Below are 56,419 nucleotides of genomic sequence, written 5' to 3'. Positions count from 1 at the left end.
GGGTACGGACGGGCGCGACGGGGCCCCGGCTCCTCTCGATTATGCCGGCTTCAGTTTCCAGCTTTACGAACATGGCCGCGAGACGCTCAACTTCATCCGCGAAGGACGCCGGGAGCTTTTTGAGAGCTCAAGGAGCGCCATCGGTGCCGCTTTCGAAAAGAACAGGTTCAGTTATGATCCGCTGAAGGACGAGTACCGGCTCTCCATAGATTTCGATTTCCCTGCCAGAAGAAAGTCCGTGCAGGCTGAACTGACGTTCAGTGCATGCAGGAGGGTGGATTACCGGCGAAGGGACGGCAACAATGACGGGGCGGTGCCCTGTCATCAGTGGCTGCTCCGGGTTCCGAGGGCCGAGGTTCGGGGGCGGGTGCAGCTCTATGATGCGCGCCCTTCCATCCTTCCGAGAACCATCGATGTCCGGGCCACAGGGTACCACGACCATAATCTCGGTACCATGCCGATGCAGGAGTATATTTCCCGCTGGTACTGGGGGCGGGCGTTTTCCGACAGGGTGGATGTGATCTACTATGTGATCTTCTTCCGTGACCCGGCCTACAGGCCGCTGACGCTTCTTATGCTGAACGATAACCGGAGCGGTGCCTCCGTTGTACGTGACAGCGCCGACTTCAGCGAGAGCGGGTTTACCCGGGGGTTCTTCGCTCCGCCGCACGGACGGGTGCTTGGTATCCAGGATGGCGATGTCGGGATGAGGGTCGATCAGGAACGGGTGCTTGATGCCGGACCGTTTTATCTCCGTTTTTCATCCAGCATCACCCTTGATTTTGAGGGAGAACATCACACCGGCCTTCGCGGGATATCGGAGTTCCTCAGTCCCGTACGGCTCGAATCGCGCTTCATGCGATTCTTTACGCGGAGCCGCATTTGGCGTGACGGGGAGGAGTCGATTATGTACCAGAGGTATAATTATATTAAAGATCAATTGGATTGGTTTACAAGGTAGAATTTGGTAAATTCAGAATTTGTTCGGCGTCTACCCGCTATATTGCAGGCAAGCTGAACCAGGCCGCGCTTCATTCCGACGAAGCCAGAGGCGGTTGTAGGCCAGAGCCGACCCGATAGTGACAGAGGCCGCTCCGGCAACTGTTTTCTTACTTCATAACAATAGCTTTTAAAAGGAGATACATTGTAATGGCACAACAAGGTAATTTCAAGAGCCCGTCCAGGATGGGCGCCCTTGGAGATGGTGCACCGGCCTCTTCCTCTGGAGCGGTTTCCGGCGGCAAAGCACGCGAAGAAGGTCTCAAGGGTGTCGATTTCGAACGCCGGGGCTTCCTCGGCAAGGTCGTCGGCGGTATCGGCGCGGCCGTTGCTGTTTCGACCCTCTACCCCGTCGTCAAATTCATCATTCCCCCCGTCCGAGAAATCAAGGAGGTCAAGGAAATGGTCGTAGGCAAGGCTTCTGAAGTTCCTGTGAACACCGGCAAGATCTATGCTTTCAATAAGGACAAGGTCATCGTCATCAACGACAACGGCAAACTGACCGCCTGCAGCGCAGTCTGCACGCACCTCGGCTGCCTTGTCCGCTGGGAAGACAAAGACAATGAGATCTTCTGCCCCTGCCACGGTGCGAAGTACACCCAGCTTGGCGAAATCATCTCGGGTCCGCAGCCGCTTCCCCTCGCCCCTTACGGCGTCCGGGTCGAAGGCGAAGACCTCATTATCTCGATCGTGTAACCTAAACTATTGCTGAAAAACAAGGGAGTCTGGAAATATGGCTGAAAACAATCAGAATGCCGGTGCGGGGAACGTTCCGCCGAAGCCGAAACCCGCTGCACCGGGTGCCGCCAAGCCGGCAGCTCCGGGAGCACCGAAGCCTGCCGCACCTGCGGCCGCAAAACCCGCCGCTGCACAGGGCGGAGTCTACAAACCTCCGGTAGAGCGCGCTGACCCGAATCCGTTCAAGGATGCGAAGGTCAGCCCCGTTGCTGCCTGGTTCCAGGAGCGTTTCTACGTTCTTGAGCCCGTCATCGCCTACCTGAAGAAAAAAGAGGTTCCGAAGCACCGCCTGTCGTTCTGGTACTACTTCGGTGGCCTCACCCTGTTCTTCTTCATGATCCAGGTCCTTACCGGTCTTCTTCTTCTCCAGTACTACAAACCGACCGGCAGCGAAGCGTTCTCCTCGTTCGTGTTCATCCAGAAGGAAGTGCCGTTCGGCTGGCTCATCCGCCAGATTCATGCATGGTCCGCCAACCTTATGGTCGGCATGGCCTTCATCCATATGTTCAGCACCTTCTTCATGAAGTCCTACCGCAAACCGCGTGAGCTGATGTGGGTCAGCGGTTTCGTGCTCCTCGTTCTGAGCCTTGGTTTCGGTTTCACCGGCTACCTGCTCCCCTGGAACGAACTTGCATTCTTCGCGACCCAGGTCGGCACTGAAGTTCCCAAGGTCATGCCCGGCGGCGCCATTCTCGTCGACATCCTCCGCGGTGGCGAAGAGGTCAGCCCCGAGACCCTGACCAGGATGTTCTCGCTTCATGTGGTCCTGCTTCCCGGCCTGCTTCTTCTTGTCCTCACAGCCCACCTTATGCTGGTGCAGGTGCTCGGCACCTCTGCTCCGATCGGTTACAAGGAGTCCGGCATGATCAAAGGCTATGAGAAGTTCTTCCCGACCTTCCTTGCCAAAGATGCCATCGGATGGCTGCTCGGCTTCGGCCTTCTGGTCTATCTGTCCGCTGTCTTCCCGTGGGAGATCGGTGTACAGGCCGATCCGCTTGGTTCGGCTCCTGTCGGCATCAAGCCGGAATGGTACTTCTGGGCACAGTTCCAGCTTCTGAAAGACTTCACGTTTGAAGGCGGCGAACTCTTTGCCATCATCCTCTTCACCATCGGTGCCGTTGTCTGGGGTGCCGTGCCGTTCCTTGACAGGAAGGCCTCGAAAGAAGAGAAGAGCCCGATGTTCACGATCCTCGGTCTCCTGGTCCTTGCGTTCCTCATAATCAACACCTACAGGGTCTACGCTGAATACAGCGCCCTCTGAGCTGTCGTGGGGGTTGTCTCTCAGATAACCCCCATTGAGCGTTGATTATCGAACACCGTACAAAACCGCCTCAAGCATCATGCATGAGGCGGTTTTTTTTATGTCCATCCCTCACACACCCACCCACACGCGCTCGCGCGCGCGCGCTCTCTCTCTCTCTGCTCAACCTGACAGGAACTTTACGTCATGCTGCCTGCGGAGCCTCTCAGAGAGACAGCATCCGGCATTCAGTGCCGATACCCTGGAGTGCAGCCATAAAAGAGAGACGGGCCCCTGTTGACAAGGGCCCATCAGTTCGGTAATCTTTTGTTTGCTGCCCGATGGCTGGCTGGGTACTGCGGTTTCGGGGCGATCTCTTTACTCCATCTTGAAGAACGCACCCAGTTCATAGCCGGCGAGGAACGCCCGCATGTCGAGTGATTCGAGGGCGGCATTCCAACGATCGACGTTGTCGAAGGTCGTGATGTCGGCGGTAGATGCACCAGTTTGCAGCATTGGATCTTCTACCGTAAGCATGAAGCGGAGGGTGAGCCATGCGGTGAGCATGCTGAAGCGGTGTTCGCGGAACCAGTACTTCTTGTGATGCTCCTCGAGCTGCAGCATATCGGCGAGATGGCGCGATCCGCTCTCCTGCATCGCCTGCATGGCCTGGATGACGCCGGAAGCCGGATCAGTGGTAGTTGTTTCGCCGACCGGTGCCGCAAGACATGCCATGAGTTCGGCGATACCTTCCCCGGATACCGAGCAGAGGGATCCTTCAGCGTAAATGCTGCGGAGGGTGTCCTGAAGCAGCCAGTCGTCGATGAGGTTCTGCTGGAGTTCGCCGCCGGCCCTAAGCATCTCCTGAACAGCGTCGAGCAGGATCCAGTGGGCGACAAGGGTTCCGTAGACAGGGATGTCGTCTTCGTTCATGGCAAGGGTCGTGCGGAGTTTCCGGGTGGCGGGCTCATTGCCTAGCCCGGCTTCGATTTCAGCGGCCTGCATGAAGAGCAGGGCGGCCTTCACATCCAGCCCTTGGGGGACGCTGAGCGGCTTTTCCATAAGAGAGCTGAACTGCCGGGAGAGGTCGGTAAGGAGCGTGGAGGCAACAGACTGGAATGCTGCAGCATCCGCTTCCAGCAGTGTGGGCTTCGGAGCTGATTCAAGAGCCGCCTGCACCATGCGGTGGAGGGGCGAGAGGCTGATTGCCAAGACGTCCCTCTCAACCGAGTGCGTGCCGCGGCCGTCAAGTTCCCGTGCCAGCTGGTCGTAAGGTTTCAGGCGCGATGGGCGGACCTGGCGGAAGTCGAGGAAGACGTTGTACTTATAGCCGTCGAGCGCCATGAAGAGGCCGTTTTCACGGATTTCGCGAGCGGAACGGATGAACTCGAGGCCGCAGGCGTGGTCGCGGAAGATGACGTAGAGGTCGTCTTCATGGCCGAGGGCCAGGCCGTCGCCAAGTGAGCTCTGGCGGATTCCTCCATCACGGAGGTAGCCTACCGAGGTCTTGAGCCAGCCGGTAGCCCGCTCGAAACTGTTGTTGTAGATGACAAGTGCCCGCTCGTCGCCAAGCATGTTCGAGTAGGCGAAGATGTTTTCGTTGACCGACCCTTCGGGTGCGTAGACGTCGTACAGGTAGAAGTTCTGCACCTCGGCGAAGAGCGGACGCTTCTTCATGATCGGGAAGATTTCCTGATAGTGGCGCCAGACGAGATGCTCGTCAGGGTGCTCGTCATAATATGCTTTTGCATACTCCATTCCGTACTTCTCCGTGAACCCTTCCACCTGGCCGTGGCCGAACATCGGCAGGCCGGGAACGGTGAGCATGACGATGCAGACGCCGATGTACTTGTCGCCCCTTCCGAACTGCGCGATGGCAGTGTCTTCGTCGGGGTTGTTCATGAAGTTGACATAACGCTTCAGGATCTCGGGGTCGAACTCCAGTGTGTTTTTGATGAGGTAGCGGTAGCTGGCGTTATCCTCTTTCTTCAGCATGTGCATGAACGCGCTGTTATAGACGCGGTGCATGCCGAGGGTGCGGACGAAATAGCCCTCAAGCATCCAGAACGCTTCGGCAAGGAGCAGCGTGTCGGGAACTTCTGCATGGATGCGGTCGACCACTTCGCGCCAGAACTCTTCGGGGATGGCGGCATCGAACTCGGCCATGCTCATGGCGTAGGCGGAGCGGGAAGGGACGGCTGCGCTGTGGCCGTGCAGCGGGAACCAGAGGCGCTGGATGTGGCGCTTGGCGAGCACCATGGCGGCGTCGAAGCGGATGATCGGGAACATCCTTGCTACATGGAGGATCTGCTGGATGACCGCTTCGCGGACCTCCGCGGAAAGGAAGTTCAGCTGGGCGGTGTCGTTCCACGGCATGTTGGTGCCATCGTTGCCGTGGTAGATGTAGCGGGTATCGCCGTTCATGTGATCGATCCGCTTGAAGGTGACTGCTGCGTCGGTCCTGTTCCAGTAGCCGTCTTCAAGCTGGATGGTGTAACGGGTATCGGGGCTGAGGTTCGGTCCCGTGTAGGAGTAGTTATAGTAGGGGGGCGTGGATGCGGAGAGGAACCAGTCAGGGCGCTCGCGCACCAGTTCCGAGTCCATGCCGGTATGGTTCGGCACCATGTCGCTGGCAAGGCGGATGCCGCGCTGCATGGCACGGTGGCGGAGGTTGAGGTAGCCTTCATAGCCGCCGATGTCGTCGGATATGTCGTACTTCTCGAGTGCGTAGGCCGAGGCTTTCGCCTCAGGGTTGCCCTGCATCTGCTTGATTTCACGCGATGCGTGGCTTCGCTGCCAGAGGCCGATCAGCCAGAGCGCCGTGAAGCCCTGCCCCGAGATGCGGTCGAGCTCTTCGTCGGGGATGTCCTGCAGGCGGTGTACGGCGCGGCCGTAGGTCTTGCCGAGCTGGTCTAGCCATACATAGGTGCTTTTGGCGAGCATGACCACCTCCGGCATCCATGAGGAGTCGCTGGAGTAGTTGGCAGGCCCGTCGCCAAGCGTGGTGTAGTCGGGTACGCATGCGTCCTTGTCGAAAAATGCGCTGCTATGCCGCCCTTCCTGTTCCTCGGAGATACGCTGGAAAAAGAGGTACTTGTCTTCATCTTCGATGAGTTCGATGGCTCCGGCAAGCATGCTCCAGAATGGAGATCCTTCCAGAAGTTCCGACCAGTTGAGCCGGATGTAGCGGAGCTGCTCGAGGATCGAGTCCGGCGAGTGGCGCATTGGGCGGGTAAGCAGTTCGGCGAGGTCTTCGTTGTCGGGTCCGACAGGGCCCATCGCCTGCATGGAGGACTGGAGCGAGAGAATCAGCTTCCGGTAGGCTTCCTGGCGCATCAGTTCACTGTCGCTGAGGAGCAGGGAGAACGGCTCGAGTGCGGGGTTCTGGTTGTTCAGCCAGACGAGGAAGGACTCCTCAAGCAGGTTAAGCCGCAGGGAGTTCTGCTGCAGGGCCTCGGCGGGAGTTTCGCTGCCGGTGAAGATCTTTATGGTCGGGAATGTGGATAGGAACCGGGCGAGGTACTGGTCGGACTGCTCCAGAGAAATCTCGTCGGAAAAGCGCCTGTAGGCTTTTTCGAGCATGTCGGGTTCACGGCGGGCGATGGCACGGGCCATGACGAAGTGGAAGAGCTCGTGCAGCAGCTTCATGCCGTGGAACTGGGCGGGAAGGACGGGTTTAACGGCTTCACCCTTCTCTTTTTTCAGGTACTCGTTGATGATACTCGCCTGCTTTTCAGCAGTTCTGAGGCTGTCGGGTCCAACTGAGGGCAGGGCAAGAAAGTCGGGGTCGGTCAGGTGGAAGAGCTGCCGGGCTTTTCTGTTGACGTAGAAATGTTCTTTGTTCAGGGCCTCGGGCAGGGTGTTCTTGATGGTCATAATCTCTAGTGCAATGACGGCGCATTGCGGCGGTTGTGGTTTTCGTGCATCCAGAGGGGTGCACAATGGGCTTAAAAGGGATAAGGGAAGGTACGGAATTTCCCTGACAAGTCGCTGATGCCCTTTTGAATTACCGCCGCCGGAAGAGGGGGTCAGTGTGAGCTGGAGGGGGGAGTGGGCGTTTTCTTGAGTTTGCCTTCGATGTATCGTTGGAGGTAGTTGATGCCGAGGTCTTTTGCCGAACGGATCAGTTCGAGGCGGATATCGCGCATGGCACTGTCGGGGCGTGTTACGGAGACAAGCCTTGCCGGGACAGCTGGTTCGGCGGCTGCTTCATCGGTTGGTCCGGATGAGAGGCTTCTGAGTATCCTGCCGGTGAGGAAGCCTGTTGCGAGTGCTCCAAGAACAGCCTGCCACGGGTGGCGTTTGACTATTTCAACAGGGGATATCTCCTGTTCCAGCTCGTGCTGGAACTTCCTGGCCCGATCCCTGATGTCCTGTTCGCGTTCGGCTATCGTTTCATGGAGTGCTGCGATGCGTTCCTGGACGTTTTCCAGGTGCTTGTTCTGTTCAGTCATAGAGTGAGATGATGAATTTCTGGATCCACTCTTTCAGGACACTTGGCCTGAAACGGGTGAAATAAATGAAGCAGCCTATGAATACGAGGCTGACCGAGAGGAATCCCAGCGAGGTGCGGCCGGAGAGTTCCCCGATGAAGAGCGCCACGGTGGTCACGAGGTAGGCGGTACCACCGAGGAGTATCAGCGAGATGACGAGTACGGCCGCCAGCAGCGCAATCTTCTCGGAAAGCTCAATTTTCATAAGCTCCATGCGTGCGTCGATGATGGTCTTGACATCGTCGAAGGTCGACGAGATTGTTTCGTCGAGGAGTCTTGAAACACCGGTTTTCCGGTCTTCCTGCTGTAGCTGTTTATCGCTCTTCTGCATACTACCTGCGTTTGCCGAGTATGAGCCCGAGGAGCACGCCGGCTCCGAGTGCGTAGAGTAGCGAGGGTCCGGGGTTCTGCCGGATGTAGTCTTTGGTCTGTTCAGCGCCTTCAAGGATCCTGTCGTAGGATTCGCTCTCCCTGAACCGGGAGAATGCATCGGACAGCGAGTCGCTGATTTCGCGGATGGACTCCGGGATTCGGCCGTCGCCAGCCGGGTTCCTTTGTGCGTCGGTGTCGCCTTTGGCGTGGATGATGACCGGGACTTCCTGTTGCATAGGTGAAGAAAAAAAGTTGTAGGGACCGATTCAGTGCAATATATGAAATCTCCCGAAGGGGGTTGGAAAAAATGTCAGCAGAGCATCCGGCCTCCGTCCACGGTGATGACCTGCCCGGTGATGTAGTCGCTTTCGAGGAGGAAAAGGACGGCTTTTACGATGTCAAGCGGGTCGCCGAGGCGGCGGAGCGGTATGCGTGCCACCATCTCTTCTTCAGAATCCATGTCCTTGCCGGGGTTGAGGGTGACGGTGCCCGGCGCAATGGCGTTGACGAGGATGTTTGGTGCAAAGGTTTTGGCGAACACTTTCGTCAGGTGTACCACGCCCGCCTTTGCCACGGTGTAGGGAGCGAAGCTTTTCCATACCAGGTCGGCGGAGATGTCGGCCATGGTGATGATGCGGCTGGTGAATGGCTGTTTCTGCATGATTCTGGACGCCTCCTGCATGGTGAAGAATGTACCCTTGAGGTTGGTGTCGACGAGACTGTCCCACTCCTCTTCGGAGACGCCGGGGAGAGGTGTGGCGTAGAAATTGGAGGCGCTGGCGATGAGAAGGTCGAGCCGGTCGAATCGCTTACGGAAAGCGGCAAAGGCAGCCTGGATCTCTTTGGCGCTTGAGGTGCTGCAGTGCACCATCTCCGACTCGGGGCTGACCCAGCGGATTTTCTCGAGGAGTTCCTCTGCTTTGGGCTCGCTGGCGTGCCAGGTGAAGAAAAGGGTGTAGCCCTGGCCTGCTACGGAGAGTGCGATTTCACTGCCGAGCCGGCCGGTGGCTCCGGTCATGAAGCAGACTTTTTTTCCGGGTTGGGTCATGGCATGCATCAGGTTTGCTGTCTGTCTATAAGGTTACCATAAAGGTAGCCATAAAGGTAGCCAACTCCGGAGGGAAATAAAACGTTGAGGTGCTTCAGAGGAGGCGGCGGAACGCCGATGCCTTGATTGCCGCAAAGACTGTTGTTCCAATGGTGATATCCAGCTCTTCGGCAGCTGACCGGACTATTTCGGCAACAAGGGTTCGGTTTGCTGAACGCAGGACAACGCCGACTCTGTTTTCGGAGCTGAAGAGCTCCTCGACACGGCATTCGAGCATGTTTCGGGCGCTGATGGCTTCCGGGTGTTTCCTGAAGAGGATGATGTCCCGTGAGGAGAGCTCGAAGAGCGACGAGTTGGTGTTGCTTCCGTCTGAAATGACCAGCTGCCCATCGCCCCACGGGTAGCGGTACAGGCCGGAACTGCATGCTGGGCCTGAGAGCTGCAGGAGGTTTACATAGCCCCGTCGGCTGGTTGCCATGGCTTTGCGGGCGAGTTCGTCTGGGGTTGCCGGGCCGGTTACGGATCCGTTTTCCACCAGCAGTATGCGCTCTGCCATGAGCTGCATTTCAAGGACCGAATGCGAAATGAAGATGCAGGGTATCCGGAACTGCTCGCTGACGCTCCGGAGGTAAGGGATGACCTGAAAACGGAGTGTGTCGTCGAGTGCCGAGAGGGGTTCGTCCATGACGAGCAGGCGGGGGCTGGCGAGCACTGCTCTGCCAAGCGCAACCCTCTGACGCTCTCCCCCTGAAAGGTTCCCTACACCCCGCTCCAGCAGTCCTTCAAGTTTCAGGGTGCAGGTGAGTTCTTCCGGATCGACCCTGCGGAGCTCTTTAGGGCAGCGGCGCCATCCGTAGTAGAGGTTGCTTTTTACGCTGAGGTGGGGGAAGAGCATTGCCTGCTGGAAGACCAGGCCGATGCGGCGGCGGTGGGGAGATATGTTGATGTGGTCCCTGCTGCTGAAAAGGCAGTCATCATCAAGGAAGATTTCGCCCCTGTCCGGCTCGAGCAGACCGGAAAGAAGGTGAATGAGGGTGGATTTCCCGCTGCTGGAACGGCCGAAGATGCCGATCCGTTCCCCGGTAATGTCGGCTGAAGCATCGAGCGTGAAACTTCCCTGCGATTTTTTGACATCAAATCGGAGCCTCATCCCTCTGCCTCCCTCTGTATCCTTCGGGTAAGCGATTCGTGCAGGAAGAGTACGATGACGGAGATGGTGACCGAGACGATGCAGAGCGTCATTGCCATCCCTGTACCTCCCGGCGAGCTGGCATATTCATAGATGGCGAGTGGAATGGTCTGGGTAACGAAGGGGATGTTGCCTGCCACCATGATGGTGGCGCCGAACTCGCCGAGGCTTCGGGCGAACATGAGTGAAGAGCCCGCAAGGATTCCCCGCAGCGAGAGGGGAAGAACGATGGTGAAGAGAATATCGGGCTTCGACGAGCCAAGGCTTTTTGCCGCGTCGATGATCTGGGGGTTGATGGATTCCATGCCGAGCCGGATGGATCGCACCATCAAGGGAAATCCGATGGTCGCGGCGGCAATGACGGCAGCCTGCCAGGTGAAGACAAGCTGGATTCCGGCAGCATCAAGCAGTCTGCCCGGCCATCCGTTGCGGCCGAGCATCAACAGGAGGAAGTAGCCAATGACGACCGGCGGCAGGGTGAGCGGCAGGTTGATGAAGACTTCAAGCAGCACTTTCCCCCTGAAGTTTCTGAATGAGAGCAACCACGCCACCATAAAGCCGGGAGGAAGGGAAACGATGGTCGCTGTCAGGGCAATCTGCAGTGAGAGCCGTATGGCTTCGATATCCTGGGTGGTGAGCTGCATCATGAGTCCCCTTTCAGTTGACCTTGTATCCGTATTTCTTCAGGACCGTTCGGGCTTCGGGGCTGCGGAGGTACAGGAGGAACGCTCGGGCTTCATTGTTTTTTGCCCCGCTGTGGGTCAAAGCCATAGGGAACTCGATCGGGGGGTAAAGCTTTTGCGGTACTTCGAAGCGGGTGGTTGCCTTCTTGGCAAGGATAGCGTCGGTTGCGTAGACAAATCCGCCGTCCACTTCACCGAGCTCTGCATACATCAGGCACTCCCGTACATCCCTGGCCATGACCAGCTTTCCCTCCAGTCTGCTCCGGAGCCCTGCGCCGGTTATGGCCGACATCGCATAGTCGCCGGCCGGCACACTGCCCGGGCTCCCGATGGCGATTTTATTGAGCTTCACGAGGTCCTGCATCATCAGGACCTTCGTTGCGCCCGTCCCGGTAAAGACCAGAGTGTTTCTGGTAAAGAGCTGTATGCTTGCCGGGTCAACGGCATTCTCTGTTTTGAGGAAATCCATCCATTTCCTGTTGGCTGAAATGAAGATATCCACCGGAGCTCCGTTCATGATCTGGCCTGCCAGCGTTCCTGAGGAGGCGAAGTTGCTGATGATGATTGTTCCGGGATGCTGTTTTGAATAACGTGACGTCAGTTCCTTGAGGGCATCGCGCATGCCGGCCCCTGCACTGAGTCGCAGCTCGCCTGCCATCGCATGCAGGGGGCCTGTGAAGAGCATAAGGCAGATGAATGCAATCTGCAGAAGAGTGCCTGCAAGTGGGCGGGTTGATTGGGACTGCATGGGGTTCGTTATTTGCTGTTTCTTGGCTTATATGCACTGCATGGCGGCAGCAATGTCTGCGGGTTTTCCGAAATAGACCGATGAGAGCACGATGATGTCGATGCCGGTTGCAGCATAGATGCCTGCGTTTTCAGGGGTGATGCCGCCTGCGGCCGAGATCTTGATGTCGGGAGCAATATTTCTGATGGCATGGACCAGATCCACAAGGCGTTCCGGTGAGAGTTTGTCGACCTGCACGACATCGGCTCCGGCAGCGGCAATCCTGAGCGCCTCTTCGGGTCCGTCGGCCTCCACCAGAATCTTGTGTTCCGGAGCCTGTTTCTTTATTTCAGGGAGACGCTCCAATAAGCGGTCGAGGCCGCCCATGAACTCCGTGTGCTGGCGGAATACCAGGATGGATTCCGACAGCCCGAGCCGGTGCGGGGTTGCGCCTCCTGCAAGGATGGCCTTGATGGCGGCTTTTTTCGTCCCGGGGAACGACTTTCTGGTGGTTGCGATGCTGATGGCCGGGTTGGCGCTCCGGGCGCTTGTAACGATGCCGGCGGTTCTCGTGGATATGCCCGAGGCATACTCGAGTATGTTCAGGGCCACTTTCCATGCAGCATGCAGGCTTGAGGCCGATCCTTCCGCCGAAAGGAACATGGTGCCGGATGGGACACCGGTGCCGCTCGGGGTAAGGAGGGTTACCCGTGCGCCGCAGCGCTCAAGTATCCGCCCGGCCTCTTCAGTGCAGGAGAGGGTTGTTTCATGCCTTGTCGTAAAGGTGATTCTTCCGGGCTGTTCACCTATTTCGAGCACTGCAGTAGTGAGGTCTCCATAGGGGACGTCCTCTTCGATGAATCGTTCGATATCAGTATCAGGGAGTTGGTAGAGTATCATGCGACTATTTGTTTTCCGTCAAAAAGCGTTATGTAATCGTTTGCATACCGATAAACCCAGAAAAGCCGGAGCTCCATGTCCGGAATTGGGGAGTACGTCCTGCTATTAAGATAAATAATTAAGGAAAAAACCCAATAGCCATTAATTGTTTAGGTTCTGCTTGGGTTTCAGTGTTGAAGACAGCGTTCCTGCCGATTTCATGATCAGTATAATATATGGTATGGCCGGTCCACTTCCTTGACGAAATTTGTAGAGGTACTTCTTGTTTTCTTGATTTACTTATCGTATATTTACGATGAACTAATTGATTGATATGGAGAGAATGAAAAGATCGTTGACCCCGGTCGACTACAGCCGTGGGGAAGAAACGCTGGCGGTACTGGCCAAAGCGCTCAGCCACCCGGTGCGTATCCGCATCCTCCAGTTGCTGCAGCAGGAGGCCTGTTGTTTCACCGGAGAGCTGACTACGTTGATTCCGATGGCGCAGTCCACGATTTCGCAGCATCTGAAGGCGCTTCTCGAGGCCGGCCTCATTCAGGGAGAGATCAATCCACCAAAGGTCCGTTATTGCATCAACCGTGAAAAGTGGGCAGAGGCGAAGGAGCTCTTTGCGGTTTTTTTTAAGATAGAGGGTGCGGAATCATGCGACTGCCGTTGATTTAGGCGCAGCTTCTGATGTGGTTTGTTTTTTTTGATTCCAATAATCGTTCATTTGCGATTAACTTTTTTAAACAGAAGACAGGAGAACACTATGATCCAGGTAAAAATTCTCGGAACCGGTTGCGCAAAATGCAACCAGCTTGCCGATGCGGTACAGGCTGCCATTGCTGCAGACGGCATTGTGGCTGAGGTCGAAAAGGTGCAGGACATTCAGCAGATCATGTCCTACAATGTGCTCTCCACCCCGGCACTTGTGGTCGATGGTGAGGTCCGCTCGGCGGGCAGGGTACCTTCAGCTGATGAACTGCATTCGCTGCTTCGGCCGAAAGCCAAAGGGTGCTGCTGCAAGGGTTCTTCGGGCTCATCCTGCTGCTGAGGGGGAGAGAGGCATGAAACAGTCGCTGTTGTGGTGGGGAGGGTTACTTCTGGCGGCCCTTCTCTGGGTGTTTCTCTACCTGAGGCTCGAGGGAGGTGCGGAGGTGCTGGTCGGAATGCTCGGCCTCAGCCGGTCCGTGCCTTTTGGTGAAGCATTGCATTTCTTCCTGTACGAGGTGCCGAAAGTGCTGATGCTTCTTACGGCAGTGGTTTTTCTGATGGGTGTGGTGCATACGTTTGTCTCTGCGGAGCGGACCCGGGCCATGCTTTCGGGGCGCCGTCTCGGGGTAGGTAACATGCTTGCCGCAGCGCTCGGCATCGTAACACCGTTCTGTTCGTGTTCGGCCGTGCCGCTCTTCATCGGGTTTCTGCAGGCTGGCGTGCCGCTCGGCGTGACCTTTTCCTTTCTGATATCGGCACCGATGGTCAATGAAGTCGCCCTGGCGCTTTTGTTCGGGATGTTCGGCTGGAAGGTGGCGCTGCTCTATATGGCTATGGGCCTGGGAGTTGCCGTGATTGCCGGTCTGGTGATCGGTCGGCTCCGGATGGAAGAACACCTCGAGGAGTGGGTGCGGAAACTGCAGGGGAGCGCCGATGCCGGATCGGGCATTCCTGAGCGGATGGAGTGGCCGCAGCGGATGCGTGAGGGGCTCGGCCATGTCCGGGAAATCGTTGGAAGAGTGTGGTTGTTCATCCTCCTCGGTGTCGGGCTTGGTGCCGGCATTCATGGCTATGTGCCTGAAAACTTCATGGCCTCGCTCATGGGCCAGAGTGCATGGTGGTCGGTGCCTGCAGCCGTCCTCATCGGTGTGCCGATGTATTCGAACGCTGCAGGGATCATTCCCGTAGTGCAGGCCCTGCTCGGAAAAGGCGCGGCTCTCGGCACGGTAATGGCATTCATGATGAGCGTCATCGCCCTTTCGGCTCCGGAGATGATAATCCTCCGGAAGGTTCTCAAGCCCAGGCTGATTGCCGTGTTCGCAGGGGTGGTCGCTTCGGGGATTGTGCTCGTCGGTTATATGTTCAATCTGGTTCTCTAACTATAAATACTGCATCTCGATCATGAAAACGTCAGTGCTGGTTCTCTGTACGGGAAACTCATGCCGAAGCCAGATGGCCGAGGGGTTTCTCCGTTCGTTCGACTTGGATCTTGAGGTTTATTCCGCAGGCACCGAACCCTCCGGAACGGTGCATCCTATGGCCGTGAAGGTCATGGCTGAAGAGGGCATCGATCTTTCCGGAGCTTCTCCCAAAAGCGTTGACGGGTTCCTTTCCCGTCCATTCGATTACGTTGTGACGGTCTGCGACGGGGCCAATGAGTCATGCCCGGTGTTTAGCGGAAGGGTAGGAAAACGCCTGCACATCGGGTTTGAAGACCCTGCCGGGGCGTCCGGGACGGAAGAGGAGGTGCTGAAAGTGTTCCGCAGCGTCCGCGACCTTATCAAACAGGGTTTCGGGGAGTTCTATCGTAACGATATCAAGGGAGACCCTCATGAATAAGATTTCCGGCAGGCTTTCGTTTCTCGACCGCTACCTGACGCTCTGGATTTTCCTGGCCATGGCAGCAGGTGTTGCCGCTGGCTGGGCCTTTCCCGCCGTTCCGGCATTCATCGGGAGTTTCCAGTCCGGGACGACCAACATCCCCATCGCCATAGGACTCATCGTGATGATGTATCCTCCGCTGGCGAAGGTGCACTATGAGGAACTCGGTGAGGTGTTCGCCAACCGGAAGATACTTTCCCTCTCGCTGCTTCTCAACTGGCTCGTCGGACCGCTTCTGATGTTCGCGCTTGCGGTGTTGTTCCTCTCCGGCATGCCGCACTATATGGCGGGCCTGATCCTCATCGGTCTTGCCCGCTGCATCGCCATGGTCATCGTCTGGAACGACCTTGCCGGCGGTGACAGGGAGTATGCCGCAGGGCTCGTGGCGTTCAACTCGATCTTCCAGGTGCTGTTTTTCCCGCTCTATGCATGGTTTTTCCTGACGGTGCTGCCGGGATGGCTCGGGCTCTCCTCGTTCAGCGTCCATATCACCATCGGCGAAATTGCCGCTTCGGTCGCCATCTATCTCGGCATACCTTTCGCTGCAGGGTTCCTTTCCCGCTTTTTTCTCATCCGCTGGAAGGGATCGGAGTGGTATCAGCGGGAGTTCATCCGGCGCATAAGCCCCCTTACCCTCATAGCCCTCCTCTTCACCATTGTTGCGATGTTTTCGCTGAAAGGTGCTTATATCGTCGCAATCCCGATGGACGTGGTACGCATCGCAGTTCCGCTGTTCATTTATTTCGTACTGATGTTCTTCACCTCGTTTTTCGTTGGAAAGAAAGCGGGCGCCGGATATCAGAAAACGGTGACACTCTCCTTTACTGCGGCGAGCAATAACTTTGAGCTTGCCATTGCAGTGGCTGTCGGCGTGTTCGGTATCCATTCGCCGGAGGCGTTTGCCGCGGTCATCGGGCCTCTTGTGGAGGTGCCGGTGCTCATCGGCCTCGTCAATGTGTCGCTTGGCCTCCGGAAGCGTTTCTTTTCTGATGCCGAAGGGAGGCCAGCTGTGGCGGACTGATTTATCGGTTCCCGTCAGTCCCTTTTTGTTCGTATCTTCATCAGGAGCGACAAAAATAAACACCGAGTGATGGCCGACGAAATTCTCCGACTTGAACACATACAGAGGGAGCTTGAGCTGTCGCGCGATGTCCGCCAGACGATCATTCCGAACCTCTCCCTCCGGATAACGGCGGGAGAGTTCGTTTCCATCACAGGCCCTTCGGGGTCCGGAAAATCGACCCTGCTCTACATCATGGGCGGGCTCGACAAGCCCTCTTCCGGCAGGGTCTTTCTTGACGGGGAGGATATCACCGAAACGGAAGAGAAGGAGATGACCCGGATCCGGAACCGCAAGATCGGGTTCATCTACCAGTTCCACTTCCTGCTTCCGGAGTTCAACGCCGTGGAGAATGTGAGCATGCCGATGCTGATTGGCGGCCGCCTGTCCCGTAAGGAGACGAGGGAGCGTGCCATGGCCCTGCTCGACATGGTGGAGCTGCAGGATAAATACACCAATAAACCGAGCCAGCTGTCCGGTGGACAGCAGCAGCGAGTGGCCATTGCCCGTGCGCTTGCAAACGAGCCGAAGGTGCTGCTTGGCGATGAGCCGACCGGCAACCTTGATTCCCGTTCCGCCGACAAGGTGTACCAGCTGTTCGAACGCCTGAACCGTGAACTTGGCCAGACCGTGATTGTGGTGACCCATGACGAGGAGTTCGCCAACCGGGCCGGACGGCGGATCCATCTCGTCGACGGAAAGATCGAGAGCGACCGGATGCTTCGGGATGGCCGCGCAGTCCTCTCCCAATGAGTTAAACCTGATCTCTGCATGCACTCTTCCCTTGATTCCATTCGCTCCTCCCACCCGCATTTGTACGGCGCGTTTTCTTCGCTGCCGGACGGCGAGGCACACTTCCGCTCCGTTCAGGAACTCGATCGTTACTGGGAGCGGCTGCAGGATCCCCTGCCGGAGGTGGTGAGGGATGCCGCCTCATTGCCACCCGGGGCCGTCATCAGCGGCACCTACGATATTGTCTATGCAGGCGGTACCCTTGGCATGCTGCATGCGGCGGTAATGGCACGGCACCATGGCCGGAAGGTGCTGGTTTTCGACCGCCATACACCCGGTCGTTCTACGAGGGACTGGAATATTTCCCGCCCCGAACTGTTCAGGCTGGCCGATACCGGGGTGTTCAGCCATGAGGAACTCGAATCGGTAATCGCCCGGAAGTACCGGAATGGATGGGTCGAGTTCCACAAGGAGGACGGAAGCCAGAAGCGTCTCTATATGGAGAATGTGCTCGACTGTGCCGTCGAGGCGGACCGGCTGCTCGGTATTGCTACGCAGAAGGTGAAGTCTGTTTCGGGATGCGATGTCCGTTCGGGGCTGTCGTTCGTCCGGTGCTGGCGGTTCAGTGACCATGTGGTGGTGGAGACAAAGGACGCCGCGGGGTCATCGTCCTGGTTCAGGGCCCGTGTGCTGGTCGATGTGATGGGCATCCTTTCGCCTATCGCCATGCAGCTCAACCGGGGCCGCCCGCAGACCCACGTCTGCCCGACGGTCGGCACCATAGCCAGCGGGTTCGAGGACGCTGATTTCGATACGGGGGAGATCCTTGCCAGTACCGGCTCTGCCGACATGTCTTCCGGCCGGGGCCGCCAGTTCATCTGGGAGGGGTTTCCGGCTAAAGGGGATGAGTACATCACCTACCTCTTTTTTTATGACGAGGTCTCCTCTCCCAACGACAAGTCGCTCGTCAGCCTGTTCGACACCTATTTCAAAAGGCTTGGCGAGTACAAGAATCCGGGAAAGGATTTCAGGGTACATCGGCCGGTGTACGGCATCATCCCGGCCTATTTCCATGACGGATTCAACCGTACGCGCGAGATTGCAGATGACCGTATCATCCTGTTCGGTGATGCCGCATCGCTCGCCTCACCGCTCACTTTCTGCGGGTTCGGTTCAATGGTTCGCAACCTCGGGCATCTGACGGCGGGCCTTGAGGACGCCCTCAGCTCCGCCGACCTCTCGAAGCGTTCGCTTGAGCGGGTCAGCGCCTATGAACCCAACGTAGCCTCGATGGCCAATCTCATGAAGTACATGTGCTTCGACTCAGCCACCGATGAGCCGAACTTCGTGAACGATCTCATGAATGAGGTGATGATAGCACTGGATGACCTTCCGGAACACTACCGCGAGGCGATGTTCCGCGATGAAATGAAGATCGAGGAACTTGCTGTGGTGATGCTCAAGGTTGCCTGGCGCTATCCGAAGGTCCTGAAGGCCACCTGGGATAAGCTTGGCATTGAAGGATCGCTCGGATTCCTCAAGAACATTTCCGGCTGGGCGTTCTCCCAGTTCAGGCAGCCCTGGTGGTGATGATGGGGGGAGCAGATGCACTCCGGCGGGAGGCCGAAGAACTCCGGGTTCAAATAGAGCGCCATAACCGCCTGTACTACCTCGAAGCGAAGCCGGAGATTTCGGACTATGATTTCGACCGGCTGCTTCTGCGCCTGGTCGAGCTGGAACGGGCCCATCCTGAACTCGTGACGCCCGACAGTCCGACCCAGCGGGTCGGTGGTGCCATCACCAGGGAGTTTCCTCCGGTGGAGCACCGCGAACCGATGCTCAGTCTTTCCAACACCTACTCCATCGGCGAGGTGGAGGAGTTTGAAGGGCGCGTTGGCCGCCTGCTTGAGGCGGAGGGCATACGGAGCCGCGATATGGTGGCGGAACTGAAGTTCGACGGCGTCGCAGTAAGCCTCCTCTACCGTGACGGAGTCCTGGTGCGTGGCGCCACCCGCGGCGACGGCCGGCGTGGCGACGACATCACCCTGAACCTCCGGACCATTCCGACGGTGCCTCTCAGCCTCGGTACCCTTGATACTCCGTTTTCCAATGGCGAGGGTCGCGAGGTGGAAGTGAGAGGGGAGGTGTTCATGCAGAAGAAGGATTTCACGGAGCTGAACGATACCCGCCCCGAAGAGGACCGGTTCGCCAATCCCCGGAACGCCACGGCCGGAACCCTTAAACTGCAGGATTCGGCTGAAGTGGCTACGCGCCGGCTCTGGTTCGTTGCATACTACCTCGACGGGCTCAAGGATCCCGATACTCCTCACTTCCGGCGCCTCCAGCTGCTTGAGACAGCGGGCTTTTTCACCGGCGGCCACTACCGGCTCTGCCCGGGTATGCAGGACATCGCTGCATTCATCGACCGTTGGAACGAGGAGCGCTGGAGTCTTCCTTATGAGACCGATGGGGTCGTATTAAAGCTGAACGACGTTCGTCAGTGGAAGACCCTCGGAGCCACGAGCAAGAGCCCACGCTGGGCGATTGCCTACAAGTACCCTGCCCAGCAGGCCACGACTGTGCTTCGTGATGTTGTCTTCCAGGTCGGTCGACTCGGAACCATCACGCCGGTTGCGGAACTCAAGCCGGTGCGGCTCGCTGGATCGACCGTGTCACGTTCCACCCTGCATAATTTTGATGAGATGCGGCGCCTTGGCATCATGCTTGGCGACAGGGTCATTATCGAGAAGTCCGGGGAGGTGATTCCGAAGGTGATCCGTGTCGTCACTGAGGAGCGCCCCGCAGATGCCCGGCCGGTCGGGCTGCCTTCACTCTGCCCTGCGTGCGGTACGCCGATCATCCGGGAGGAGGGGGAGGTCGGTTATTACTGCCCGAACGAAGCGGGTTGCCCGGCGCAGCTGAAAGGCCGGATCCTGCACTTCGCGTCCCGTAACGCCATGGATATCCAGAACCTCGGTGAAGCGCTTGTCGACCAGCTGGTTGCTCTTGGCCTCGTGCATGATCCTGGTGACCTGTACTTCCTGCAGGAGCCCCAGCTCCGGAACCTGGAGCGCATGGGTGCAAAATCTGCGCAGAATGTGGTGCGGGCGCTTGATGAAAGCCGCAGCCAGAGCTACGCCCGTCTGCTCTTCGCTCTCGGCATCCGCCACATCGGCCAGGCAACGGCGCGTGAGCTTGCCCGGGCATTTCCCTCAATCGCAGCGCTTGAAAAGGCAACGGAGGCGGAGCTTGCCGATGTAGCCGATATCGGGCCGGTGATCGCCCGGAGCATCAGGGAGTGGTTTGAAAAGCCTGCCGTTCCTGCACTTCTCGAAAAGTTGCGCGATGCCCGCCTTCCGCTTGCAGCCGAAGAGCCGAAACCGCTCATAAACAGCAACTTCGAGGGACTCTCGGTCGTTTTTACCGGTGCGCTCCTGCGCCACGATCGCCAGAGTGCATCCGAGCTGGTGCTGGAGCGGGGAGGGAAGATTGTCTCTACGGTAAGCAAAAAGACGGGGCTTGTTGTGGCGGGCACAGAGGCCGGCAGTAAGCTGGAAAAAGCCATCAAGCTGGGTCTCAGGGTAATCAGCGAGGAAGAGTTCGAGGCAATGCTGTGAACTCCTGAACGTCCTCTCCGAGTCCAGAATGCTTCGGCAGAAAGCTAAAGGCTGCCTGTGCGGGCAGCCTTTAGTGCGATTATGCATGATTGCTATATGCGGCTTCGGCTTAGAACTTGACGAGCATGTCGGCCTGCCAGAGCTGGTAGTGGTTTCCTGAATCTATGACTTTTTCGTGGTTATAGTATTTCAGGGCAACATTCAGGTCCTTGATGAGCTGGTACTGGGCGGTGAGCTTGATGCCCTGGCCATCAGTTCCGCCCTTGAAGCGGGTTCCATCGGTGAATGCTCCAATAAGGGCGTCTTTTTCAAGGTAGCAGTAGTTGGCATCCAGAGACCATTTTCCAACCTTGTCGGCTTTGCCCAGCGTTCCGCCGACGAGGTAGGCGGTATCATTATTGTCCACGCCGCTGGCGATGTTGCTGGCATACTGTCCGTAAACCTTCCAGGGGAGTCCGCTGCCGAATTTCCCGCCTGCGTTGGCGAAGATTTCAATGATATCGTAATCGTAGGTCAGCTTTCCGCTGGTGCCGCTGGTGCCGGTGTTGCCGAACAGTTTGTCTCCGTAGGTCCAGGTGATGCTGGACCCCTCGATGTTCAGGTATTTGTAGTAGCTGCTCCCGAGCATATAGTCGACTCCGCCCGATTTGCCGCTCCAGGCGAGCTGTGCTGTCCAGAGTGCGGGGTCGTCAGTTACGGTTTTGTCTGTAGTGGCCGTTTCACTCACCTCTCCAAGGATATAGTAGCCAGCGGTGGCGCTGAGTCCCTGCTGCAGCTTCTTGCCGTTCCTGCCGTACTGGAGGGTAAGGCCTTCGAGGGTGACATCGGTGTCCCAGAGCAGGTCATTGACCCTCACGAGGCACTCGCTGACGTCGCGCTTGCCGGCGCTCAGGGCCGCGTTGCCTTCAAGCCCGTAGGAGAGCGGACGGATTTCCAGGTAGGCCTGGTTGAGCATCAGGTCGCTCATGCTGAAGGCATCGCCGCTTCCAAGGACATAAAGGCGCGATGTCGGGTTGCTGGCGCCTGTTGCAACTTCAATGCCGCCCTTGATTTCGTCGTTGATTTTCGGGAATGTGCCGAAGTGGAGGCCGATGCGGTGGCTTCCGTCAAATCGGGAGTCGCCATCAAGGCGGCTGGATTCGTAGCGGTAGAGGGCCTCGCCTTTCCAGTTCCATTCGATCTCGCTGGCGGAGGCTGCTTCCCGGCCCCATCCTGCTGCGGCAAGGGCGGATAAAATGATCAGTGTTTTTTTTATGGCCATGGAGGTTTGGTTGCGCATTACGTTATTTACTCTAATACATAACGCTATATATAAAAAAAGCTCTTACGAGATGGAATTATACGTGATATTTCCTTGATTTCATAACTGTCGTCAAGGAAATATCAGATTATCCAGAAATAAATAAGGTTAAGTGGCCGGATTGCCTTATTTTTCTGCGATATAGAGGATGGAAGTCTCAAAGGTCATGGGACGGTATTCGGCGGCGCTGAATCCGCTTTCCTTCAGAATGGCAGTAAAGGCTTCAGCCTGCGGGAACTGCTCGACCGAGTGGGGGAGGTAGTCGTAGGCGAAGGTCGAGCGGCTGAAAAGCCCGGCTACTTTCGGCAGCACTTTCTTGAAGTAGACGAGGTAGAGGTCCTTAAGGATCGGAGTGCGCGGAATCATCGGCTCGATGATCAGCGCATGGCCTCCGGGTTTCAAGACCCGGTGGAACTCCTGCATCCCTTTCTTGAGGTCTTCGAAGTTTCGCACACCGAACCCTGCAGAGACGATGTCGAAGCTGGCGTCCTTGAATGGCAGCTCTTCGGCGCACCCTTGGGTGAACTCGATCGAAGGGTACTTTCTGCGGGCGATGGTGAGCATCTCGGGGGAGAGGTCGAGTGCGCTGACTTTCGCATTGGGGATTTTCGTCATAGCGTCAGCAAGGTCGCCGGTGCCGGTTGCGACGTCGAGGATGCGCGGTGCCGGCACGTTCAAAAGCAGCTTCCGGGCACGGCTGGTCGCCGCAGCCCGCCAGTAGTTGTCAATGCCGAGTGAGAGCAGGTGGTTGAGGAAGTCGTAGGTCGGTGCGACTTCGTCGAACATCTGCTGGATAGACGACCTCGATTTGGTGAGGTTGAGCGATTCGGCAGTTTTTTTTGCAGGGGTTGCCATAGGTTCAGCTTTTTTTGCCATAGACCTCTTCAGGATCGAACATCAGGGTGTCGCAGATTTCCATGCTGCCGTCCTCCAGAACCCTGCGGTAGAAGCAGGAGTGGTAGCCTACATGGCAGGCTCCGCCGATCTGGGAGACTTTCAGGATGAGGGTGTCGCCGTCGCAGTCGATGAGGATGTCGTACACGTCCTGCATGTTACCCGATGATTCGCCCTTCAGCCAGAGCTTGTTGCGGCTACGGCTCCAGTAGCAGGCTTTTTTGCGCTCGAGCGTCATCTCCAGACTCTCGCGGTTCATCCAGGCCATCATGAGGACTTTGCCTGTTTCATGGTCCTGTACGATGGCCGGGACCAGTCCCTTCGCATCGAATTTGACTGTGTCGAGAAAGCTTTTGTCGATACCTTCGTTATCTCCCATGATGACTGCCTGTTAAGTGTTCCTGAACGAAAACGGCCGACGGGTGCGGCCGGGGGGGAATTAGGTTTTTAAAGATTGATAAAATTATGGAAAAACCAAGGTCGCAATGGAGAAAAAGGCGAAAAGGTGTAACTTTAAAAACACTCAATCAACCTTGAACAGGTCCATGCAGTCCCTACAGAAGATCTTCCCGAAATACTCGATCGCCCTTGGCGCCTTGTTTATCATGACGGTTACCTACCTCCTGCTGAAGGGTGGCACCGTGGAGGTCGATGCCCTCAGGGTTGAGTACCGGGAGCTGGTGCAGGCGGTGTATGCGACAGGCTACGTGGAGGCTGACGCGGTGGCGAACCTCTCAGCTGAATATTCCGGGACGGTCAGCTTTATCGGTGCACGGGAGGGTGAGATGGTCGAAACTGGCCAGACGATCCTTTCCTTTGAGAGCCCTCGACCCGAGTTTGCCGTCAGGGAGGCCCGGGCCGCTTTGAGGGAGCAGGATGCCGCCATGAAGGATGCCGAGCTTGATTTTTCACGTAAAGAGAACCTGTTCCGGGAGGGCGCTGTGTCGCGACAGGATTTCGATCGGGCGGAAAAAGCCCGGGTGCAGGCCGCGGAGCTTCAGCGCCAGAAGGCGTTCCGGCTGAAAATGGTTGAAGATGACCTGAAAAAATTGACGGTTCGCGCCCCGTTCAAGGGGGTGCTGACCCTGCAGGATGTGAAGAAGGGTGATTATGTCTCATCTGGTGCCCTTGTGGCGACGGTGGTCGACACAAGCGGATATGCGGTCGTCGTTGAAATCGATGAACTCGATGTTCCCCGGGTCCGGCCCGGCCAGAATGCGGCTGTGGTGTTCGACGCATACCCCGAGCGCCGTTTTTCGGCTTCAGTGTCGAGGGTCGTGCCGATGACTGACAGGGTGACGAAGACCTCGAAGATCTATCTTGTGGCTGATATGCCAAAGGGTGCGGTGCAGGCCGGTATGACGGCAACAGCCAACATAATTTTCAATGTCAAGCACAGATCGCTCCTTGTACGGAAAGGCTCGGTGTTCCGGGAGGGTACCGACAGCTACATTTGGAAAATCGATGAAGGCCGGCTGAAGAAGCAGCCGATCCGGACCGGAGCCTCGGACCTCACCTATGTCGAAGTGCTTGAGGGGCTCAAAGAAGGTGATCTGGTGGCATCGGTTCCTGAAGATCGTTTCCGTGAGGGGATGGTGGCGAATGCGTCGGCAAGCCCGAAATCCTAGCATGTATCCCATCTCTGCTCCCCGGTGCACAACCTGACGCTCATCATCGTCTGCTTCCTTCTCGGCATAGCCGCAAGGAAGCTCGGCCGTCTGCCCGCCGTTACTCCCTTGGTCCTCAACAGCTTCATCATCCAGGTGTCTCTTCCTGCGCTGACCCTTCTCTATGTTCACGATCTGCGGCTTACGGGGGACGTTTCCGTTCTGGCATCAATGCCGTGGTTGCATTTTCTCATTGCGGCGGTGTTTTTCTTCGCTGTCGGCAAGGCCCTCCGTCTGCCGCGTAAAACGGTGGGGGCTCTTATCCTGACAGGCGGGCTCGGCAATACCTCTTTTCTAGGATTGCCGATGATTGAGGCGTTCTATGGGCGTGAAGGCATTGCATATGGCATCATCGTCGACCAGCTGGGCTCGTTCATGGTGCTCTCGACCCTCGGCATCACCGTGGCCGGCATCTATTCGGATGGACGCCCTTCGCTTCCGGCCATCCTTAAACGTATTATCCTCTTTCCGCCATTCATCGCGCTTCTTCTGGCGCTCTTCCTCATGCCCGTTGCCTATCCGCCGTGGCTGGTTGCTGTGCTCGCCCGCCTTGGCGACACGCTTGCTCCGCTGGCGCTTTTTTCAGTGGGGTTTTCGTTCCATCCCGGTCATCTCGGCGGGAACGGACGGAATCTCGCGCTTGGTCTCGGCTTCAAGCTGGTGCTTGCACCGCTTGTGCTCGCGATGTTCTATCTGGGAATTGTCGGGGTACGTGGGCCGGGGGTGGAGGTGATGCTGTTTGAAGCAGCGATGCCGCCGATGATAACTGCGGGCATCATTGCCGCCGAGCATGACATCAACCCGCCGCTTGCCGGGTTGATGGTTGCTCTTGGCATCATTCTCTCTTTTATGACTCTGAGCCTCTGGAGCATACTGCTTGGAGGTGTCTGAAGCGGGTGGGTTACCACTCGTTGTGGTTTACTGCCGTACCCATGAGCTTATCGTGGATCGCCTTGGCTGCCGTACGCCCTGCGCCCATGGCGAGGATGACGGTGGCACCGCCGGTGACGATGTCGCCGCCGGCATAGACGTTCTCTTTTGAGGTCGCCATCGTGTTGATGTCGACAATGATGGTGTCGCGCTTGCTGACTTCGATGTCGGGAGTGGTCTGCTTGATGAGCGGGTTCGAGCCGTTGCCGATGGAGATGACGGCCATGTCGAGCGGAAGGATGAACTCGGAACCCTCAACAGGAACAGGGCGGCGGCGGCCGGACTCATCGGGTTCGCCGAGCTCCATCTTGATGCATTTCACGCCGGTCAGCCAGTGGCGGTCATTTCCGAGGAACTCAAGCGGGTTCATGAGAAGCAGGAACTCGATGCCCTCTTCCTTCGCGTGGTGGATCTCCTCGACCCGCGCAGGCATCTCTGCTTCCGAACGGCGGTAGACGATATAGGCGTGTTCGGCTCCGAGCCTTTTTGCGGTACGGACCGCGTCCATCGCGGTGTTGCCACCGCCGAAGACTGCGACGTTTTTGCCCCTGCAGTCAAACACCGGAGTGTCGCTGCCGGCGGGGAAGTCATAGGCCTTCATGAGGTTGACGCGGGTGAGGAACTCATTGGCCGCAAGCACGCCGACGAGGTTTTCGCCGGGGATGCCCATGAACCAGGGAAGTCCTGCGCCGACGCCGATGAAGACGGCATCGAAGCCCTCTTCCTCAATCAGTTCGTCGATGGTGACTGAACGGCCGACGACCACGTCGGTCTGGAATTCCACGCCCATTTTCTTGAGCCCCTCAATTTCCGTTTTCACGATTTCTTTGGGAAGGCGGAACTCAGGGACGCCGTACATGAGCACGCCGCCGAGCTCATGGAGCGCTTCGAACACCACCACCCTGTGCCCCTGGCGGATCAGGTCATTGGCGCAGGATAGTCCTGCCGGGCCGCTGCCGATGACGGCGACTTTCTTGCCTGTCGCAGCCTTGATGGCCGGAAGATCCGGCTCACCGTGTTCGCGTTCCCAGTCGGCGACGAAGCGCTCAAGGTTGCCGATGGCGACAGGCGCGTGTTTCTTGCCGATGACGCAGGCCTTTTCGCACTGGTCTTCCTGCGGGCAGACCCTGCCGCAGACGGCGGGAAGGACGTTGTCTTCCTTTACCTTTCTGGCAGCTCCAAGGAAGTCGCCCTCGGCGACCAGCTTGATGAATTCATCGATCTTGATGTTCACAGGGCATCCCTGGATGCAGATGGGGTCCTTGCACTGGATGCAGCGGAGCGCTTCCTGCCGGGCAAGTTCAGGGGTGTAGCCGAGGTTGACTTCGCGGAAGTTTTTGTTGCGGACTTCTGGATCCTGCGCCGGCATCGGCTGGCGGGGAATGGCCAGGCGTTCTTTATTCGTGATATGTTGTGCGTCCATGGTTGTGTTCAGTTGGAAAATGATTGTGCAGAGTACCCTTCTCTTCTCGTCGCCGCTTTACTTATCCATGTGCAGGTGGCAACGGTGGCTTGTGCCTTCAGCCGACTCTTTCTCTTCAGAGAGGTAGATCCTGTTGCGGTCGGCGAGGTTGGTGAAGTCGACCTCGTGGGCATCGAACTCCGGTCCGTCGACGCAGGCAAACTTGATCTCATCCTTTACCGTGACCCTGCAGCCGCCGCACATGCCGGTGCCGTCGACCATGATGGGGTTGAGGCTGACGACGGTCTTTATGCCGTAGGGACGGGTGACTTCGGCGATGGCCTTCATCATCGGAATGGGTCCGATGGCGAGCACGTAATCGATCTTGCGGCCTGAGTCGATGAGTTCCTGCAGTTTCTGGGTGACGAAGCCGTGGAAACCGTACGAGCCGTCATCGGTAGTGATATAGGCTTCGTCGGAGACCTCGTTCATTTCCTTTTCAAGGATGACGAGCTCTTTCGAACGGGCACCGTTGATGGTGATGACGTGGTTTCCCGCCTCTTTGAGGGCGACTGCGGTCGGGTAGGCGATGGCCGTGCCCACACCTCCTCCGATGCTGACTGCTGTGCCGAAGTTCTCAATGTGGGAGGGGGTGCCGAGGGGTCCGACGACGTCTGCTATCGAGTTTCCTGCCTCCAGGGCGTTGAGTTCCCTGGTGGATTTCCCCATTCCCTGGACGATGAGGGTGATGGTTCCCTTTTCAGGGTCGGAGCCGGCAATGGTCAAGGGCACCCTTTCTCCATGCGAAGTGACGCGCAACATGATAAACTGGCCGGCTTTTCTCTTTTTGGCGATCCTCGGCGCCTCAATTTCCAATTTTTTGATATTTTCAGCTAAGAAAATTGAGGAAACAATTCTATACATTGGTTCGTCGGTTTCGTATGGGTTTATGGAGTCCGGTACTTTTTTTTGGCGGGGCGCAAAAGCTAACATAATACGGATTAAAAATTGAATTAAAAAATGGGGTTGGACAGCGGCTCTGGCCGCCCTTCCCGGGGATTGCGTGCACATGGTGTTTATAGCTGATTACGGCGCCGGAAACCTCCGTTCGGTGCAGAAGGCCTTCGATTATCTCGGCATTCCGGCAACCGTCAGCAGCGATCCCGCCAAAATGGCTGGCTGCAGAAAGGTCGTGCTTCCGGGTGTCGGCGCGTTTGGCCAGGCCATCGAGGCGCTCGACCACCTCGGGTTCACTGACGCACTTTCCGAGCATGTCGATAAAGGCGGCCACCTTTTCGGCATCTGCCTCGGCATGCAGCTGATGCTTTCCGAAAGCGAAGAGATGGGTTCGCACCGCGGCCTCGGACTCATTCCGGGCAGTGTCCGGCATTTCAAGAGCGATACAGACAAGATTCCCCAGATCGGTTGGAACTCCATCGACCTCCAGAAGGATAGCGTCCTTTTCCGGGGCATTGAGGACCACTCTTTCTTCTATTTCGTACACTCGTACTACTGCGATCCTCTGGAGGCCTCCAGCATGGCCTCGACGACCTGGTTCGCGGGAAAAAACTTTTGTTCCGCCATTGAAAAAAATGGTATTTTTGCGGTGCAGTTTCACCCCGAAAAGAGCTCCGAAGCTGGTTTGCAGGTGCTTCGGAATTTCGCGGAGTGCTAGGATCTGCATCCCCTTTTAACCTATGTATTGCTGCGACCCGCCATGCTGATTATTCCCGCTATAGACATAAAGGACGGAAAGTGCGTCAGGCTGACGAGAGGCGATTTCAGTCAGCAGAAGATCTACCTTGACAATCCCCTTGACATGGCCATCATATGGCGCAAGCAGAACGCCAAGATGCTCCATATCGTCGATCTTGACGCCGCCCTGACAGGAGAGATGGTCAATTTTGAAAGGATCCGCCAGATTGTCGAAGAACTCGACATTCCCGTACAGGTCGGCGGCGGCATCCGTTCGGCAGACGATGTGAAGCGATACCTCGACATGGGAGTCGGGCGGGTGGTCATCGGCTCGGCTGCCGTGACGAACCCTGAACTCGTTGGCGACCTCATGAAAACCTGGCGCGCATCGAAGATCGTCGTCGGCATCGATGCCGTCAACGGCGTGCCGAAGATAAAGGGGTGGACCGAGAGCGCCCACCTGAAGGACTTCGAGCTGGCCCAGAGGATGAAGGATATGGGCATCGAGCGAATCATCTACACAGACATTACGCGCGACGGCATGCTCCAGGGTGTCGGCTATGAGACCACCAGGCGCTTTGCCGAACTGGCGGGCATGAAGGTGACCGCCTCGGGCGGCGTGACCAGTTCCGAGGATCTCCGGCGTCTTGCCGGTCTGCAGTACTGCGGAGTCGATTCGGTCATTATCGGAAAAGCCTTTTACGAGTGCAATTTCCCCTGCCAGGAACTCTGGTACAATTTCGAAGAGGGTATCTGCCTCGACCACAACTTTTCGACGGCCCGCAAAAGGTAGTACCGCCGTTGGGCGGCGCAGCCGTCGTTCTGCCAACCGAAGCTTCCCCGAAAGAGATGCAGGAACGTGCATTGCACCAAGAGATCGAAGCGGTGATCTTCGCTTCCGAGGAGGCGGTGACCCTCCAGACCATACGGCAGGTGACCGGTACCTCCCTTGACTCGGGCGAGCTGCAGGAGATCATTGAGCGGCTGAACGCCGAGTATCTGGAGACGGGGCGGACGTTCCATATCCACCGGCTTGCCGGCGGCTACCGGTTCCTTTCGAGGGACGAGTACGCAGAACTCCTGCGGAAGCTGGAGTCGCCAAAAATCCGGCGCCGTCTATCACGTTCCATCCTGGAGGTGCTTTCCGTCATCGCATACCACCAGCCGGTGACCAAGGGGTCAATCCAGGAGATCCGCGGGGTGAGCCCCGATTATGCCATTGACCGGCTTCTGGAGCGCGAGCTTATCGAAGTGCGGGGTCGTGCCGATTCCCCCGGCAAGCCCCTGCAGTATGGAACCACGAAAGAGTTCCTCGACCTGTTCCATCTTTCATCACTCAAAGACCTGCCGAAACTTCGCGAGATCCAGGAGATCCTCCGCGAGCACGAGGAACAGGAATATCTATCACAGCCGGACAGCGGAGGGGAACCCTTTGACGGCGGAGCACAGGAAACAATCGATGGGGAACAGCGTGGAGAAGAAACAGAATGAGGCGGTAAGGATCAACCGGTATCTGGCCATGTGCGGGATAGCCTCGCGCAGGGCCGCCGACCAGATGGTTCTCGAGGGTCGGGTCACCATCAACGGCGTTCTGGCCACTGAGCCCGGCGTGAAGGTGGTGCCGGGAAAGGATGAGGTGATTGTCGACGGATCGAAATTCGCCCAGCCTGAGGGCCGGAAGATATACATCCTCTTCAACAAGCCCCGCAATGTCATCACCACCAGCAGTGATGAGCGGAACCGTGAGATGGTGCTCGATTTCATTGATGTCAATGAACGGGTCTATCCGGTCGGTCGTCTTGACCGCAAAACCACCGGCGTGCTTCTCCTCACCAATGACGGGATGCTGGCAAATAAACTGATGCATCCTTCTTCAAATGTGAAAAAAGAGTACATTGCTGTATTGGACGCTCCGTTCCCGCAGGCGTCCCTTCCTCTCCTCACGGGCGGCATGCGCCTATCAGACACCGGGGAGAAGGTAAGTCCTTGCCAGGCCAAGATTATGGGAGACGGCTCACAGGTCTGGATCAGCATACACGAAGGAAAGAACCATCAGGTTCGCAGGATGTTTAAGACACTGGGGTTTGAAGTGACACGGCTTGACAGGGCAGCTTATGCAGGCCTTACAGCCGGTGATCTCCGCCGGGGCCAGTGGCGCCATCTTACGCGTACCGAGGTGCAGCAGCTCCGGCTGTTAGCCGGAAGTTCCTGATTTTTTTTCACGCAGGACTAACCCCCATGGCAATGAGACTTTTTCACAACAGGGAAAACGGTCACGCCATGCGGGTGATGGCCGGCTATCTTTTCATCGTGCTTCTGGCCCGGCCGCCTGAGGCAGCCGAAGCCGCTGATTCGGACGAGCTTGAGTCCGTCTTCGGTGCCCTCGAACCAGAGGGCAACCTTGAACCCCTCCTTGAAGACCTTGCCGATCTTAAACGGCAGAAGATCCCGCTGAATGAAGCTACAGCCGAAGACCTGCTCCAGCTGCCCTGGCTGACGAACACCGACGCCCAGACTATTCTCTCCGCTCGCCGCAGGACTCCCATCCGCAACGAATCGGACCTCGCTGCCCTCGTCGGCAGGGAGAAGGCCGCGCGGATGATCCCCTACATTGTCTTTGAAAAGGACCTCATGCTGCGTCGGGAGGCTCTCCGCGACCAGATCGAAGGATCCTTCTACAGTCGCTACTATACTGAAATGCCCGAGCGGCAGGGCATCACGATCGGTGATTATGAGGGCGACAATTATAAACTCTACAATCGCTTTCAGCTTGCCATCCCGCACCTGAAGGCTAGCGTGGTTCAGGAAAAGGACGTGGGGGAGCCGGACCTTGACGACTTCACCTCCTTCAGCCTCAATGCTTACGACATCGGCATCGTCAAAAGCGCCGTTGTCGGCAACTACACCCTCAATTTCGGTGAAGGACTTCTGATGGGCCAGAACCGGTATTTTTCAAAAGGCTCCGATCCTGCCGGAAGCGTGCGGCTGCATTCCCGGCGACTTTCGCCCTATAGTTCGAGCGCCGAGTACGGGTTCCTGCAGGGTGCGGCGGCAACCCTTCGGCCCGGTGATTTCGAGGTTACGGCGTTCACCGCCTCCAACCGCGTGGATGGAAGAGTCAGTGATCTTGAGCTCATCACCAGTTTTGACGAGTCGGGCTACCATCGCACGGAACTGGAGATTTCCCGTCAGGACGGGGTGCGGGAGGAGGCTTCTGGCGCCAACCTTTTATGGAACTTCAGCGCTCCCGGAGTGAACGGGCGGATTGGTGCAAGCATGGTCCACTACCGGTATTCCGAGCCGCTGGAGTCGCTGGTTGACGCCGGTTTTTCTCCTGACGAAGCCTCTTCAGGCGATCTCGTGGGTCTTGAGGCCGCTCTTGCGTCCGGAAAGTTCGGGATGTTCATGGAAGCGGCCTTTTCCCAAAAGCCCGAAGCGGCTTCATGGATCGGCGGCGTATCATACGAGCCGCTGCACGGGGTGAGTGCGGTAGCGGCAGTGCGCAACTACGGGGACCGCTATTATTCTCCTTTTGCCGGGGCGTTTGCCGAACGGGCTGACAATGCGATGAACGAAGAGGGTTATTATGTCGGCATCGATGCGAAACTGAGCCGGCGGGTACAGGTTGGTGCGTACTTCGACTGGTTTCGTTTTCCGCTTCTGAGTCCCGCATACTATCCCTACCCTTCGGAGGGGCAGGATATGCGTTTGTTTACGGTGTGGAAGGCTTCACCAACCCTCACATGGACGATGCAGCTGCAGCACAAAGAGAAGGAGGAGGCGTCATCTGCACAGTGTGCCACTGGTGGGGAGGACTGTGTCGCTGGCTATGCCCCGCTGCCAGTCGTGACGGACAGGATCCGGCTTGATTGCGACCTGAAAGTGCTGAAAGGGTTCAGTACCCGTACCCGCGGCGAACTCAAGCGGGTTTCGAAGGAGTACTATGCAGCCCCCAGTTCCTACAACGGTTGGCTGGTCTATGAACAGCTGAACTATGCCACCGGAAGGCTCAGCCTGAAGTGGCGCGGAACCGTGTTCAATACCGACAGCTCCGACGCGCAGATCTATGCATATGAGGATGGTCTTCCGATGCAGTTCGACCTCGGAGCATACAACGGACGGGGAAAATCGATGTTTTTCCTTGCTGCCTGGAGAGCTGAAGCGAACCTGAATCTTGCGGCTCGCTATGAGGTTACGACGTATACCGACAGGGATGTTTACAGCAGCGGTTCCGACCTGCGCAGTACGGACTCTCCGGCTTCGCTGCATGTCGGTTGCCTGTGGACGTTCTGATTACTTGTGCCCTGCTGCGCGCTTGATGCGGTCAAGAAGGGCGCGGCCGATGCCGGCCGTCGGGGGCAGTTCGCAGTAGATGGTGCTTATTGCCCGGCGGTCGCACTCCCTGAAGAAGTGGAAGAGGCTCCGTGCGTATGTTTCAAGGTCAATGCACTGCTCGACGAATGCCATGCCTCTCGGTGGCGGCGCGGTTCCGATATATGCAGCGCGTCCTTCTGGAGAGGGCATATCTCCTTTCTCGATCGGGATGATTTCGGCTTCCGGTGCGTAGTGGGGGTATTTCAGTCCCGGGCTTTTCGGGGTTTCTCCCTCTTCCAACGGGCGGGCGGCGGTGGTTGACGCCACGATGCTCTGCAGTTCTTCCAGGCTGACAGCTCCGGCTCTCAGCATGACGGGGTGAGGGCCGGTGCAGTCTACTATGGTCGATTCAAGGCCAATCCGGCTCGGTTCCCCCTTGAGGATGGCGTCGATGCGGCCGTCGAGGTCTTCCCTGACAGCTTCCCATGTGGTTGCGCTGGGGCGGCCCGAGCGGTTTGCTGAAGGCGCTGCGACAGGGCAGCAGCAGCGGGAGAGGAACAGGCGGGCTACGGGATGGCGGGGGCAGCGGATTCCGACGGTCTCGAGCCCTGCCGTGACCGAATGGCGCACCCTCGGGCTTTTAGGGAAGACGATGGTGAGCGGCCCGGGGAAGAAACCCTCCATCAGTCGCCGTGCGTCCGTTGTGACCCTGGCTGCTGCCATCTCCACCTGTTCGACACTGCTGACGTGTACGATGAGCGGGTTGTCGGAGGGTCGGCCTTTTGCCCGGAATAACCCTTCAACCGCTTCAGGAAAATCGATGCCGGCTCCGAGCCCGTAAACGGTTTCAGTGGGGAACGCGACGATCTTTCCGGCGTTGAGGATTCTGGCTGCTTCCTCGGCTGAATCGGTGATGCAGGTCTGCATGGGTGCTTAGTCCGTCTATCGGCAGATGGAGAGGATCTCGATTGCTTCGGGGATGAAGATGGTGTAGTAGAGCATGCCTGCCGCAGCGGCAGCAATCGGAATGCTCAGGTTGTCATCGATCCTGAAACCGGCAATGCGGAAAACAAACGCTTCGGCAACTGTTCCGACTAAGGCCATCAGGACACCTGCCAGCGGGTCAATGTTGGGGACGACGGCGACGATGCCGAGTGCTGAGAGGAAAAACGCGCCGCTTCCTTCAAGGCTTTTGTGTCCGAAGCGGTGCCGGCCGAGGGTTTTTCCGACGAGGGCGGCCATGGTGTCGGATACGGCCACCATTGAAAATGCGGTGATGGCGATGATTTTAGGAAAGAAGATGACGAGGATGAGGGCCGAGAGAGTGATGCAGGTTGCTCCGTTCATGTGGGGTTTCTCACCTTCAAGTTCATGCTCGCGGAGCATATAGCCGAACGTCCCGTGGTACCAGTCGGCCACCGGGCCTTTGAAGTTTTTCAGGAGGTCGACGGCGAAGAATCCAAGAAACAGGGGGACAAGGAGCATAAGCGCCAGCTCGCGCGTGATATGGCAGTAGATGACTGCGATCGCCAGCGATGACAGATGGATGGCTTTCCGGGCGACTTCATAGCGCAGGCCCAGGCGGTCGTTGTGTTCCATTTGAAACGGGAGGTTCAATGGCTCATGAAAACGGTGCTTTCCACCCACAGCGGAAAGGGGGACTGAGGCGGAATATACATCGAAATTTCCAACTCTCCCGCCCGTCTTTTTTGTTAAAATTCAGTACCTTGCAGGCATGCCTTCCCCGAGGGCAAAAGCACGCTTCACTGAATCCCTATCCTTAGTACCAGTATGCCGGACGACGCCATGAGGGTTGCTGCCATCGACCTGGGTACGAACTCTTTCCACATGGTCATTGTCGAGGACAGTCCCGGAAAGGGGATTGTTGAAATCGACCGGGTGAAGGACATGATCTGCATAGGCCGTGGAAGCATTTCAACGAAAATGCTTGATGAGGGTTCCATGCGTGATGGCATCGCCGCACTGAAGAATTTCCTTGTCCTTGCCGCCCAGCAGGGCGTGGAGCGTGAAAACATCCTTGCCTTTGCCACAAGCGCCATACGCGAGGCCAAAAACCAGCAGGATTTCCTCCAGCGGGTCCGCGACGAAACAGGTCTTAAAGTAAAGGTTATCTCCGGCCTTGAAGAGGCTGAATTCATCTACTACGGGGTGCGTAACGCCGTCGCACTGCGCGACCGCTACGATCTTCTGTTCGACATCGGAGGCGGATCGGTCGAGTTCATCATCGCCAACAAACAGGGTGTACGGCTGCTTGAGAGCCGCAAGATAGGCGTAGCCCGAATGCTCGAACGCTTCATCGGCCACGACCCCGTCACTGCACGTGAAATCAAGCTGCTTGAACAGTTTTTTGGAGCAGAGATGGTCTCTGCGCTTGAGGCTGCCGAGGCTATCGGGGTCGATCGTGCCATCGCATCTTCGGGTACAGCAGAGAACATCGCCCGCATGATCCAGTCCATGAACGGCGTTGATGGCGAGGGGTCGCTCAACAGCAGTTCCTTCACCCGTGCCGAGTTCGAATCGCTTTACCGGGCGGTGATCCCGCTTGGCTCCGTTGAGCGGCGGAAGATGACAGGTCTTGACGAGAAGCGTGTGGACCTCATCGTCCCCGGGCTCATTCTCGTCAACATGATTTTCCGGCTCTTCAACCTGCAGGAAATCGTGGTATCGGACTCCTCGCTCCGCGAAGGGATGGTGCTGCACTATCTGCAGCAGTGTCCGCTTTCCAGTCCCCGCCGCTGCCCTGACCCCGAGCTTGATATCCGCATGGAAAGCGCCAGAGAACTCGGATTCCGATGTGGCTGGAACCAGGCGCATTCGGAGCAGGTCGCCCGCATCAGCCTGCAGATGTTCGACGGTCTCGCCTCGCTCCATGGACTCGACGGCCATTACCGCGAGCTGCTCGAATATGCAGCACTCCTGCACAACATCGGGACCTTCATTTCCATTTCCTCACACCACAAGCATTCGCAGTACATCATACTCAACGGTGAACTCCGCGGATTCTCTCCTTCCGAAACCGCCGTCATTGCAAACGTCGCCCGTTACCACCGCAAATCTCCTCCTTCGGACAAGCACCCCGGATATGCCTCCCTCAAGGCAAAACACCGCGCTGCGGTGGACGTTTTGTCTGGGATCCTCCGGATTGCCAACGGCCTTGAACGGGGGCACCGGCGGAACGTCGAATCGCTTGAGGCCATTGATGAAGGCTCCCGCCTGGTGCTGCGCCTTACAACGCGGTTCGATCCCGATATTGAAATATGGGCAGCCGATCAGCTGAAGTCCTGGCTGGAAACGGTGCTTCTGCGGCCCATCCAGATCGAGCGGGTCTGAAATGGCCGGTAGCGGCTGGCAGGAGGGTTCGATCTGGCTTGAATCGGCATTCTGTCAGGATGAGGGATGCCTTGCCATCTGCTTCAGGGATCCGGTGGCGGAGGTCGTACTCCTTCAACCAGACGGGCTCCATCGTTTTTTTGCCGAACTGGAGGAGTGGCTAGGGCGAGGATACTATCTTGCCGGGTGGCTGGACTACGAGGCGGGGCTGGGGTTTGAACCGGACTGCTTCCATGATGCCGCCGGACGCAACGACGGGAAGCCTATCGGCTGGTTCGGGGTGTATGGCCCGCCGGAACGATTCACGCCTGAAGAGGCAGAGGCTCTGATGGCGTCCCATGATCCCCTCCATCCTTCGGCTTCTTTCGATCATCCATGTGTCCCGGACCCTACGCCCTACGATCTCTCCTTCAGCTTCAGGGACAGGGCGTATCAGGAAAAAATCGAGGCCATCCGCCGGGAAATCGCCGCCGGCAACGTCTATCAGGTCAACTTCACCGGCCGCTACCGGTTCCGCACCGACCTTTCAGACGCTGCCCTATACAGCCGGCTACGTATGCGGCAGCCTTCATCCTACAGCGCATGCATCAATGCCGCCGGCCGGAGCATCCTTTCCTTTTCCCCGGAACTGTTTTTCCGCACGAGAGGCTCTGTAATCGACACAATGCCGATGAAGGGGACTGCACCCCGAGGCGATTCACCCCGTGAGGACCGCTCACTCTGCAGCGCTCTTGCCGCTTCAGGTAAGGACCGGGCCGAGAATCTCATGATCGTAGATCTCCTTCGAAACGATCTTGGCAGGATCTGCCGGCCGGGCTCGGTCGAGGTTCATGAACTTTTTGCAACGCAAACCTGGCCGACCCTGCACCAGATGGTTTCCCGCATCGGCGGAAAGCTGAGCCCCGGGACCGGTCTTTATGACATCTTCCGTGCACTCTATCCCTGCGGATCCGTCACCGGAGCACCGAAGGTGAGTGCGATGCAGCTGATCGGGCAGCTTGAGGAATCGCCGAGGGGTGCCTATACCGGCACGATCGGCTGGATCTCACCCGAGCGCAAGATGGTGTTCAGCGTCGCCATAAGGACTGCGGAACTTAGTGACGGCGCCGGTGTATACGGTTCTGGCGGAGGGATTGTCTGGGACTCGAAGCCGCTCGGGGAGCTGGAGGAGTGCCGCCTGAAGGCTGCCCTTATCGGGGCTTCCCCCATTGCATCGATCGGGCTTTTCGAGAGCATCCTCTGGAATGGGCAGTATGTCTGGCTGAACGAGCATTTCCGGCGTCTTGGCGATTCTGCCGTCGTTTTCGGGATTCCCTTCAGCGAGGACGATGCACAAAAAGAGTTGCGGCGGCTTGAGCGGGAGCTGCTTCTTACGGGACCCCGCTTCAAGGTCCGCCTCGACCTTTCACCGACGGGAGGGATTTCCGCAGCTGCCGTGCCGGTCTCACCGCATGAGGGGGCACTGCCGCTACGGCTTGCTCTTGCTGAAGAGCGGGTTGACTCCATGAACCCGGTTCTTCGCCACAAAACCACCCTCCGGGAGTTCTATGACCGTCGGTACCGGCTTGCCATTGAGGAGGGGTTCGACGAAGTGCTGTTCCTCAACGAGCGCGGGGAAGTGGCCGAGGGGGCAGTGAGCACGGTGTTCATAAGGAAAGGGGCACACCTCTTTACTCCTCCTCTCAGTGCAGGTATTCTCGACGGAGTTTTCCGCGCCTACATGCTGCGCACCCGCCCCGACCTCCGGGAACGGAGCCTGACCCTCCGGGACCTCATGGAGGCTGACGCCATCTGGGTGGCCAATGCAGTTCGCGGCATGCGCCGCGGGCTCTTTCGGGATCCGCAGGTTGGGACAGGTCCGAAATAGGTGTATATTTCAAAGAGTATCGCCTTCTTCCGCCGAACCGCAAAACCTCTTTCTTCCGCCATGCAAGACCATACGCCGAACTTCGCCATGCACGAACTCAGCGCCCTGAACCGTGAACTCATCGCAGGGACCATCCATCAGCTTGTAGACCGGTTCGTTGCCGACAGGACGCTCGACAGTGAGTCACTTCTTGAGTTCTGGGTTGAACTGCCCGGCATGAAGCGCTCCCGCGGCACTTTCCGCGGCGGGTTCCTGATGCCCGACAGCTTCGTGTACCTTACCGACTATTTCCAGTCCGGTCCCGATGGCATTCAGCCCTGCGGCGCATACAGCGGAGGGGACCTTAAACAGGCATGGGCGGACCTGCTCGATGAGTTCATCTACCAGGTTGAAATCTTCACCTCTCCCATTCCGTCCACCAAAGGGGTCACCCTCGAGCTCTGGGCCGGCAACCGCAAGCGCCCTGAAGGCGAGTGGCTCTATGCTGTGGACAAAAAAATAGAGCTCCTGTAAGACTCATTTTTCGAAAGCAGGGGCAGGATGGATGCATATGCGCATGGTTTCCCCTAAGGGGTGTGAACCATGCGCTTTTCTTTTTACTGCTTTTCCGGGTAGGCGCAGATGTCACGGACCGGACAGCCGGTGCAGGCCGGCTTTTTGGCCTTGCAGGTGTAGCGGCCGTGCAGGAGCAGGTAGTGGTGGAAGTCGACAATCCACTCCTCGGGGATGATTTTCATCAGGGCGGCTTCGGTCTCTTCTACATTTTCAGTGCGGCAGAGGCCGATGCGGTTCGATACGCGGTGGACATGGGTGTCGACAGGCATGACCGGCTGGTGGAAGGCTGCGGCCAGTACCACATTTGCGGTCTTGCGCCCGACGCCCGGCAACCGTTCCAGTTCCTCTCGTGTTTCGGGCACCCTCCCGTTGTACTCTTTATCGAGTATCCTGCTTGCGGCCAGGATGTTTTTGGCCTTGTTGTTGAAATAGTTGATGGTGCGGACATACCCGGTCACGGTTTCCAGCTCGAGGCCCGACATGCTTTCAGCATCGGGGGCCGCCTTGAAAAGTTCCTTGGTGATGATGTTGACCTGCCGGTCGGTCGACTGGGCAGCCAGGATTGTGGCGATGAGGAGCTGGAACGGGGAGCTGAACACCAGTTCGCTTTTCGGGTCGGGGTATCGGGCTCCGAGCACTTCACGGAGGAACTCGATTTTCTGTTTCGCTGTCAGGCTCATGAAGCTGGAGGGTTACGGGTATGGCTCAATGTTTTTCTGCTGGACGATGCGCCGTTCCGGGAGGATGACGGCGCTGAGGGTTCCGAGATGCGGCCGCTCGCGATGCACGCAGCCGGTGTCGATGGCGATAAGCCGCTCAAGCATGACGGGGACTGATACCGGCGTATGGCCGCAGATGAGGGTTTTTTCCCAAAGGTACTGGTTCCGTTCCAGGTATTCCCGCCGCATGTGCGCGCGTTGCCAGCTGAAATCTTCCGGAGACTGGAGGCGAATGCCGTTTTCTATGCTGATATCGGGGTCAAGACCGCCGTGGGCGAAAAACCAGTGCTCGGTCTCCATATAGGGCTTGCACTTCCTGAAGAGATCCAGATGGGGTTTTGGCAGCTCCGTCGGAGGGATGCCTCCATAGGAATCGATGGTTTCCATGCCGCCGTTCCTGATCCATGCATCTGGCCTGCCTGTATCAAGGGCCTCAAGCAGCATGAGCTCATGGTTGCCTGCTATGAAGTGGCAGCTGAACGTGTCCTGCAGCTCGAGGATGTGCTCGACAGTCTCCCTTGATGAGGGACCGCGGTCGATGATATCGCCAAGGAACACCAGCTGGTCTTCAGGCCGGAGACCGATTGAATAAAGAAGCCCTTTCAACGTCTGAATGCAACCGTGTATGTCGCCAATGGCGATGATCCGGTGGTCTTCGGTGAGATGGCTGCCGATGGGCATGGGCTCTTCCGGGCTTATTTTTCCGGTTCGGTTTTCTGAACCTTTGCCGGAGAGTGATTGATCAGGCCCCGGCCGTTCTTCTTGATCTTTCCCTCTGTTTTCAGTTCGTTGAAGATTGCGTCGAGGATTCCGTTCACGAACTTGCTGCTCTTGTCGGTACTGTTGAATTTCTTGGCTATCTCAATGGCTTCGTTGATGGAGACCTTCGGTGGAATGTCTTCACAGTAGAGGAGCTCGGCAAGTGCCATGCGAAGGATGTTTTTATCGATGATGGCGATGCGGCTCATGTCCCAGTTGAATGTATGCGCCGCGATGTATCGGTCGATCTCCTCACGATTGTCCTTGATGCTCTTGAGCAGAAGGTTGAAGAACTTCATGGCGTTGGGGTCCCCCAGTATCTCAGGGGTCAGGAGCCATCCCGCTGCAGATTCGATGTCCGTTTCACGGAGTTCCAGAGTATAGAGCGCCTGCAGGATCTTTTCACGGATCTGTCTACGGTACGTCTTCATAAAAGAGCAGTTAAATGGTTGGTGATCGAAGTATCTCCCGTATAACAACATCCGGCTGGTTTAAGTTTTCCAGAAGGACGTCCGGATGGTGTCCCCTGAGCCGGTCGAGGGAGTAAGTGCCGGTTGCCACGGCAACGCTGCGGGCGTTGTGGGCTCTGGCGCAGTTGATATCATGTTCAGTGTCGCCGATGACGACGACGTCCTGCCCCGTGAAGCGCTTTCCGGTGATGCGCCAGGCTTTCTCAACCGCTACGGCGGGCAGGTCGTTGCGGTGGCGGGCGTCATCGGCAAAAGCACCGAAGGGGAAGAAATGGTTGATGCCGGGAATCTGGAGCTTGTGGCGGCCGGAGGCTTCGAAGTTGCCGGTAAGGAGTCCTACGATGATGCCGGAATGCGTCTGCAGCCTTTCAAGAAGGGTGCGGATGCCGAGCGTGAGGGTGATGTCTTCCTTGGTGGCGCGTTTTCTGAACAGGTCGATGTAGGTCTGTTTGGCACGTTCGAACTTCGCCTCGATCTCGGTTCGGGTTAGTCCCGTGTCTTCGAGGACCTCATGGATGATGATGTTGTCCATCCTGCCGGCGAAGCTGTGTGTGGCGGCGGTTCCTTCGGTTCCATAGACTTCCAGAAGTGCATCCTGGATGACCCGGCGGTTGACGGGGCCGACATTGAGCAGCGTTCCGTCTATGTCAAACAACACAAGTTTTCTGGGCATGTATGCGCTTCGGCACCCTTTCAGTGCCTGATTTTTTCGAGTCGGACCGGTATCAGTTTCGATACGCCTTCCTCCTCCATTGTGACGCCATAGAGCGCCTGGCATGATGCCATGGTGTTCTTGTTGTGCGTAACAATAATAAATTGGGTGTTATTCTCAAATTTTTTCAGGAGCTTCGTGAACCTTCCGACGTTTCCATCGTCGAGAGGTGCATCGACTTCGTCAAGGATACAGAACGGGCTCGGCTTGACAAGGTAGATGGAGAAGAGGAGCGATAAGGCTGTCAGCGCCTTCTCTCCTCCGCTCAGCTGCTCGATGGAGAGTGGTTTCTTGCCCTTCGGCTTGGCGACGATTTCAATGTGAGCTTCAAGCGGGTCTTCACCAGTGTGGATGATGAGGTCGGCTTCGTCCTGTGGATCGAAGAGTTCCTGGAAGATGGCGGTGAAGTTTTTTCGGACTGCACGGAAGGTCTCATTGAACTTCAGGAGTGCGGTGCGGTTGATCTCCTCAATGGTTTCTCGCAGCTGGGTTTCAGCCGTGCTGAGGTCATTTTTCTGTTCAGTGAGAAACAGGAACCGCTCTTTTTCCGTGTCGTACTCCTCCAGTGCCAGTTCGTTGACAGCCCCGAACTGCTCCCGCTGTTTTTCAAGCTCTTCAAGCCTCCTCTCCGCTGCTTCAGGATCTTCGGTGCCCTCCATCGGGGGACTGTCCATGGTGGCAAGGTCGCAGCCGTACTTCAGGCGCACTTCAGTATAAAGGTGGTCGAGGGCACGGTTGATTGCGGCCCGCTCCTCCTGAAGGGCTCCCTGCAGCTGCCGTCCGACCTCGAGCTTGCGGTTCATTTCCCGCAGCTCCGTGCGTGCATCCAGATGGCGGACCTGTTCCTGGCGATAGGCCGACTCGCGTTCATTGAGGGTTTTCTGCTCCGTTGCGGCGCGGAGCATGAGGGTTTCAAGATCTTTCTGCAGTTCCTGGAGGATTCCGCCGCCCCCCTTTAGGGCCTCGCGGGCTACCTGCTCCTCTTCCTCGAGCCGTGCAGTTTCCTTCTTGAGGACGGTGCGGTTTTTGCGGCATCCTTCAATGTTTATCCGGAGCTTTTCAAGTTCCAGAAGGGCATCGCGCCAGCTGCTCTGGCTGGCCTGTACTTCGCGGCCCATCTCATGGTGCCGTTCCTCGAGCCGGGTAAGTTCAGCCTGCATGGCCTGTATGGTTTCCCGGATGCGCAGGGTGCCGGATTCCCCTTGTTCGAGCGCGGGAATGAGTTCCTTCAGTGATCGGTCGGTCTGGGCTTCGGCCTCCTCTGTTGAGCGGGCTTCAGTGTCCGCTCCGGCGAGTTCCTGCCTGAGGGAGTTTCCTTCGGCTTCATGGCGGGCGATCTGGCGCTCAATGGCGGACGCTGAGGATTCAAGTTGCGAGATGCTGCGGCGTAAGTCATCGCCCTGCAGCTCATGCAGTTGTCTTTCGAGCTCCCGTTTCCGTTCCTCCTCTTTGCCGATAGACTGCTGCAGGATGGCGAGCTCTTTCTGGAGGCGGTCCCGTTCTGTTTTCTTGCCGAGCCGCAACCCTTCGCTCGCTTTGGGGCTGCCGCCGAGAAGGGTTCCCCGGGCGGAAAACTTTTCGCCTTCGCGGGTGACGAGGGTTATGTCGGGGTGTTTGAATGCGAGGGCCTCTGCTTCGTCGAGGGTGTCGACGACGTAGCAGTCGGAGAGCATGGCTGTAAGTGCCGGCTGCAGCTCCTCGGGAGCACTGAGGAGGTCGAGGGCTGGGCGTGCTCCTTCGATGTTCCGAGGCCTTGGTGGTGAGGCTTTGAACATGTCGAGCACGAGGAAGTGCACCTTGCCCCTTCCTGCCCGGCGGAGCGCAGCGGCTCCATTGCGGGCTTCGTCCAGCGTGCGGGAGACATAGTAGTTCATGCCTTCGCCAAGGGCGGCGTTCATCGCCCTGCGGTGTTCCTCTTCAAGCGAGATGAGGTCCGTCATGCACCCCATTCCGGGTCTGCCCTCTTTCTGCTTTTCCAGAAATCCGATCCCCTCCGGCATGCCCTCAAAGCTGTCGAGTACCGAGTTGGCCAGAAGAATACTGTTTTGCAGCCTGCCCTCGGCTGAGCGCAGCGAAAGGATCTCGTCCTTGAGGGACTCAAGTGCAGTGCGGCTTTTCTCCCGTTGCTCCCGTTGTGCGGCCTCCTCCTTTTTTGCCTGTTCGAGCCGCTCTTTCGTGGTGCCGAGTTCCTCCTGGAGTTTCAGGCCGAGTGGGCGGGCGGCTTCGAGTTTTTCCTCTGCTGTCCGCTTTCTTGCCGCCAGGCGCCCAAGCGTGCTCTGGAGGTGTTCCTTTCTGGCTTCAAGCGACTGGCGCAGCATGGCGAGGCGGTTGGCCTCTTTCTGCTGTTCTGCGCTTGCTGAACGTTCAAGGGCGAGGCTGTCGCGCTGCATGCGGAGCGTGGCGTTCAGCTGGTCGTGCTCCCGGGCAAGGGCGTTATAGCGCTCTTCGAGTTCGCTGCATTTCTGTTCGGTTCCGGGCCTCCGGGCTTCGAGCTCTTCGGAGAGGGCGTCTTCAGCGTTAATCTGCCGGGCCTTTTCGGCGGTGAGGGTGGTGACGCGCTGGATGTCGGCGGTGAGCTTTTTCTCCTGTTCGGTCTGCTGGAGGATGCGCTTTTCAAGTTCGTGCACCGCTTCGTTGCATGCGTTCAGTCTCTTCTGGTTGTCCGAAAGCTCCTCTTCTTCCTGAAGCTGCCGAACTTCCGCCTCCTGAATGGCGCTGTCTTCGCGGGCCATTCTGGCAGCCAGTTCATGGTTCTGCATCTCTTCCTGACGTATCCTGCTCTCCAGGGGGGCTACTTTTTCCTGCAGTTCACCCATTTTCCGCCATGAGAGCCCGAGATCGAGTCCGCGCAGCTCATTTCTCAGCGCTTTGAGTTTCTCTGCCTTGCGGACCTGGATTTTCAGGCTGCGGACTTTCTTTTCGACTTCTGAGAGAAGATCATCGACGCGGGAGAGGTCGCGCGACGCGCTTTCAAGCTGGCGGAAGGTCTGTTTGCGGCGCTGTTTGTAGCGGGTTATGCCCGCAGCTTCTTCGAAGAGCTTCATGCGCTCTTCGCTTTTGTTGCTGATGATCTCTTCAATCATCTTGAGCTCAATCACCGAGTAGGCATCGCTTCCCATGCCGGTGTCGGTGAAAAGGTCGAGGATGTCTTTCAGGCGGCAGGGGACCTGGTTGAGAAGGAAGTCGCTTTCACCGTTGCGGTAGATCCTGCGGGTGACGGTGACCTCGGTATACTCCGTCGGGAGCACGTTCCGGGTGTTTTCTATGGTAAGGGAAACCTCGGTGAAACTGAGGGGCTTGAGGTTTCTTGAGCCGTTGAAGATGATGTTTTCCATCTTCGCCGAGCGAAGGAGAGATGATTTCTGCTCTCCGAGTACCCATCGGATGGCATCGACCACGTTCGTCTTGCCGCATCCGTTCGGACCGACGATGGCCGTCAGTCCCTTGTCAAAGCTTATCCTGACGCGGTGCGCGAAGCTTTTAAATCCGAAAATCTCAATTTTGGAGAGGTACATCCTGACGGTGCTTTTTTCAGTCGGGGGCAGCCATGGGGCCGTGTTCCAGATTTCTCTGCAATTCCTTGTAAGGTAAGAAAAAAAACAGTAGGCAAGGTGGTCTCCGCGCCTCCGCCTACTTCCTCATGCCCATCGTTGCCTGTACTACCCTGATGCAGGTTTTTGCAGCCTCAGCATCGTGGGTCCGGATGATGTCTGCACCGTTCAGGATGGCGAGGGTTTCGGCGGCAAGGGTTGCACTGAACCTTTCTGCTGTGGGCCTTACCAGCTCCCCCTCGGGCGCAGCAATATGAGCGAGGAAGGATTTCCTTGAGAGCCCCACGAGAACCGGTCTCTTTGTCGATCGGAACTCCCCGAGCCGCCTGAGGAGCCTGAAGTTTTCTTCCACGCTTTTGCCGAACCCGAACCCGGGGTCGATGATGATGTCCTGTACCCCCGCCGATTCGGCGCGCCGTACGGCTTCTTCGAGATGGTGCATGATGGTGGCTGTGATGTCATCACTGCTGTCCGGTATGCGTGTGCTCCACTGCATGTCCGCAGGTCTTGCCGGCGTGTGCATGAGGACCGCTGCCGCGTCGAAGCGCCGGCATATGGAGGGCATTGCGCTGTCGAAGGAGAACCCGGAGATGTCGTTGACGATATCGGCTCCGGCCAGCAATGCAGCCTCGGCCACCGCCGCTTTGTATGTGTCTATGGAGATAAGGGCATCACTCTCGCTGCGGAGGAGTTCGATGAGTGGTGCGGTGCGCTGGATCTCTTCATCAGTACCGATTACCCTGGCACCGGGCCGGGAGGATTCGCCGCCGATGTCGATGATGTCCGCTCCCTGCCGGAGCATCATGCGGGAGCGTTCGAGGGCAAGGCCGAGGTCGAGCTTTCCGTTGGGACCGGTGAGTGTTCCCCCGTCGTGGAATGAGTCTGGTGTTGTGTTGAGGATGCCCATGACTTTCGGTCCATCGGAAAAATCGAGCTTCCTCGTTCGGCAGTTGAGCGGCGGGGTGGTGCCGGTTGGGAGGTAAGGGGTCATGGTGTCTGCTCTGTCAGGCTATGGTGAACGGGACGGGTGTGAACGAAAGCAGGAAGAGGAGGATGGTCAGCCAACCAAGTGCATTCCGGCCGGTGTCGAGGGGGTGGTCGTACAGGGTTGGGGGATGGGCTGTTCCTATGACCTTCCAGAGTATGGCGGCCCAGAGCATCCAGCCCGGCCAGGACCATGCGATGAGGGCTTGCGGCAGCATGGCCGGAAGCAGCATGTCGATCGAGGAGGGCAGGCCGAAGAGTATGATTGTGCCGAGGGTTACCCGTGCCCCGAGTTTGTGGCCGCTACGGCCGAACATGGCATAGGTGACATGGCCTCCGTCGAGCTGGCCTGCCGGCAGGAGGTTCAGTGCGGTCACGAAGGTCCCGATCCATCCGGTGAAGAGCAGCGGGTACTGGGGGATGTCACTCATCCGCAGGCAGTGTCCCGGTGCGATGGCTTGCTCCATCAGGATCCAGATTAGGTTTTTTCCGAAAACGAGGGTGCCCTCCCCGTCGGTTACAGGGACTGGTGCCATCATTAGGGGTTCCGGCGGGAGGCTCCCGAACCCCCATGCCAGAAGTGCAAGAGAGACTGCAAATCCTGAGAGCGGACCGGCCGCACCGATGTCGAACAGCGCACGGGTACCGGGCATCCTGTCCCGGATCTTTATGACGGCACCCATGGTTCCGAGGCTGAGGAGGAACGGCAGGGGCGGTACCGGGATATAGAAGGGCAGTGATGCCTGCACCCCGTGGCGCATTGAGGCGAAGTAGTGTCCGAACTCATGGACGCTGAGGAATAGGATGAGGCCGAAGGCGTATGGGGCGCCGATTGCGAGCGAACTGGCCAGCGTTCCCATGTTCTCGTAATGCACAACACCCCCCTGCCAGGTGACCCCGGCCCAGAGGGTGGTGAGAAGGGTAAGGAGGAAGAGCCCGATGTGGAGCAGGATGCTGCCGGTCCGCTTCATTGCCCGCCCTCTCTCTTAGTGACCGCTTTTTTCATCGCCTCCTTTGGTACCGAAGGTTGCCTCAAGGCCTCTCGTGAGGGATACTTTCTCTTCCGGGCTGAGCTTTGCCTCCGGATGTGCCGGCATGTAGAACCATGGAGGCATTTTGCCTTCGCGGACCTCTTCAGCGGCTTCCTCGCCTTCGTTCCGACCTTGCCTGCCCCATTCCGAGACGTTGAACTTCTCCCGTCCTATTGAGACATCAAGCGACGCGAGCCAGGAGAAGGGCGCGACATTGCTGTACCATGGCCAGACGGTTTCATTGGAGTGGCAGTCGCGGCATCCACGGAAAAAAAGCTCGCGCGTTTCAGGGCTGTCCCATGCAGGTTCCCCCGTGACCGGTGGGTTCAGGTGGTCTCTGCCGAAGGGTACGAACTGGATGAGGATGAGAACGGCCGCTGAGATGGCAACGATCTTCAAGGGTTTCATTGGTGGGTACTCCTCTTCAGCTTGGGTTTAATATTCTTCTGATTTATGCATATGGCAGGCTTGCTTCGCTGGCCCGGATTCCGTCGAAGCGGACGAGGACCAACGTGAGCGGCCAGCGTGTGAGGACAAGGTGGTTTCTTTCTGTGGTGGCGATTTCGCTGATGGCGTCGAGCTCCGGTTCCGTATAGAATTTTCTTGCCGAGGTGAGACCGTCGAGGGCGAATTCCCATATGCCCTGCATAGCGGCGACAAGCGGCACTCCGGCGGAAAGGAGGAGACTGCGGTAACCGTCCAGCCCGATGAATGCGGAGGATCCCGCCTCCTTTGCACCACGGATCATGAGTGCAAGCTGTCCCGGACTGAAATGGTGGAGGCTCTGGGAGATGACGACGAGGTCGGCCGATCCCCGTTCGAGTTTGTCCATCCTGCATGCGTCAAGCGTGTGGAACTCTGCCGGAAGTCCTTCCTGACTTGCCTCTTCTTGGGCTGCCTTGGTGTAGGTGTCGACAATGTCCGTGCCGGTCACCCGGCACGGCAGCCTGCCGTTTCTTGCTGCACGGCCGAGTGCGAGTGAGAGACTGCCAGCACCGCCGGCCAGTTCAAGCACCCGTGTATCGCGGCCGTTTCGTTCGGCCAGTTCGGTGATGATGGGGGAAAGGAGATCGACAAACCGTTCTGTGAGCTGGAGCATCCCGCTCTGACGGCCGAGTGCCCGGCTCATCCGGAGTTTCTGGTCGAGCGGAAGTGATGGGTCATCCATCAGTTCTCCGGCATCGGTTCTATGCACGCTCTGGATGATTTCGGCAATCAGGTAGATCCCGCCGAGTTTCCATGCGGCTTCACTCTGGATGCGGCGCATGTCGGCAATGAAACGATCAGTCGCCGTCTCAAGCTGGACCGGGTTTCCGGAACAGGACTGGAATCGGCCTTCCCGGCGCAGCGTTTCGATTGCCTCGTAGGCGGCGGTTTTCTGTTGCAGCATGTCCATGGCTCCCTTGAGGGCGGTTCACAGGGTTGCCATAGGGCGTTCACTCCGACAACCTTACGGCTCAATATACATACCTACTCGCTATTTCGCGAACAACCGGGCAAACGGCAGGAGGGCAGACCCGGGAAAGTTTTTTTAAAAAAAATCATCACCTGTGAAATTATTTGGGGATGGAATCGATTACTCTTATCCTAACTGATACTGATTTAGTATCAATTAAATCCCGAACAATGAAAGTACTGAACAAAAATACCGATTACGCCGTCCGTGCGCTGCTCTCTCTGGCCGGGTCGCAGGGCGTCTATATGTCGGCAAAGACCATCGCGACAGAACAGGATATTCCCTACCAGTTCCTGCGTCGCCTCCTGCAGGAGCTGATCCGCCATCGACTGGTGGTGTCGCGAGAGGGCGCTTCGGGCGGATTCATGCTTAAGCGTGATCCGGACGGCATCGGTCTGCGCGAGCTGATTGAGATCTTTCAGGGTCCGGTGCAGGTGTCGGAGTGTCTGTTCCGCAAGAAACTCTGCCTGAACCGTGCGCGGTGCGTGCTTCGCCACCAGATTCTGCGTATCGAGCAGGTGGTGCGGGATGAATTCGAAAAAATAACGATCGGCAGCCTGCTCCGCGATCTTGCGGATGCAGGACGGGAGCATGGCACCTTCCCGTTGAACCATTCAGCGCCGGCGGAGTGTTCACACCATTGATAAAGGAAAAAGGAAAAGGGATGCATATGCAGCGACAGGTGATACAGATTGATGAACAGCTCTGCACGGGATGTGCCTTGTGCATTCCCGGATGTCCGGAAGGTGCGCTCCAGGTGAAGGAGGGCAAGGCGCGACTCGTCAGCGATCTTTTCTGCGACGGACTCGGAGCCTGCGTGGGGCAGTGCCCGAGCGGAGCCATGCGGATCGAGACCCGCGAAGCCGGGCCGTACGATGAACGGAGGGTACTGGCAGAGAGCATCGTGGCGAAGGGACAGACGGTGCTTGCCGCACACCTCCGCCATCTGAAGGAGCACGGAGCGGTTGACTATCTCCGCGAAGCGCTTGCCTACATAGAGGAACACGGCATCGATAACCCGCCTTATGCCGTCGCTCATGCGGGTGGCGGACACGGTGAAGGCGGCGGGTGCCCAGGGAGCAGGATGATGGATTTCGGCTCGGCCGGAGCCAAAGCCCCTGTATCGGGGGAGGCCCCTGAAAGCGCGCTCCGTCAGTGGCCGGTGCAACTGCACCTCGTATCTCCCGAGGCGCCCTATTACAGGGGATCTGACCTGCTGCTTGCTGCCGACTGCACGGCATTCGCGATGGGTGATTTCCATACCCGACACCTTCCGGGCAAGAGTCTGGCAATCGCCTGTCCCAAACTAGACTCGGGTATGGATGTCTATGTACAGAAACTGATCGCCATGATTGATCTGGGCGCCATCAACACCATCACGGTACTCTTGATGGAAGTGCCCTGCTGCACAGGACTCATGGGCGCAGTGCAGGAGGCCTGCAGCCGCGCTTTGCGCCGGGTGCCGGTGAAGAAAGTTGTGGTATCGGTGCAGGGAGATGTGCTTGGCGAGGAGCGGGTAGGGTGAACAGGATGAAGGAGGGATTATGCTGAAGGATGCGTTGGGTGCATATCGGGGAACGGCGGAGGAGATCAGCAGGACGATCATGGAGCGGCCGGGCGACCCGATGGCCTGGTTTGACCGCGGCAATGCCCGAAGCTGTTCCTCTGACTGGGAGGGTGCAGCCCTCGACTACACCATGGCGCTGAAAACAGGCCTCAGGTTCCGTGAAAGCATCATCGCCCTCGGAAACCGGGGCGTTGCCAGAGCGAAACTCGGTGACCTTGAGGGAGCGATCGGTGATTTCAGCGCCATCGTGGAGATGCGTCCGAATAACAGGCGGCTGCTTCGGGCGGCGCTGAGGAGCCGGGCGGAGATGAAAGAGAAAAAAGGCGACAGGGAGGGGGCAACGGCCGACAGGGCACTGGCCGACCTGCTTCCGGCCGAACAGACCACAACATAAACACAAAGGAGAAGACAGTCATGGGAATGTATTGCAACCAATGTCAGGAGAGCATCCATGGTACAGGATGCACCGCAAGGGGCGTCTGCGGCAAGGACGAGATGACGGCAAAGCTGCAGGATGTGCTTGTGTACGCCAGCGTGGGCCTTGCCATTGCGGCGGGCCGTCAGTCGGGAGGCGTTATGCGGGAAGCGGGCCGCCGGATCAGCGAGTCGCTGTTCGTAACCGTCACCAACACTAATTTTGACGATGTTGCCATTGTGGAGGAGATCAACAGGACCCTCGCCATGCGTGACCGGCTGAACGCCCTGCTGCCGTCGGTTCCGGAGCATGACGCGGCCCGATGGACAGGCAGCACCCGGGATGAGTTCCTGCAGAAGGCGATTACTGCGGGCGTGGAGTCGTATGACCAGAATGAGGATCTGCGCTCACTGAAATCCCTCGTTCTCTACGGCCTCAAGGGTCTTGCCGCCTATACCGACCACGCTTCGGTGCTGGGGTTCGAGGACGATGAGATCTACGCATTTTATGCCAAAGGCCTCGAGGCGTTGGTTCAGGATCTTTCTATTGACGAACTGACCGCCCTTGTCATGCAGACCGGTGCTACGGCGGTGAAGGCGATGGCACTTCTTGATCGGGCCAATACCACGACCTACGGTAACCCTGAGATCACCAAAGTCAACATCGGTGTCGGCACGAATCCCGGCATCCTGATTTCTGGTCACGACCTCCGTGACATGGAGGATCTTCTCAAGCAGACCGAGGGAACCGGGGTGGACGTGTACACCCACTGCGAGATGCTGCCGGCGCACTACTATCCCGCATTCCGGAAGTACCCGCATTTTGTCGGCAACTACGGCGGGTCATGGTGGAAGCAGGACCGTGAGTTCGAGTCGTTCAACGGACCGATCCTCATGACGACGAACTGCATCGTACCAGTCCGGGAGTCCTACCGCAAGCGGATGTTCACCACCGGCATGGCCGGATACCCAGGGCTTGAATATATTCCGGCACGCCCCGAGGGAGGCAGCAAGGACTTTTCGGCACTGGTTGAGCTTGCAAAGACCTGCCAGCCGCCGGTAGAAATCGAGACCGGGGAAATCACGGGCGGCTTCGCCCACAACCAGGTGCTCGCCCTTGCCGACAAGGTTGTCGATGCTGTCAAGACGGGTGCCATCAAGCGTTTCGTGGTGATGGCCGGATGCGATGGACGGCATGCATCCCGGAAGTACTACACCGGTGTTGCCGAAGCGCTGCCGTCGGATACGGTAATCCTTACGGCCGGATGCGCCAAGTACCGCTACAACAAGCTGCAGCTCGGTGACATCGGCGGCATCCCGAGGGTGCTTGACGCCGGCCAGTGCAACGACTCCTATTCGCTGGCAGTCATCGCCCTGAAACTCAAAGAGGTGTTCGGGCTTGAGGACATCAACGACCTGCCGATCTCTTTCGATATCGCCTGGTATGAGCAGAAAGCCGTCACCGTGCTCCTTGCGCTTCTCTATCTCGGAGTGAAAGGAATCCGCCTCGGACCGACACTCCCGGAGTTCCTGACCCCGAACGTCGCTGCCGTTCTGGTCGAGAAGTTCGCTATCAAACCGATCGGCACCGTAGGGGCTGATGTCGAAGCCATGATGGCCGGCGCCTGAGCGGCTGTGCCTCGTTCTTTTCCGCAGTATTATCTGGGCCGCCCGGAGTATTTCCAGGGCGGCTTTTTTTATCTGCGCCGAGTTTACGTACATTACCCTACACACATCTATCGTTCAGCCGCTCCCAGGCATCCCCACAGTGCCGTGTTTCAGATGGGCGGGCAAGTGAAGAGGCAGTCTTCCTTGCAGGTTTTTCAGGATTATAAGCCGTGAGGCTTTATGTCATATTTCAGGAACCTGTGCCTCATCGAGGCTCCTCAGGCGGTCATTACTCCGTTTCCGCGCTACATTTCCGACTGCATCGGCGTCTGCTACCTTGCCGCAGCGGTGGAAGGGGTGGTGGAGAGCATCGTCATGCCGGAACACTATTATGATGAAAGGGTATTCGAGAGCCTTCGTGCCCTGCTCAAGAAAAGCCCCTGCGATCTCGTTGCCATTTCTTCTATGACCGGTGCCTGGAGCCAGGCGCTTCGCCTCGCACGCATTGCCCGTGAAGCGGGGGCGTTCGTGGTTGTCGGCGGTTTTCACCCGACAGCCCTTGTCACTGAGGTGCTCCGGGAGCCCGACATTGATGCGGTGGTGAAGGGGGAGGGGGAGGAAACGTTTCGGGAGCTGGTGCTTCATGGACCTTCATGCAGGGTGGCCGGACTGGCGTTCAAGGATGGAGGTACCGTTGTCGAAAACGTCCCGCGGCAGGTCATCCGGGATATCGATTCCATTGCTTTTCCTCTCCGGAGCCTTCGTCCAAGGCGCTACGGGGAGAATGGTGAGGGTTATTCCATTGACACCATCTATACGTCGCGCGGATGTCCGTGGTCCTGTTCGTTCTGCGCCAACGGCCAGATGCACGGGAAGTGGCGGGCCCGCTCAGCAGAGAACGTGGTGGAGGAGATCGCACTCCTCCATGACCCGAAGATGAAGAAACTGCTGAAGATCTGGGATGCCAATTTCCTGACCAGCATCAAGCGGGTCGAACGGATCTGCGATCTCATGATCGAGCGCGGGCTGACGAACTTCAGGATCATGACTGAAACGCGTGCGGCCGATCTGGTGCGATCGGAACGGATTCTGCCGAAACTGAAGGCGGTGGGGCTCGATAAAGTAGGCATCGGTATCGAGAGCCCGAACCCCGAGACCCTCCGGCTGCTCAACAAGCAGAATACGGCGGATGACGTCGAAAAAGCTATCGCTCTTTGTCGGAAACATGGTATCGGCACCGAGGGGTACTTCATCCTCGGCAGCCTGAACGAAACGGCCAGTGAGAGCCGGACCTATCCCGCCTATGCCCGCTCGATCGGCCTCCAGCAGGCGCTTTTCATGGTGATGACGCCCTATCCCGGGACAGATGTCTACGGTGCATATCTGCGCGAAAACCGGATCCACTCCCATGACTGGGACCTCTACAACAATTTCAGCCCGGTGGTCTCTGCGGGGGGTATGGAACGGCAGGAGCTGGTGGAGCTTCTGGCCTATTGCGACCTTGCCTTCAACAGCTTCATGCCGCTCCTTAAGAGAAAGGATCTCATCAGCCTCATTATCAGCTGCATGTCGGAGCTGCTGCATGTCTGTTTGCTCCTGCGGGTCAATAAAAGTCTCTCCCCGGCTGATGTTGAAGATGCCGTCTCGGCGGCACTGCTTGAGTTTGCATCCCGTGAGGGAGGCTCCATCAGCCGTGAATGGCTGACCGGCTCCGACGCAAAGCCTCTAAAGCCTCTCGGGTTCCGTCTGCTGCTCTCTGGCGGGAGGGCGATTGATTTCAGGCTTGAAGAGTGCGACGGCCGCCGGTGGCTTTTCATGACTCCATCGGTTGCTGATGGCTCCCGCGGCGCTTCCGGCCTTCGGCTCGACGGGCTCGTGCGTTTCGTTTTTTCGCTTTCAATGGACCGCCTGATGGCGGTGCTCTATCAGGGTGAATGGATGCGCAACAACCACGGTCATGGGGCAGCGGTTGCACGGAGGTTCCTGCCTTTCTTTGCAGATCCTGTTCTTCTTGCTTCCGCTTCGCGACTCCTTTGTCTGCTTCCCGGTGCGCTCCGCAGGCCTGCTGAAAAGAGGTGAGGAGGTTTCTCTCTCTCCTTTGCATTCCGGCGTGAACTGCGTATATAAAGGGTCAGCTGGGCCTGCAGGTTTTGTCGACCGGTTCCGGCGCAAACAAATTTTTCAGGTTTGAATGCCATGAGGGTCCAGATTTCTGATGAAGCGGTGCATGAGGCCCTGCAGCGGGTGTTCGGGTTCCAGGCGTTCCGGCCGAACCAGCGGGAGGTTGTACGGGCGATCCTCGAGGGCCGGGATGTCTTTGCGGTGATGCCGACGGGCGGAGGAAAGTCCCTCTGCTACCAGCTTCCGGCCGTACTGCTTCCCGGTACCTGCATTGTTGTCAGTCCGCTTATCGCCCTTATGAAAGACCAGGTTGACGGCGCACGTGCCAACGGCATCAGTGCGGCCTTCCTCAACAGTTCACAGCCACCCGAAGAGCGGCAGATGGTGCTGAAAGAGTTGCTGTCGGGGGGGCTCGACCTGCTCTATGTCGCACCCGAGCGGTTTGCCGTCGACTCCTTCCGGGAAATGCTCCGGGGCATCCGCATCAGCATGGCGGTGATCGACGAGGCACACTGCATATCCGAGTGGGGTCACGATTTCCGGCCCGACTACCTCTCCCTCTCCGTACTGGTGGAACTTGCCGGTATGGCCCCCGTGGCGGCCTTCACGGCAACGGCTACCGAGCGGGTGCAGGCTGACACCCTCCTGCGTCTCGCCCTGCGTGAGCCATTTCTCGTCAGGGCCTCATTTGACCGCCCGAACCTTTCCTATGAGGTCCTCTTCAAGGACAGTGCCGAGCGCCAGATTCTCTCCATGCTCCGCCGGTTCAGCCGGAAGGCGGGCATCATATACCGCGCCAGCCGCAAAAGCGTCAACGACACCGCAGCCATGCTGAAGGAGAAGGGGGTCCGTGCGCTTCCCTACCATGCAGGGCTCGACGACCAGGAGCGGGAGCGGAACCAGAATGCCTTTATCCGCGACGAGGTGGATGTGATCGTAGCCACCGTTGCCTTTGGCATGGGGATCGATAAGTCGAACATCCGGTTCGTCATTCATGCCGACCTTCCGAGGAGCATCGAAAACTACTATCAGGAGACCGGACGCGCCGGACGCGATGGCGAGCCGGCACACTGCACCCTGCTTTACAGTCAGGGAGATATCGCCAAGGTCCGTTTTTTCATCGACGCCATGGCGGACGGGGAGGAGCGTGCCCGTGCGCTTTCTGCTCTCTCGAAAGTCTCGGCATTCGCCGCTTCAGCCGTCTGCCGGCGCAGAGCGCTTCTTGAGCATTTCGGCGAGGCATATTTGAAAGATAACTGCGGTTCCTGCGATGTCTGCACCGGGAAGTTCGACACCATCGACTGCAGCGTTGAGTCGCAGATTCTGCTTTCTGCAATGGTACGCACCGATGAGCGTTTCGGCGCCGGCCATGTCATCGACATTGTCACCGGCAGCTCGAATAAAAAGCTAAAAGAGCTCGGCCACGATCGCATCAAGACGTTCGGAGCGGGAAAAGCACATGACAAAAAGTTCTGGCGGAGGCTTGTCGACGAGTTGCTGATGCGCGGGGTAATCACAAAAACAGAGGGGCTCTATCCTGTGATCATGCTGACCGAAAAGGCGGTTCCTGTGCTGAGAGGAGAGGCCCGCATTGAGCTGCTTCTGCGGGCGGACACTCCAAAGGTCGCACGGAAAAAGGCGGAGCCGGACCCGGGCGGATACGACAGCGGACTTTTCGAGCAGCTCAGGGCGCTGCGCAAAGAGATTGCCGATGAACAGGGTGTTCCTCCCTATGTGGTGTTTTCCGACCGATCGCTTCGGGAAATGTCGTCACTGCTGCCGCAAAGCGGTGAGGAGATGCTTGCGGTCTCAGGGGTGGGAGAGGCCAAGCTTCAGCGGTACGGCAGCCAGTTCCTGCAGCTCATCGGTCGCTGGCGGAGAGAACATCCGGCCGCAGCCGGTAGGCAGGTTGTCTCATGCTGATGCTGCACAAGATCCTGCCGTTTCTCTTGCTGCCTCCGGGACTCTCCGTTGTGCTTGTTTCTCTCGGCCTGCTATTTCGTCGCCGCATGCTGGCATGGGCAGGCGTGGCGCTGCTCTGGGCTGCATCTATGCCAGTCGTGGGTAATTCGCTGATGGGGATCCTGGAAGGCACCCCGTCAAGAGTGCCGGCTTCTTCGGTGGCGCATGCCGATGCCATCGTGGTGCTTGGCGGCATGACGTTGCAGATTCCCGGGGCTCCCCTTGGCGAGTGGGGAGAAGCTGCCGACCGATTCGAGGCGGGCATTGATCTCTACAGAGAAGGAAAGGCTCCGCTTCTGGTCTTTACCGGCGGCCGTCTTCCCTGGCGGGAGAATTTCGTTCCCGAGGGTGAGCTTCTTGCCCGGCGTGCCCTCCAAATGGACATTCCCCGCGCTTCGGTCCTGGTCACGGGCATTGCCGGCAATACTTCGGATGAAGCCGGTGCTGCAGCTGAACTGCTTGGCCCGTCAAAAAAGATCATCCTCGTCACCAGTGCGTTCCACATGCCACGTTCGATTCTGCTGTTCCGTCGTGCGGGGTTCAGCGTTGTGCCCTGCCGGGTGGATTACAGGGTCCAGCCTGCTGAACGGATGACTGTTCTTTCATTCATGCCGGACCCTGAAGCGCTCCAGCAGTCGTTCATAGCATTGCGGGAGATTATGGGAATTGTGTGGTACCGGGCGCTTTCCTTGTGATAACTTGACTATTTTCGCGA

Annotated in this window: 53 protein-coding genes (1 of these 53 cut by a window edge); 28 read left to right on the top strand and 25 right to left on the bottom strand. The window is 57.9% G+C overall.

Annotated elements, in window-relative coordinates:
- The 3 genes from A3K90_RS09035 to A3K90_RS09025 form a co-directional block, all read left to right on the top strand.
- Positions 1-961, top strand: partial view of a carotenoid 1,2-hydratase gene (locus A3K90_RS09035; protein ID WP_303682286.1) — the 3' portion only. The gene continues 182 nt to the left of window position 1, outside the view; only the last 961 of its 1,143 coding nucleotides appear in the window; its start codon lies off the left edge, out of view; it ends in the stop codon at positions 959-961.
- 188 nt (positions 962-1,149) lie between these two features.
- Positions 1,150-1,695, top strand: coding sequence for a ubiquinol-cytochrome c reductase iron-sulfur subunit (locus A3K90_RS09030; protein ID WP_303682285.1), 546 nt, complete (start codon positions 1,150-1,152; stop codon positions 1,693-1,695).
- 37 nt (positions 1,696-1,732) lie between these two features.
- Complete coding sequence (locus tag A3K90_RS09025) at positions 1,733-2,998, top strand: cytochrome b N-terminal domain-containing protein (protein ID WP_303682284.1); 1,266 nt, start codon at positions 1,733-1,735, stop codon at positions 2,996-2,998.
- Positions 2,999-3,355: 357 nt separating this feature from the next.
- Here the strand turns inward: A3K90_RS09025 and A3K90_RS09020 are convergent, their stop codons facing one another.
- From A3K90_RS09020 to modD, 9 genes are all read right to left on the bottom strand, one after another.
- Positions 3,356-6,853, bottom strand: coding sequence for an alpha-amylase family glycosyl hydrolase (locus tag A3K90_RS09020; RefSeq protein WP_303682283.1), 3,498 nt, complete (start codon positions 6,851-6,853; stop codon positions 3,356-3,358).
- Between the two features lie 152 nt (positions 6,854-7,005).
- On the bottom strand, positions 7,006-7,431 hold the full coding sequence (locus tag A3K90_RS09015) for a hypothetical protein (RefSeq protein ID WP_303682282.1): 426 nt from the start codon (positions 7,429-7,431) through the stop codon (positions 7,006-7,008).
- Positions 7,424-7,801 carry a phage holin family protein gene (locus tag A3K90_RS09010; protein ID WP_303682281.1) on the bottom strand — a complete coding sequence of 126 codons (378 nt, stop codon included), beginning with the start codon at positions 7,799-7,801 and terminating at the stop codon, positions 7,424-7,426. Before A3K90_RS09010 ends, A3K90_RS09015 begins: the two co-directional genes overlap by 8 nt.
- Position 7,802: 1 nt before the next feature.
- Complete coding sequence (locus tag A3K90_RS09005; RefSeq protein WP_303682280.1) at positions 7,803-8,078, bottom strand: YqjD family protein; 276 nt, start codon at positions 8,076-8,078, stop codon at positions 7,803-7,805.
- 74 nt (positions 8,079-8,152) lie between these two features.
- Positions 8,153-8,890, bottom strand: coding sequence for an SDR family NAD(P)-dependent oxidoreductase (locus A3K90_RS09000; RefSeq protein WP_303682279.1), 738 nt, complete (start codon positions 8,888-8,890; stop codon positions 8,153-8,155).
- Between the two features lie 94 nt (positions 8,891-8,984).
- Entirely contained in the window at positions 8,985-10,040 is a 1,056-nt protein-coding gene (gene modC / locus A3K90_RS08995; RefSeq protein ID WP_303682278.1) for a molybdenum ABC transporter ATP-binding protein, read from the bottom strand.
- Positions 10,037-10,723 (bottom strand): molybdate ABC transporter permease subunit, encoded by a 687-nt coding sequence (gene modB, locus A3K90_RS08990; protein WP_303682368.1) that lies wholly within the window; start codon positions 10,721-10,723, stop codon positions 10,037-10,039. The genes modC and modB overlap by 4 nt, the downstream gene beginning before the upstream one ends.
- 13 nt (positions 10,724-10,736) lie before the next feature.
- The gene (modA, locus tag A3K90_RS08985) at positions 10,737-11,510 is read right to left on the bottom strand and encodes a molybdate ABC transporter substrate-binding protein (RefSeq protein WP_303682277.1); all 774 of its coding nucleotides are present in this window, start codon (positions 11,508-11,510) and stop codon (positions 10,737-10,739) included.
- 27 nt (positions 11,511-11,537) lie between these two features.
- Positions 11,538-12,389 carry a ModD protein gene (modD, locus tag A3K90_RS08980; RefSeq protein ID WP_303682276.1) on the bottom strand — a complete coding sequence of 284 codons (852 nt, stop codon included), beginning with the start codon at positions 12,387-12,389 and terminating at the stop codon, positions 11,538-11,540.
- Positions 12,390-12,711: 322 nt separating this feature from the next.
- Here modD and A3K90_RS08975 point away from each other — a divergent pair, with 322 nt between their 5' ends.
- The 8 genes from A3K90_RS08975 to ligA all read left to right on the top strand — a co-directional run bounded on the left by A3K90_RS08975 (position 12,712) and on the right by ligA (position 20,375).
- Positions 12,712-13,047, top strand: coding sequence for a helix-turn-helix transcriptional regulator (locus A3K90_RS08975; protein ID WP_303682275.1), 336 nt, complete (start codon positions 12,712-12,714; stop codon positions 13,045-13,047).
- Positions 13,048-13,140: 93 nt separating this feature from the next.
- Positions 13,141-13,425: a thioredoxin family protein gene (locus A3K90_RS08970; RefSeq protein ID WP_303682274.1), complete on the top strand. Its 285-nt coding sequence runs from the start codon at positions 13,141-13,143 to the stop codon at positions 13,423-13,425.
- A 13-nt stretch (positions 13,426-13,438) separates the two neighbouring features.
- Positions 13,439-14,464, top strand: coding sequence for a permease (locus A3K90_RS08965; RefSeq protein WP_303682273.1), 1,026 nt, complete (start codon positions 13,439-13,441; stop codon positions 14,462-14,464).
- A gap of 22 nt (positions 14,465-14,486) precedes the next feature.
- Positions 14,487-14,924 (top strand): arsenate reductase ArsC, encoded by a 438-nt coding sequence (locus A3K90_RS08960; RefSeq protein WP_303682272.1) that lies wholly within the window; start codon positions 14,487-14,489, stop codon positions 14,922-14,924.
- Positions 14,917-15,987 (top strand): ACR3 family arsenite efflux transporter, encoded by a 1,071-nt coding sequence (gene arsB / locus A3K90_RS08955; RefSeq protein WP_303682271.1) that lies wholly within the window; start codon positions 14,917-14,919, stop codon positions 15,985-15,987. Before A3K90_RS08960 ends, arsB begins: the two co-directional genes overlap by 8 nt.
- Positions 15,988-16,056: 69 nt before the next feature.
- Positions 16,057-16,779: an ABC transporter ATP-binding protein gene (locus A3K90_RS08950; RefSeq protein WP_303682270.1), complete on the top strand. Its 723-nt coding sequence runs from the start codon at positions 16,057-16,059 to the stop codon at positions 16,777-16,779.
- Between the two features lie 18 nt (positions 16,780-16,797).
- Positions 16,798-18,348, top strand: a complete 1,551-nt coding sequence (locus A3K90_RS08945; protein WP_303682269.1) for an NAD(P)/FAD-dependent oxidoreductase — start codon at positions 16,798-16,800, stop codon at positions 18,346-18,348.
- A 2-nt stretch (positions 18,349-18,350) separates the two neighbouring features.
- Positions 18,351-20,375, top strand: coding sequence for an NAD-dependent DNA ligase LigA (ligA, locus tag A3K90_RS08940; RefSeq protein ID WP_303682367.1), 2,025 nt, complete (start codon positions 18,351-18,353; stop codon positions 20,373-20,375).
- Between the two features lie 109 nt (positions 20,376-20,484).
- On the opposite strand, the gene A3K90_RS08935 is transcribed toward ligA, so the two are convergent.
- The 3 genes from A3K90_RS08935 to hisI all read right to left on the bottom strand — a co-directional run bounded on the left by A3K90_RS08935 (position 20,485) and on the right by hisI (position 22,948).
- Positions 20,485-21,636, bottom strand: a complete 1,152-nt coding sequence (locus A3K90_RS08935; RefSeq protein WP_303682268.1) for a putative porin — start codon at positions 21,634-21,636, stop codon at positions 20,485-20,487.
- Between the two features lie 165 nt (positions 21,637-21,801).
- Positions 21,802-22,530 (bottom strand): bifunctional demethylmenaquinone methyltransferase/2-methoxy-6-polyprenyl-1,4-benzoquinol methylase UbiE, encoded by a 729-nt coding sequence (gene ubiE, locus A3K90_RS08930; protein WP_303682267.1) that lies wholly within the window; start codon positions 22,528-22,530, stop codon positions 21,802-21,804.
- A gap of 4 nt (positions 22,531-22,534) precedes the next feature.
- Entirely contained in the window at positions 22,535-22,948 is a 414-nt protein-coding gene (gene hisI, locus A3K90_RS08925) for a phosphoribosyl-AMP cyclohydrolase (protein WP_303682266.1), read from the bottom strand.
- 166 nt (positions 22,949-23,114) lie between these two features.
- Here hisI and A3K90_RS08920 point away from each other — a divergent pair, with 166 nt between their 5' ends.
- Positions 23,115-24,197 (top strand): efflux RND transporter periplasmic adaptor subunit, encoded by a 1,083-nt coding sequence (locus tag A3K90_RS08920; protein WP_303682265.1) that lies wholly within the window; start codon positions 23,115-23,117, stop codon positions 24,195-24,197.
- 24 nt (positions 24,198-24,221) lie between these two features.
- A complete protein-coding gene (locus A3K90_RS08915; RefSeq protein ID WP_303682264.1) occupies positions 24,222-25,127 on the top strand; it encodes an AEC family transporter in 906 nt (301 codons plus the stop codon).
- 10 nt (positions 25,128-25,137) lie between these two features.
- Here the strand turns inward: A3K90_RS08915 and gltA are convergent, their stop codons facing one another.
- On the bottom strand, positions 25,138-26,589 hold the full coding sequence (gene gltA / locus A3K90_RS08910; RefSeq protein ID WP_303682263.1) for an NADPH-dependent glutamate synthase: 1,452 nt from the start codon (positions 26,587-26,589) through the stop codon (positions 25,138-25,140).
- 57 nt (positions 26,590-26,646) lie between these two features.
- Positions 26,647-27,492: a sulfide/dihydroorotate dehydrogenase-like FAD/NAD-binding protein gene (locus A3K90_RS08905; RefSeq protein WP_303682262.1), complete on the bottom strand. Its 846-nt coding sequence runs from the start codon at positions 27,490-27,492 to the stop codon at positions 26,647-26,649.
- Between the two features lie 145 nt (positions 27,493-27,637).
- On the opposite strand from A3K90_RS08905, the gene hisH reads away from it, so the two are divergent.
- From hisH to A3K90_RS08880, 5 genes are read left to right on the top strand one after another with little or no spacing between them, the layout of a single operon-like run.
- Entirely contained in the window at positions 27,638-28,243 is a 606-nt protein-coding gene (gene hisH, locus A3K90_RS08900) for an imidazole glycerol phosphate synthase subunit HisH (protein ID WP_303682261.1), read from the top strand.
- A 42-nt stretch (positions 28,244-28,285) separates the two neighbouring features.
- The gene (gene hisA / locus A3K90_RS08895; protein WP_303682260.1) at positions 28,286-29,056 is read left to right on the top strand and encodes a 1-(5-phosphoribosyl)-5-[(5-phosphoribosylamino)methylideneamino]imidazole-4-carboxamide isomerase; all 771 of its coding nucleotides are present in this window, start codon (positions 28,286-28,288) and stop codon (positions 29,054-29,056) included.
- Positions 29,057-29,112: 56 nt separating this feature from the next.
- The gene (gene scpB, locus A3K90_RS08890) at positions 29,113-29,754 is read left to right on the top strand and encodes an SMC-Scp complex subunit ScpB (protein ID WP_303682259.1); all 642 of its coding nucleotides are present in this window, start codon (positions 29,113-29,115) and stop codon (positions 29,752-29,754) included.
- Positions 29,723-30,475, top strand: a complete 753-nt coding sequence (locus A3K90_RS08885) for a pseudouridine synthase (RefSeq protein WP_303682258.1) — start codon at positions 29,723-29,725, stop codon at positions 30,473-30,475. Before scpB ends, A3K90_RS08885 begins: the two co-directional genes overlap by 32 nt.
- Before the next feature lie 26 nt (positions 30,476-30,501).
- Positions 30,502-32,556, top strand: a complete 2,055-nt coding sequence (locus A3K90_RS08880) for a helix-hairpin-helix domain-containing protein (RefSeq protein WP_303682257.1) — start codon at positions 30,502-30,504, stop codon at positions 32,554-32,556.
- On the opposite strand, the gene A3K90_RS08875 is transcribed toward A3K90_RS08880, so the two are convergent.
- Positions 32,557-33,504, bottom strand: a complete 948-nt coding sequence (locus A3K90_RS08875; RefSeq protein WP_303682255.1) for an L-threonylcarbamoyladenylate synthase — start codon at positions 33,502-33,504, stop codon at positions 32,557-32,559.
- Between the two features lie 15 nt (positions 33,505-33,519).
- Entirely contained in the window at positions 33,520-34,176 is a 657-nt protein-coding gene (locus A3K90_RS08870; protein ID WP_303682254.1) for a diacylglycerol/polyprenol kinase family protein, read from the bottom strand.
- 192 nt (positions 34,177-34,368) lie between these two features.
- Here A3K90_RS08870 and A3K90_RS08865 point away from each other — a divergent pair, with 192 nt between their 5' ends.
- From A3K90_RS08865 to A3K90_RS08855, 3 genes are read left to right on the top strand one after another with little or no spacing between them, the layout of a single operon-like run.
- Positions 34,369-35,928, top strand: a complete 1,560-nt coding sequence (locus tag A3K90_RS08865) for a Ppx/GppA phosphatase family protein (RefSeq protein ID WP_303682253.1) — start codon at positions 34,369-34,371, stop codon at positions 35,926-35,928.
- A gap of 1 nt (position 35,929) precedes the next feature.
- Complete coding sequence (gene pabB / locus A3K90_RS08860) at positions 35,930-37,795, top strand: aminodeoxychorismate synthase component I (protein WP_303682252.1); 1,866 nt, start codon at positions 35,930-35,932, stop codon at positions 37,793-37,795.
- Positions 37,796-37,855: 60 nt separating this feature from the next.
- Entirely contained in the window at positions 37,856-38,308 is a 453-nt protein-coding gene (locus tag A3K90_RS08855) for a hypothetical protein (RefSeq protein ID WP_303682251.1), read from the top strand.
- 83 nt (positions 38,309-38,391) lie between these two features.
- Here A3K90_RS08855 and nth read toward each other — a convergent pair whose 3' ends face one another.
- From nth to A3K90_RS08810, 9 genes are all read right to left on the bottom strand, one after another.
- Positions 38,392-39,030 (bottom strand): endonuclease III, encoded by a 639-nt coding sequence (gene nth / locus A3K90_RS08850; protein WP_303682250.1) that lies wholly within the window; start codon positions 39,028-39,030, stop codon positions 38,392-38,394.
- A 12-nt stretch (positions 39,031-39,042) separates the two neighbouring features.
- Positions 39,043-39,750: a metallophosphoesterase family protein gene (locus A3K90_RS08845; RefSeq protein WP_303682249.1), complete on the bottom strand. Its 708-nt coding sequence runs from the start codon at positions 39,748-39,750 to the stop codon at positions 39,043-39,045.
- Between the two features lie 14 nt (positions 39,751-39,764).
- A complete protein-coding gene (gene nusB / locus A3K90_RS08840) occupies positions 39,765-40,259 on the bottom strand; it encodes a transcription antitermination factor NusB (protein ID WP_303682248.1) in 495 nt (164 codons plus the stop codon).
- 10 nt (positions 40,260-40,269) lie between these two features.
- A complete protein-coding gene (locus A3K90_RS08835) occupies positions 40,270-40,971 on the bottom strand; it encodes an HAD family hydrolase (protein ID WP_303682247.1) in 702 nt (233 codons plus the stop codon).
- 20 nt (positions 40,972-40,991) lie between these two features.
- Complete coding sequence (gene smc / locus A3K90_RS08830) at positions 40,992-44,525, bottom strand: chromosome segregation protein SMC (protein WP_303682245.1); 3,534 nt, start codon at positions 44,523-44,525, stop codon at positions 40,992-40,994.
- A 115-nt stretch (positions 44,526-44,640) separates the two neighbouring features.
- Positions 44,641-45,552 (bottom strand): dihydropteroate synthase, encoded by a 912-nt coding sequence (gene folP / locus A3K90_RS08825; RefSeq protein WP_303682244.1) that lies wholly within the window; start codon positions 45,550-45,552, stop codon positions 44,641-44,643.
- A 13-nt stretch (positions 45,553-45,565) separates the two neighbouring features.
- Entirely contained in the window at positions 45,566-46,516 is a 951-nt protein-coding gene (locus A3K90_RS08820) for a site-2 protease family protein (protein WP_303682243.1), read from the bottom strand.
- A 15-nt stretch (positions 46,517-46,531) separates the two neighbouring features.
- On the bottom strand, positions 46,532-46,984 hold the full coding sequence (locus A3K90_RS08815; protein WP_303682242.1) for a heme-binding domain-containing protein: 453 nt from the start codon (positions 46,982-46,984) through the stop codon (positions 46,532-46,534).
- Between the two features lie 43 nt (positions 46,985-47,027).
- Positions 47,028-47,972 carry a class I SAM-dependent methyltransferase gene (locus A3K90_RS08810; RefSeq protein ID WP_303682241.1) on the bottom strand — a complete coding sequence of 315 codons (945 nt, stop codon included), beginning with the start codon at positions 47,970-47,972 and terminating at the stop codon, positions 47,028-47,030.
- A 230-nt stretch (positions 47,973-48,202) separates the two neighbouring features.
- Between A3K90_RS08810 and A3K90_RS08805 the strand changes: the two genes are divergently transcribed.
- The 7 genes from A3K90_RS08805 to A3K90_RS08775 all read left to right on the top strand — a co-directional run bounded on the left by A3K90_RS08805 (position 48,203) and on the right by A3K90_RS08775 (position 56,399).
- Positions 48,203-48,676: an Rrf2 family transcriptional regulator gene (locus A3K90_RS08805; RefSeq protein ID WP_303682239.1), complete on the top strand. Its 474-nt coding sequence runs from the start codon at positions 48,203-48,205 to the stop codon at positions 48,674-48,676.
- Positions 48,677-48,702: 26 nt separating this feature from the next.
- Positions 48,703-49,557 (top strand): ATP-binding protein, encoded by an 855-nt coding sequence (locus A3K90_RS08800; RefSeq protein ID WP_303682366.1) that lies wholly within the window; start codon positions 48,703-48,705, stop codon positions 49,555-49,557.
- A gap of 19 nt (positions 49,558-49,576) precedes the next feature.
- A complete protein-coding gene (locus A3K90_RS08795; protein ID WP_303682238.1) occupies positions 49,577-49,993 on the top strand; it encodes a hypothetical protein in 417 nt (138 codons plus the stop codon).
- A 20-nt stretch (positions 49,994-50,013) separates the two neighbouring features.
- Positions 50,014-51,642: a hydroxylamine reductase gene (gene hcp, locus A3K90_RS08790; RefSeq protein WP_303682237.1), complete on the top strand. Its 1,629-nt coding sequence runs from the start codon at positions 50,014-50,016 to the stop codon at positions 51,640-51,642.
- A gap of 219 nt (positions 51,643-51,861) precedes the next feature.
- Positions 51,862-53,700: a radical SAM protein gene (locus A3K90_RS08785; protein ID WP_303682236.1), complete on the top strand. Its 1,839-nt coding sequence runs from the start codon at positions 51,862-51,864 to the stop codon at positions 53,698-53,700.
- Between the two features lie 117 nt (positions 53,701-53,817).
- Positions 53,818-55,665, top strand: a complete 1,848-nt coding sequence (gene recQ, locus A3K90_RS08780; RefSeq protein WP_303682235.1) for a DNA helicase RecQ — start codon at positions 53,818-53,820, stop codon at positions 55,663-55,665.
- Positions 55,659-56,399, top strand: a complete 741-nt coding sequence (locus A3K90_RS08775) for a YdcF family protein (protein WP_303682234.1) — start codon at positions 55,659-55,661, stop codon at positions 56,397-56,399. Before recQ ends, A3K90_RS08775 begins: the two co-directional genes overlap by 7 nt.
- Positions 56,400-56,419 lie beyond the last annotated feature (20 nt).

Source organism: Pelodictyon luteolum (genome assembly GCF_001622165.1).
Classification (GTDB): Bacteria; Bacteroidota; Chlorobiia; order Chlorobiales; family Chlorobiaceae; genus Chlorobium; species Chlorobium luteolum_B.
The sequence above is the reverse complement of the archived record's forward strand: the minus strand, read 5'-3'. Positions and strand labels throughout refer to the sequence as shown.

Excerpts from the sequence above, each read along its gene's own strand:
- A3K90_RS08835 (WP_303682247.1), bottom strand. The coding sequence starts at position 40,971 with ATGCCCAGAAAACTTGTGTTGTTTGACATAGACGGAACGCTGCTCAAT.
- folP (WP_303682244.1), bottom strand. The coding sequence starts at position 45,552 with ATGACCCCTTACCTCCCAACCGGCACCACCCCGCCGCTCAACTGCCGA.
- smc (WP_303682245.1), bottom strand. The coding sequence starts at position 44,525 with ATGTACCTCTCCAAAATTGAGATTTTCGGATTTAAAAGCTTCGCGCAC.
- A3K90_RS08820 (WP_303682243.1), bottom strand. The coding sequence starts at position 46,516 with ATGAAGCGGACCGGCAGCATCCTGCTCCACATCGGGCTCTTCCTCCTT.
- scpB (WP_303682259.1), top strand. The coding sequence starts at position 29,113 with ATGCAGGAACGTGCATTGCACCAAGAGATCGAAGCGGTGATCTTCGCT.
- A3K90_RS09000 (WP_303682279.1), bottom strand. The coding sequence starts at position 8,890 with ATGACCCAACCCGGAAAAAAAGTCTGCTTCATGACCGGAGCCACCGGC.
- A3K90_RS08965 (WP_303682273.1), top strand. The coding sequence starts at position 13,439 with ATGAAACAGTCGCTGTTGTGGTGGGGAGGGTTACTTCTGGCGGCCCTT.
- A3K90_RS08970 (WP_303682274.1), top strand. The coding sequence starts at position 13,141 with ATGATCCAGGTAAAAATTCTCGGAACCGGTTGCGCAAAATGCAACCAG.
- A3K90_RS08815 (WP_303682242.1), bottom strand. The coding sequence starts at position 46,984 with ATGAAACCCTTGAAGATCGTTGCCATCTCAGCGGCCGTTCTCATCCTC.
- A3K90_RS09005 (WP_303682280.1), bottom strand. The coding sequence starts at position 8,078 with ATGCAACAGGAAGTCCCGGTCATCATCCACGCCAAAGGCGACACCGAC.
- A3K90_RS09010 (WP_303682281.1), bottom strand. The coding sequence starts at position 7,801 with ATGCAGAAGAGCGATAAACAGCTACAGCAGGAAGACCGGAAAACCGGT.
- A3K90_RS08960 (WP_303682272.1), top strand. The coding sequence starts at position 14,487 with ATGAAAACGTCAGTGCTGGTTCTCTGTACGGGAAACTCATGCCGAAGC.
- A3K90_RS08885 (WP_303682258.1), top strand. The coding sequence starts at position 29,723 with ATGGGGAACAGCGTGGAGAAGAAACAGAATGAGGCGGTAAGGATCAAC.
- A3K90_RS08845 (WP_303682249.1), bottom strand. The coding sequence starts at position 39,750 with ATGCCCATCGGCAGCCATCTCACCGAAGACCACCGGATCATCGCCATT.
- A3K90_RS09020 (WP_303682283.1), bottom strand. The coding sequence starts at position 6,853 with ATGACCATCAAGAACACCCTGCCCGAGGCCCTGAACAAAGAACATTTC.
- A3K90_RS08870 (WP_303682254.1), bottom strand. The coding sequence starts at position 34,176 with ATGGAACACAACGACCGCCTGGGCCTGCGCTATGAAGTCGCCCGGAAA.
- modC (WP_303682278.1), bottom strand. The coding sequence starts at position 10,040 with ATGAGGCTCCGATTTGATGTCAAAAAATCGCAGGGAAGTTTCACGCTC.
- A3K90_RS08800 (WP_303682366.1), top strand. The coding sequence starts at position 48,703 with ATGCAGCGACAGGTGATACAGATTGATGAACAGCTCTGCACGGGATGT.
- A3K90_RS08950 (WP_303682270.1), top strand. The coding sequence starts at position 16,057 with ATGGCCGACGAAATTCTCCGACTTGAACACATACAGAGGGAGCTTGAG.
- A3K90_RS08880 (WP_303682257.1), top strand. The coding sequence starts at position 30,502 with ATGGCAATGAGACTTTTTCACAACAGGGAAAACGGTCACGCCATGCGG.
- A3K90_RS08810 (WP_303682241.1), bottom strand. The coding sequence starts at position 47,972 with ATGGACATGCTGCAACAGAAAACCGCCGCCTACGAGGCAATCGAAACG.
- A3K90_RS08945 (WP_303682269.1), top strand. The coding sequence starts at position 16,798 with ATGCACTCTTCCCTTGATTCCATTCGCTCCTCCCACCCGCATTTGTAC.
- ligA (WP_303682367.1), top strand. The coding sequence starts at position 18,351 with ATGGGGGGAGCAGATGCACTCCGGCGGGAGGCCGAAGAACTCCGGGTT.
- A3K90_RS09025 (WP_303682284.1), top strand. The coding sequence starts at position 1,733 with ATGGCTGAAAACAATCAGAATGCCGGTGCGGGGAACGTTCCGCCGAAG.
- hcp (WP_303682237.1), top strand. The coding sequence starts at position 50,014 with ATGGGAATGTATTGCAACCAATGTCAGGAGAGCATCCATGGTACAGGA.
- gltA (WP_303682263.1), bottom strand. The coding sequence starts at position 26,589 with ATGGACGCACAACATATCACGAATAAAGAACGCCTGGCCATTCCCCGC.
- modA (WP_303682277.1), bottom strand. The coding sequence starts at position 11,510 with ATGCAGTCCCAATCAACCCGCCCACTTGCAGGCACTCTTCTGCAGATT.
- A3K90_RS08875 (WP_303682255.1), bottom strand. The coding sequence starts at position 33,504 with ATGCAGACCTGCATCACCGATTCAGCCGAGGAAGCAGCCAGAATCCTC.
- A3K90_RS08935 (WP_303682268.1), bottom strand. The coding sequence starts at position 21,636 with ATGGCCATAAAAAAAACACTGATCATTTTATCCGCCCTTGCCGCAGCA.
- ubiE (WP_303682267.1), bottom strand. The coding sequence starts at position 22,530 with ATGGCAACCCCTGCAAAAAAAACTGCCGAATCGCTCAACCTCACCAAA.
- modD (WP_303682276.1), bottom strand. The coding sequence starts at position 12,389 with ATGATACTCTACCAACTCCCTGATACTGATATCGAACGATTCATCGAA.
- nth (WP_303682250.1), bottom strand. The coding sequence starts at position 39,030 with ATGAGCCTGACAGCGAAACAGAAAATCGAGTTCCTCCGTGAAGTGCTC.
- A3K90_RS08865 (WP_303682253.1), top strand. The coding sequence starts at position 34,369 with ATGCCGGACGACGCCATGAGGGTTGCTGCCATCGACCTGGGTACGAAC.
- A3K90_RS08805 (WP_303682239.1), top strand. The coding sequence starts at position 48,203 with ATGAAAGTACTGAACAAAAATACCGATTACGCCGTCCGTGCGCTGCTC.
- A3K90_RS08785 (WP_303682236.1), top strand. The coding sequence starts at position 51,862 with ATGTCATATTTCAGGAACCTGTGCCTCATCGAGGCTCCTCAGGCGGTC.
- recQ (WP_303682235.1), top strand. The coding sequence starts at position 53,818 with ATGAGGGTCCAGATTTCTGATGAAGCGGTGCATGAGGCCCTGCAGCGG.
- hisI (WP_303682266.1), bottom strand. The coding sequence starts at position 22,948 with ATGGGAGATAACGAAGGTATCGACAAAAGCTTTCTCGACACAGTCAAA.
- A3K90_RS08975 (WP_303682275.1), top strand. The coding sequence starts at position 12,712 with ATGAAAAGATCGTTGACCCCGGTCGACTACAGCCGTGGGGAAGAAACG.
- pabB (WP_303682252.1), top strand. The coding sequence starts at position 35,930 with ATGGCCGGTAGCGGCTGGCAGGAGGGTTCGATCTGGCTTGAATCGGCA.
- A3K90_RS09030 (WP_303682285.1), top strand. The coding sequence starts at position 1,150 with ATGGCACAACAAGGTAATTTCAAGAGCCCGTCCAGGATGGGCGCCCTT.
- arsB (WP_303682271.1), top strand. The coding sequence starts at position 14,917 with ATGAATAAGATTTCCGGCAGGCTTTCGTTTCTCGACCGCTACCTGACG.
- hisA (WP_303682260.1), top strand. The coding sequence starts at position 28,286 with ATGCTGATTATTCCCGCTATAGACATAAAGGACGGAAAGTGCGTCAGG.
- A3K90_RS08920 (WP_303682265.1), top strand. The coding sequence starts at position 23,115 with ATGCAGTCCCTACAGAAGATCTTCCCGAAATACTCGATCGCCCTTGGC.
- A3K90_RS09015 (WP_303682282.1), bottom strand. The coding sequence starts at position 7,431 with ATGACTGAACAGAACAAGCACCTGGAAAACGTCCAGGAACGCATCGCA.
- nusB (WP_303682248.1), bottom strand. The coding sequence starts at position 40,259 with ATGAAGACGTACCGTAGACAGATCCGTGAAAAGATCCTGCAGGCGCTC.
- A3K90_RS08775 (WP_303682234.1), top strand. The coding sequence starts at position 55,659 with ATGCTGATGCTGCACAAGATCCTGCCGTTTCTCTTGCTGCCTCCGGGA.
- A3K90_RS08855 (WP_303682251.1), top strand. The coding sequence starts at position 37,856 with ATGCAAGACCATACGCCGAACTTCGCCATGCACGAACTCAGCGCCCTG.
- modB (WP_303682368.1), bottom strand. The coding sequence starts at position 10,723 with ATGCAGCTCACCACCCAGGATATCGAAGCCATACGGCTCTCACTGCAG.
- hisH (WP_303682261.1), top strand. The coding sequence starts at position 27,638 with ATGGTGTTTATAGCTGATTACGGCGCCGGAAACCTCCGTTCGGTGCAG.
- A3K90_RS08905 (WP_303682262.1), bottom strand. The coding sequence starts at position 27,492 with ATGTATAGAATTGTTTCCTCAATTTTCTTAGCTGAAAATATCAAAAAA.
- A3K90_RS08795 (WP_303682238.1), top strand. The coding sequence starts at position 49,577 with ATGCTGAAGGATGCGTTGGGTGCATATCGGGGAACGGCGGAGGAGATC.